The organism is Brassicibacter mesophilus (assembly GCF_050433385.1).
Taxonomy (GTDB): Bacteria; Bacillota; Clostridia; order Tissierellales; family Proteiniboraceae; genus Brassicibacter; species Brassicibacter mesophilus.
Window position 1 is genome coordinate 1 of the sequence record NZ_JBNPXI010000025.1, and the last position, 57,671, is coordinate 57,671.

Here is a 57,671-nt window from a genome sequence, read left to right on the forward strand (position 1 = left end):
TTGCATAAAACACATTAGTTTACATTTAAAAATTCACTTCTACATCTATAGGTTCTTTCTACACCTCTTTTAATCATGAGTTTCGCAATTACCTATATCTAAAAATTATTATCACCATAATAACACAGTTTCACTGACATCGACTGTCAGTGAAGCTGTGTTATTTGATAGTATTCCATAAATTCCGATGCCACGGAAACAAGTTTTTGCTTGCAACTCTGCTATTCAACTACCTGAACAGCCGTTCCATAAGAAGGTTGAATATACTTTCAATTTTTCATTTGCTCTGCTTAAAGCCTCATTAAAAGAATATCCTGCTTCTCTTGCAAATACTGCAGCATGAAGGAGCGTTTTTTGTTCTTCTATATCAAAAATTAATGGTGCTTGAATAAGATTGTTCATCAAGCTATATCCACCGTTTTGACTTGAGTCTGATATAATCGGTACTCCACTGGCACATAGAGAATTAATATAACGGTAAACAGTTCGTATATTTACCTCCAATTTTTCAGCTATTAGCTTTGCAGTTATTTTAGTTCCTGAGTTAAGCATCAAAAAATCGCTAACATATTATCATTATTTGCCATTAATATGCATCCCTTCCTTATGTGCAGTACGACGGCATGGGGGGTAATACTAATCATCAGCATTATATTATCGGAAAATAAATGTCAACTTGTGATTTTTCATTCTCTGCTCCTAGAAATCGTTCTGTATAACATTCAAAATCATCGCGCATATCCAGTTTTATATTATTATTAGAAGACCAAGTTCCCCATATGTAATAATAAGTCTGATATATGGTATCTATTCTACCCACATGAGTAAACTTAGCATATTTTCCACCTTTAAAATTCTTTATCACTACATTATTTCCAAGACTATATTTTTCGTTTAACTCGAAATTTGCTTTAATTTCACTCCATAAACTAGATTCATTATCTTCCAGCAATTCAATTCCAATAAATCCAGTAGCTTCCGTATTCTTATTAAATTCATCATTTGTACAAGAATCACTACATTCAAATACTCCATAACGGGGTGAGTCTAATAAAATGCCTTTCATTTTTGCAATATTATCATTAAATAGTTCCCAATATAGTACGCTTTTATTGTCCGCAACACTTGTTGTAAATCTTATTCCAACCATAATTTTATCTGGAACCATTACGATTTCCGGCTGTAACACCTGATTCTTACGATAGTATAACTCATCTATGTTAGCTTCTATTCGATGACCAAGTAATGTCTCAACACGATTCATTCGGTACTGCTTTGGGGTTACACCATACCTTTTCTTAAATGCTCTAGTAAATGCTTCATGAGATTCGAAATGAAGGGATAACGCAATATCTATAATCCGATTCTCTGAATACAAAAGCTCTTTTGCAGCTTCTGTTAATCTTCTGGAACGGATATAACTACCAATTGTTTCACCCATTACTACAAAGAAGAATCTATGAAAATGAAAATAGGAATAGGAAGTTACACGAGCAACATCAGTCACAGAGATAGGTTCATATAAGTTCTTTTCAACAAATATAATTGCTTGTTCAATGTTACGTATGTTATCCAATGGTAGACCTCCTATTCTAATGAATTTATTTACATTATACTTATAATGTTTTCTTCATAATAAGAAAAATCAAACTGCTACTAGAATCTTGGTACTATATTATAAAAATCTTTGGTTACTTTCTCATATGGTATTTTCATACTAAACTCCTTATCTCGAACATTATCCAGGTTGAACGTATGCCAATCGTTCATTTGTGGAGTACCAAAAGTCATTTCTAAAGTAAGATCTGTAACATCAAATACCATAGAACGCAAAGTACCAAAGTAATTTTCATAATAATGACAACATAAACCTTTTGGATAGCTTTCCGTTAATAATTCTTTTATGTCGTCTTTAGATATTAAGTGTTTAGAGTTAAATACATTTTCTATACTTTGGTTTCTTATAAGAGAATTCTCTATCATAATAGGCTCAAAATATTTTAATTGTTCTAGTACAGTATGATTTGTAACACTAATATAATCCTCTGTGGAATTTTGATTTAATATTTTATGAGCTTTTTGTCCATTTAAGCTTTCAAACAATCCAATGGTACCAGATTTATCAGCAATAATTAGATTTATGTTATAGCCAATAGGTGCTCTATTGGCATATTCAATTGCCTCATTTACATCCTTACAGTTTTCTAAAATGTTTCGAATAATGATCCAGAACTGCAAACCGGTACAACCAGGCTTTTGTCCACCTTCAAAATTGCCAACGGGCATCCCATTAGAAGCTTGAGAAACAGCAAGTCCACATTCGTTCATACCATCACATCTACCAAATAAATTTACCAAGGAACCTATGTGTTTATACTTACCTACAATTTCTGTAGTTGCTAAACACAAGTCGTCATAGGAATCTGAGAAGTCATAATTACGCGCCAATATTGTATGACCTTCTGTTGACTTTCTTGGAAGTGCAGCCATCATGCTGCAACCTCGTTCCAAATAAGTCATGGCATAAAACAAAGCTTGTCCTTTTGGAATACCTATAGTGTCAGCAAATCCTTGGATTTCATCATTGATTCCAGGCCCATATACATCGAGAAGTTCCTCAATTTCGTTTAACTTATTCTGTGGATAAACATCTGGTGGCATCACTGCAGATTGCATCTTCTCTGGAGTTAATAACATCCACCTTGCTAATTGTGTGCCGATTTCATAATTACTTCCTTTTAAAGTTTTGTAGTATGCTTTTATTTCTTTCATATACTCACCTTTCCTTTCGATACTATTCTATAGTAAGGTGAGTATAGATACTTGATATTTTCTGCGAAACTTACTTTTCATAACGAACATTAATTGACTTTTCACAAAGTGGATTTAATATTATGTTCAATTGTCAATAGATGAACATTGGGAAAGGATATAAAGGAGCTGTTTTTATCAAGTCATCGCCCAAATTATCCCATATCACTATAAATCACTCAGTGGACAAGAAACGGTGCTTTTTTGCTCATTTCCTACTTTAAAACCATTCTCAAACCACTACGTGTTGTGGTAGCTTTCTACTTTTTCGCCTCTGAGGTACTAGATGTCATCAGAATTATATTCTCAGTCGTAGCTTGCTGCCAATCAGCCTTCACTTCTCTTGTCTTCTTGGGCAAGCTTGACAAGAGACGTACACTACTTACTTCACAAGCAGTGTTACTACCTCGCAATGCCCTGTCTGCGGAAACATATCCACAGGCTGTACTTCCACAGTTTTATACCCATTCTCATCTAGATATTTTAGGTCTCTTGCTAATGTAGATGGATTGCAGGAGACGTATACTACTTTTTCAGGCTGCATTTTAACTATAGTGTCAAGGACTGACTGATCACAGCCTTTTCTAGGTGGATCTAGGACTATTACATCCGCTCTTATTCCTTTCTTATAAAGCATAGGGAATATTTCTTCTGCAGTACCATCAAAAAACTCAACGTTATCTATTCCATTTATCTTTGCATTTTCCTTTGCATCTTTTATCGCCTGACTTACTACCTCTATTCCATATACTTTTTTAGCTCTTTGTGCTAAAAACAAAGATATAGTTCCTATTCCACAATATATATCAAATACGATTTCATTTCCTTTTAGTTCTGCATATTCCAAAGCTTTGTTATATAATACCTCTGTTTGTATAGAATTGACTTGAAAAAATGATTCTGGAGATATATTAAACTTCAGCTCATCTATGTAGTCAACTATTTTATCATCTCCATGAATAGTAATAGATTTTGGTCCCATCACCTGATTAGTTCTCTTACTATTTATATTATGAACTATACTCCTAAGGTTTGGTATACTTTCTTTCAGCTTGTTTACTAGCTCATCCTTGTAGGGAAGTTTTCTTCCATTTGTTACAATTACAATCATTGTGTCTGTTGTTTTAAATGATATCTTAGTCAATATATGCCTTACTATACCTTTTCCAGACTTTGAATCATAAGGCATTACTTTGTATTGGCTCATATACTCTCTAACTACTTCTGTTACTTTATCACTTATACTATGTTGAATTATGCATGAATTTGTATCAATTATGTTATGACTACCTTTTTTATAAAAGCCTATGGAAGTTTTATTGTTAACTAATCCAACAGGTATTTGTGCCTTATTCCTATACCTAAATGGCTTATCCATTCCTATAGTCTTATGAATTATAACATCATCAAGCTTTCCTATTCTCTTCATGTCATTAATAACCTTATTAGTTTTTATTTCTAGTTGTGCATCATAGCTAAGTCCTTGTAGCTGACAGCCACCACATATATTAGAAATAGAACACTTAGGCTCTACTCTATACATAGAAGGATTAGTTATCTCTATCATCTTACCTAATGCAAAGTTCTTTTTAATATCAATTATCCTTGCTTTTCCAGTATCCCCTAATAATCCTCCTTCAACAAAAACAGTAAATCCATCTATTTTTGCAACACCTGTTCCTTCATGACTTATATCTATAATCTCAACTTCAACAATATCATTTCTATTAACTGGTAAACTCATTGTTTTTCTCCTCTCATTTTCTGCAAATATGTGCAGTATCTTTATTGCTATAATTTGTAGGTTTTATACATATATACATTAATATAAAGAAATGTATATCATTTTGCAACATTTTGACGCATAATAATGGTTTATTTTTGTAAATTATTGATATAAAATATAATTAACGGGATTAGGACAAGCACAAGGGGGGATTTTATGTTCAGAGCTTTAGGTAATATAGCTATAATTTTATTGATATGCTTTGCTGCTACTGGTATTTCAATAAATTCATGTCCTGTATTAGATACTTCTTCTTCTGCATTAAATGATGAGATAACTGACATATTATTAGTTACAAATGACCAAGTTGAACAGTTATACAATCCAAATAACATAACAGTAAAGTATAAAGCTAACAAGGATGTAGTTTTAGACTTCAGCGAAGACTATTTATTAAAAGCAACTATATACAGAGATGATGAAATATACAAAACTCATTATATGCATAAAATTGATAGCAATAAACCACTTGCTATTGAAATAACCGAGGATACACCATATAGCGTTTCAGTAGATATTTCGCAAAACAAATTGAAGCTTCCAAATGGTAGCTACAGCTTTTCAATAGTACCAAACATATCTGATTCAGAATATAGCGTGGCTCCACTAATGCTAAATATAAGTTATGAAAGTAATGCACGTTACATACCTGCTACAAATAATGTACCTGAAAATAAAATGCCACTTACTCTTTATTTTTCTGATACTGAAAATTCAATAGAACAATTGATCGGTGTTACAAGATACGTTGACTACAATAAAAAGCCTCTTACTACATTGATCGAGGAGTTAAGAAAAGGTCCTTCTCTTCAATTAGGACTTAGCTTAAATCCGCCAATAGGAGTTTATAATTACATATCTATAAAAGGTTCAACTGCTTATGTCGATCTTCCATCTAAAGAAAAAATATATACTCAAGATCCTGTTAAAAGTGAAATTGCAATGAACTCATTTATAAAGTCTATTACTAGCTTTGAAAATATAGATAAAATTAGATTTTTAGTAGACTACAATAAAGCTGATATCTTTTTCAATGGTAATACAATAACTAAAGCAATAGAAGAAGATAATAGTAATAAAGCATACTTAGCTTATAATACAACATCAAGATATTTTTTAGTTGATTGCTCTGTTAAAGAAATAACAGAAGAATCTACCGTACAGAAAAAGGCACACGCTATATTTAAAACTTTAAAAGAAGATAAATACTATGGCTTATCAAATACTATACCTGATAATGTTGAGTTGATAGACTATAAGATAAATGATAATACTATAGCTTTGAATTTTAATAGTGAATTTGTCAATGCTTACGAAAAGAATGAAAATTTACAGAGATTAATGCTTGATTCAATCATTTACTCATTTACAAGCATTGATGATATCGACGATGTATTAATATCAGTAGATAATAAACCTATTTATACTTTTTCAGGTGTTGATCTTTCATCTCCATTAGGTAGACCACTATATATAAATCCAGAAACTGAAAGTGAATAAAAAAAGATAGCACACCTCTTAGGTGTGCTTAAAAAATTAGAATCAGTATACCCTTATTATTCCATAAGATATTTTTGATTTTAGACTAAAATCAAATATTTTATACATATTATCCTAAATTAACTGAAACCTTCTTTAACATTTTCCTTATTGGAAGATCGTATGGACATCTTGTTTCACATGCACCACACTCTATGCAGTCACTTGCTTTATGTGCGGAAACTGTATATCTTTCTTTTGACCATTCCTTTAGATTGTACCTTGAATAATAGCCTTCTAATAAGAATTGAGTAGGTATATCTATGCCTTGTGGACAAGGAGCACAGTATCCACATCTCCTACAGAATTCACTTCCAAGCTCTTCTGCTTCTTTTAGTATTATACGCCTTTCTTCATCAGTTAACGCTTTGTATTCATTTCCTATAGCACTATTCTGCAGGATCTGCTCTATACTATCCATACCTGGTATTACAGCGGATATGTTTTGATTTTCTAAAATAAATCTCAATGATAGTTCGGCATTAACTATTGCTCCTCCGGCTAATGGTTTCATAACTATTATTCCTAGACCTAATTCGTGTGCCCTTTTAAATAACTCTTCTGCCTGTCTTTCAACCGGATTATACGGAAATTGTATTGCTGAAAACTCTTCCTTTTTTAGGGCTATTTCTAATATATTCAAATCATGGCTTGTTATTCCTATTTCTCTAATTTTGCCATCATGTTTTGCTTCAATTAATGCATTTAGCGCTCCATTCTCTCCTATAATCTTTTCATATTCATCTACAGTTCTTACATTATGGAGCTGATATAAATCTATAACGTCAGTTCTTAGATTCTTTAAGCTTATTTCTATGTCTTTTTTCATAGATTTATAATCTCTTGACATTGATTTAGTAGCTATTATCCAATTATCTCTGCCCGTTTTCTCTAGGCCGTATCCGATTAACTCTTCGCTTACAGTATAACCTCTTGCAGTATCAATAAAGTTTATCCCCTGACGATATGCCTCTTCCACTAGCTTAATTGCAATATCTTTATCTACTCTTTGTATTGGTATGCCACCAAAGCCTATTGCTGAAATTTCAAATCCAGTTTTCCCAAGAACTCTCTTCTGCATAGTTCCCCCTCCTATTTTCTAAAGTAGATATTTATATTTCCCTCTCGAATCATTTTAGAAAACTTTCTTTTTATAAATGCTTTGTATATCTCTCTAGTACCAGGAAGAACTAACGTAAAGCCAGCTATATCAGTAAGTATTCCAGGAGTCAACAAAAACGCCCCTCCTATCAATACACATAAACCGTTTATTAGCTGATTACCTGGAACTCTTCCTTCGTTTAATTCAGATTTTATCTTAGTTATTATGATTCTTCCTTCACTTTTAGCCAGATATGCTCCAGCTATACCAGTTACTAATACTAAAGCAATGGTCGTCCATGCACTTGTAACCTCTGCTATTTGAAATAGTATGAACAGCTCAACAATAGGAGTTAATGTAAAGAATAAAATAAGCTTAAAAAGCATTTCAGCTTTCCTCCTCTATACTTTTATTTAATTTATCCCATATACCACTAAACTTCTTTTTTAAATTTACCGGCTTTAGCTGCTTTGAGACAAAAGCATGTAAAGTGTACCCTTCTGATAACAACACATCATCTGACTTTCTATATATTTCATAATTAAACTTAAGCTTTACTCCTTTAATACTTGTAACTCTCGTCTTTATAATAATTTCATCATCATATTTTGCTGATATAATATATTTACATCCTACGTCTATTACAGGAAGTAATACGTCATTTTCTTCTAATGTCTTATAATCCATTTCAAAAGTTCTAAAAAACTCAGTTCTTCCTATTTCAAACCATGTAAAGTAATTTGCATGATATACTATACCCATTTGATCAGTTTCTGCATATCTAACTCTAATGACTGTTTCATTTACCATATTGTTCCCTCCAAAAATCAAATAAAAACTCATATTTAAATTATACCAATTTATTCATATAAATAAAAGGGAATGCAATTACATTCCCTTTTTGACAACGAAGTTTTATAGTACCTTCGCTTCTCCTCTATATACTAATCCTCTAATACTATCTACTGTTACAGTTTGACCGTCCTTTAGAATCTCAGTAGCTTCTCCAGCTCCAACTATTACAGGCCTACCGATATTTAGCCCAACTATTGCAGCATGTGAAGTTAATCCTCCATGCTCAGTGATAATCCCAGCTGCTCTTTCCATATATGGAACCATATCCTTATCAGTATCTACAGAAACCAATATATCTCCATCATTAAATTTATCTTTCAATTCATCTGCATCTGTTGCGATACACACCTTGCCAGTAGCTGATTTGTTGCCAATTCCAGTGCCCTTAATCAATATCTCACCTACTATATGAACCTTGATTAAGTTAGTACTGCCAGCAACTCCTACTGGTATACCTGCAGTTATAACTATTAAATCTCCATCACTTATATAGCCTTTTTCAAGAGCACTCTGTACAGAAAGGTCTATTACATCATCCGTTGAACTTGTATTATCTGACAGAACTGTACATACACCCCAAACCAATGAAAGCTTTCTCATTACATCCTGTTTTGGAGTTGCTGCTATAATAGGGGAATTAGGTCTAAACTTTGATACTGCTCTTGCCGTATAGCCAGAAGATGTAGCTGTTATAATAGCTGCTGCACCCAAATCTTGTGCTGTAGCACACGTAGCATGGCTTATAGCATTAGTAACAGTAATGTCTTTACCTATAGTTTTTGTACTTAACATCTGTTTATAATCTAATGAGTGTTCAGTTCTTAAGGCAATGTTTGACATAGTCTTTACAGCTTCAACAGGGTATTTTCCAGCAGCTGTTTCTCCAGAAAGCATTATAGCATCTGTTCCATCAAAAATTGCATTAGCTACGTCTGTGACTTCTGCTCTAGTAGGTCTAGGATTTCTAATCATTGAGTCTAGCATTTGAGTAGCAGTTATAACAGGTTTACCAGCTTCATTACACTTCTTAATTATAGTTTTCTGAATAAGAGGTACTTCTTCAGCAGGAATTTCTACTCCTAAATCACCTCTTGCAACCATTACACCATCAGATACCTGTATTATTTCATCAAGATTTTCTACACCTTCTTGATTTTCTATTTTAGATATTATTTGTATATTTCCAGCTTTATGATCTTCAAGCACTTTTCTTATTTCTATTACGTCAGATGCTTTTCTAATAAATGAGGCAGCTATAAAATCGATTCCATTGTGTATTCCAAATACAATATCATCAACATCTTTTCTGGTTATAGCAGGCAAATTTATTTTTATTCCAGGAACGTTGACACCTTTATGATTCTTTACTGGCCCTGGATTTTTAACTATACATTTTATATCTGTATCGTTTAATACCTCTTTTACTTGTAGTTCAATTAGTCCGTCGTCTATCAGAATGCTGTCTCCAGCATCAACATCCTTCGGTAATCCTGTATATGTTACACTACAAATTTCTTTATTACCCAAGATATCTCTAGTAGTAATAATAAATTCTTGACCTTCTGATAGTTCTGCAATATCATTTTCAAAATCTCTTGTTCTGATTTCAGGTCCCTTAGTATCAAGCATTATTGCTATTGGCATATTAAGACGTTCTCTAACCTTTTTGATTGTATCTATTCTTTTCTGGTGCTCTTCATGTGTTCCATGAGAAAAATTCAGTCTAGCTACGTTTAATCCGTTAGCTATAAGTTTTGCTAATATTTCTTCATTTTCTGAAGCTGGACCTATAGTACATACAATTTTGGTCTTTTTCATATGATATCACTCCTATATAGAAAGTATTTTAGTCAAATTATAAGTCTCTCTATCAAATTGCTTTTCTATAGAAAGTGCTTCGTCTATATCTAAATCAATAACCTGATTACCTTTTACTCCAACTACTCTTGATGATTTTCCTTCTAACAATAATTCTACTGCTCTAGCTCCCATTTTACTAGCTATTATCCTGTCAAATGCAGTAGGACTGCCTCCACGCTGTAAGTGTCCTAATATAGTTACTCTAGTTTCAATACCAGTGTTACCTTGTATTTCTTTCCCTAATTCGTATGCATTTCCTACTCCTTCAGCTAACATAATTATGCTATGCAGTTTACCTCTATTTTTACCTTGAATCAGTCTTTTACATACATCATCTACATCAAAACCCTCTTCTGGTACAAGAACACTTTCTGCCCCACCTGCTAGTCCTGCATTTAGCGCTATATCTCCACAGTGTCTACCCATTACCTCTACAATATTTGCTCTTCCATGTGATGTTGATGTGTCTCTTATTTTACTAATTGCATCTATAACTGTATTAATAGCTGTATCAAAACCAATTGTGAAATCTGTATATCCTAAATCATTGTCTATGGTTCCAGGTACTCCAACAGTAGGTATACCTAGCTTACTCATCTCTCTAGCCCCTTTAAACGATCCATCTCCTCCGATTACTGCTAACCCGTCAATTCCAAAAACTCTTAAGACAGTTAGTGCTTTGTTCCTACCTTCTTCTGTCGTAAACTCCTCGCATCTTGCAGTTCTCAATATCGTTCCGCCTCTATGTATTATATCTGCAACAGAAGATAAATTCATCTCCTCGATTTGTCCATTTATTAATCCATTATACCCCTGTTTTATACCCATCACTCTAGTATTATTATAAATACCAGCTCTTACAACAGCTCTAATAGCTGCATTCATTCCAGGAGCATCTCCACCACTTGTTAAAACACCAATTGTTTTCATGTACCCTCCTCCTTATTTTGACCATGGCGGTCGTAAAATGTCCCATCGTTATTAAAAATTAACTTCATAATGATGGTAATTATATTTTTAAAAAAATTAATAACCTAAGTCTAATAAAACTGATTGAACTTCGTCAGCTTCAAACTCTGGAACAAGTATTTTATATAAAATCTCATCCCCTTCCTTAGAAAAAGGTTTAACTTTCACTAAAAATCCCTCATTTTGTAGTTTTGTTTCTATGTCTTTGGCTGCTTCGATGCCTTCTATCATATAAACTGCAGTCCACATTTTTTGACCTCCAAAGTTTCGAAATTCTTTAGTTTTATGAACAATATATTTCCTTTAAGCATATTATAACATATAATTATAAATTTTTACTCACAAATTTCTTGGAGGGATTTATATGGTTAACTTTATAGTTGAGTTACTTGAAAGCAGAGAAATTACTATTCAACAAATAGAAAAAATAGTGAGCATATTGAAAAAAAATAATAATGAAAATTATAGTTATCACGATTCCATAATGAATGTACTGTCTATTAAAGAAGTACAAGATTTCGCTGCAATTGGTTTAGTGTTAGATATTTATGCTGAAAGTAATCTTTTTCCAGAGCCTATTCAAAATATGCTTTCAGAAGATGACACACTGTTTTGTCTAGATAAATCTTTAGCATTAGCCGTAATGAATGTATTTGGTTCTGAGGCCATAATTAATTTCAGCTATCTCCAAAAAGAAAAGACAGCTGAAATTAAAGAGATAATAGGAAACAAATCTTCTATTAAATTCTTAGATGATGTATTGTGTGCTATAGCTTCCGCTGCTGCAATAGACCTATATTAGCAAACCTTAATACAATCTTCCCCAAGCATTGATTCAAGTCTATTGATTAGTTCCTTGCTATTTATATCTATCCAGTAGTCTCTCTCAGCTATTATTGTTTTCTTATTTTTTTCTAAATATACATATACAGGTACTGTTCCATTATACTGGCGCAGTACTCTTTTTATTTGATCTAACAAAGCTACAGGTTTATCTTGGGACATTTTTATATATAGCTTTTCTTTTCTGAGTTTTACTAAAGGTTTTATACTTTCGCATATGATCTTTGAGTCATCTTCTTCGCTGACTGAAAGTCTTCCCTCAACTATCACTAAGCTATCCTCATAAATATGTTTATTATATTTTTCAAATGTTGCTGGAAATATTATTAGCTCAACTGTTCCATATAAATCTTCTAATGTAGCGAATGCCATCATATTATTATTCTTAGTTATCTTATTTTGTTTTTTTATAATTATACCACCAATAACTACACGACTTCCGTCTTTAAGTCCTGACTCATTTTTATCTGTATCCAATTCTTCTTTTATCTCAAATATCTCCGCACTAGTTGTGTTAGAAATTTCCCTCAAATCATCTTCATATGATGAAAGTGGATGACCGCTGATATATACCCCTATCATCTCTTTTTCCATAGAAAGTAAAGTTTTTTCAGGGAACTCTCTTATATTTGGAAGAACATCAAAACTAAGTGTAGTCGTTTCTTCTAATGGCATTGCATCAAATAAAGAGAATTGTCCTAGAATATTTCTTTTTCTATCCTGATGGACTCCATCTATTATCCTTTCATATACTGCAAGTAGCTGTGCTCTATTAGCTCCCAAAGAGTCGAAGGCTCCACATTTTATTAAGCTTTCTACCATCCTTTTATTAGTAGCATTAGAATCAACTCTTTGACAGAAATCTATAAAACTAGTAAAATAGCCACGTTCTTCTCTCTCTTTCACTATGGATTCTATAGCAGCGGCACCAACATTTTTAACTGCGGCAAGACCAAATCTTATTCTTCCATTAGAAACTGTAAATTTAGAATAACTTTCGTTTATATCAGGAGGTAAAACTTCTATGCCTAGTCGCTTGCATTCTTGTATATATAGAGATACAGAGTTAGTATTACCCATTATACTTGTGATTAAAGCTGCCATAAATTCTACAGGATAATAGGTCTTTAGCCATGCAGTTTGATAAGCAACAACAGCATACGCAGCTGAATGTGATTTGTTAAATGCATATTTTGCAAAATCTATCATATCGTCGTAAATCTTGTTCGCTGTTTCTTCATCTACGCCATTTCTAATTGCACCTACAATTTCTAGTTGTCCATTATCAAATTGTTTACCATATATGAAATGCTTTCTTTCCTGCTCCATTACGTCCATCTTTTTCTTGCCCATAGCTCTTCTAACAAGGTCAGAGCGTCCCATAGAAAAGCCACCAATATCCCTAACTATCTGCATTACTTGCTCTTGATATACCATACAACCATAAGTTACGTTTAATATAGGTTCAAGCTTTTTATGCGCATATTTAACTGATGATGGATTGTTTTTATTCTCTATATATCTAGGTATCTGATTCATAGGTCCAGGTCTGAATAACGAGTTAGCTGCCACTATATTTTCAAATCCGGTTGGCTTAAGTTCCTTTAAGAATTGTCTCATGCCTGAGCTTTCAAACTGGAATACTCCTAACGTCTCACCTTTGGCAAACATCTTATATACTTTAGGATCATCATAATTAGAATCAGAGAAATCAACCTTTATATTATGGCTTTCTTCAATTAATCTTACAGCATCTCTAATAACAGTTAGAGTTCTCAATCCTAAGAAATCCATTTTTAATAAACCTAGCTCTTCTAGTTGTGTCATAGTAAATTGAGTATTAATACTGTCATTATTTCTCGATAAAGGGACATATTCAGTAATTGGAAGCTTTGATATAACTACTCCTGCTGCATGAGTAGATGTATGTCTTGGTAACCCTTCTACTGCCCTAGCCACGTCAATAAGCTCTTTAACATTATCCTCTTCATCATAGATTTCTTTAAGCTTTTTGTTCATATCTAAAGCCTTATTGATTGTCATGCCTATTTCCATAGGTATTTGTTTAGCTATGAAATCAACCTCTCCATAAGACATATTTATAGCTCTACCAACATCTCTTATTGCAGCTCTTGCAGCCATAGTACCAAATGTAGCTATCTGTGCAACTCTGTCTGCACCATATTTTTTTACTACATATTCAATTACTTCTTCTCTTCTCTCATAACAAAAATCTATGTCTATATCAGGCATTGTGACTCTTTCAGGATTCAAAAATCTTTCAAAAATCAGTCCATACTTTAGTGGGTCTATATCTATTATTCCTAAAGTATATGAAACTAAACTTCCAGCTGCTGAGCCCCTTCCAGGGCCAACCATTATATCGTTATCCTTTGCATATTTAATAAAGTCCCACACTATGAGAAAATAGTCTACATATCCCATATTTTCAATTGTTTCTAACTCATATTCTAGCCTTTGGTTTATTTCGTCTGTTATTATATCATACCTTATTTTTAATCCTTCATAGCATAGCTTTCTTAAATACTGAGAATTGTTATATCCTTCTGGCACATTATATTCTGGCAAGTGAAGAGTATTGAAATCAAGCTCTACGTTACATCTTTTAGCAATTTTCACAGTATTGCTTATTGCTTCTTCCATATTGGGGAATGAGTCTTTTATCTCATCATAAGATTTTACATAAAACTCAGTTGAAGGAAATCTCATCCTATCCTGTTCATCAACAGTTCTACCAGTCTGTATACATAGAAGAACGTCGTGCATCTTTGCATCTTCTTTACTGATGTAATGTACATCGTTTGTTATCACCAGCGGTATATTTGTTTCTTTACTTATCTTTATTAATTGCTGGTTAATAAGCTTTTGTTCTCTTATACCATGGTCCTGCAATTCTAAATAAAAGTTGTTCTGACCAAAAATATTATTATAAATATACGCAATCTCTTTAGCTTTATCATAATTATTGTTCAATAAATGCTGCTGAACTTCTCCTGCTAAACAAGCACTTAATGCTATTATGCCTTCACTATACTTCTTTAAAATAGAATAATCTACTCTTGGCTTATAGTAAAAACCATTTATAAATCCTTCAGAAACTATTTTCATTAAGTTAGAATATCCTTTAGCGTTTTCTGCAAGAAGTACTAAGTGGTATTGGCCCTTGTCTTTATTCAGGTCTTTTTCAGTATATTTTCCTTTTGAAATGTACACCTCACATCCAAGTATAGGTTTGATACCTTTTTTTACTGCTGTCTTATAGAAGTCAACTATACCGTACATTACACCATGATCAGTTATAGCAATGCTATCCATGCCTAACTCTTTTGCTTTATCAATTAATTTATTAACACGAGCAGCTCCATCTAATAAACTGTATTCAGTATGAACATGAAGGTGAACAAATTTTCTATCTACTGTATCTATCAAAACACTCACATCCTTATGTGATAAATAAAAAGAAAAAGATAGTGAATTCCACTATCTTAATTATATCAAAACTATTTTTCTGTTACAATTTCAATAACTTATATATAATTTTGTCCATATTATTTCAAATCTATATCATCGGTTGATCTACATATAGCATATGAAGTACTATGGAGTAAATCCACTTCAAAAGGAGATGCCAAAATCTTTCCTTCTTTATCATATAACACTTTAACAATGGGTTTATTTATATTTTCTTTTCTGTTTTTTATTACATAGCCCTTCTCTCCTGAGTTTAACACTACGCCTTTACCTAGTGGATATTTTGCTACACTTTTCATAAAGCCTTCAACCATTTTCTCATCAAATTGGCTTCCCGCCATTGACAATAAATAATTAATAGCTATATCTGAATTGATTTGTTTTCTATAAACTCTATTTGTTGTCAGCGCATCATATACATCTGCAACTGAAACAATTCGTGCAAATTCATGGATATTAGTTGCTTTAAGATTATTTGGATATCCATTTCCATCATATCTTTCATGATGTAATAAAGCAATATTTATAGCTTCATTACTTATAGTTTTCAATTTTTTAAGTATTCCATATCCTAGCAATGTATGCTTTTTTATTTCCTTATATTCATCCAATGTTAGTTCATAAGGTTTATTAAGTATATCAATAGATATTTGTGTTTTTCCTATGTCATGAAGAATTGCTCCTATTCCTAAATCAATTAGTTGTTCTCTTTCATATCCCAAACTAATAGCTGTAACTAAGGATAAAATACAAACATTAACTGAATGCCCAAATGTATAATCATCTACTGTTCTAATATCAATTAAATTTATCAATATATCATCATTGTCTAAGAGCCCATCAACTATTTTACTGACTGTATTTGCAACATTAGATGCATCTGCATCATCAAATAAAGCTACATCATTCATAATGCTCTTCATCATAGTTAAAGCTTCAATTTTGGTATCTTCTTTAACAATCTGGTATAGCTCTAAATCATCGGTCAAGCTTTCATTTATGTAAATACTGCTTATTCCTAATTCATTTAGCTTTTCAATATATCTATACTTAAGTTCTATACCCTCTTCTAAAAGTATAACACCACTAGAAGTATAAATAGCTTGACCTACTATCATTCCTTCTTTAAGCCTGTCAGTCGAAATTAGAATCATAGCTTTCTCCTTTAATTTTAGTTGACCAATACAAGATTCGATACAAAATCATAAACTCCTCTATTATAGTACCACTTTTTTGCATATATTTCTTATATTATGTAAAACTTAGTATTTTAGGCCTATAGCTATACACGTATTTAGTCAAAAAAAGAAGAAAGAATAGGATATCCTATTCTTTTTCTAGTCTATTTTCAACTAAGTCCACAATATCATCTATAGCTTTTCTTTCGTCATAACCTTCTACAATTATATTTATTTCTTCGCCATGAGCCACTCCCAACGCCATTATTCCCATAATACTCTTAGCATTAACTCTATTTCCGTCTTTTTCTATATAAACATCACTCTTATATTTACTGCATGTCTGAACAAACAGTGCAGCAGGTCTAGCATGAAGACCTATTTTATTTTTTATTGTTACTTTTCTTGTTTCCATTTTTATTTATCCTCCTCTCCTTTAATTCTTCTGCAATCTCTTCAAGTCTCCTTAATCTATGATTAACGCCTGATTTTCCTACAGTAGGACTAAGCATCATTCCCAGCTCCTTTAAACTTGCTTCTCTATGTGCAAGTCTCAATCGAGCAATGTCAATTAAATTTTCGGGTAAGTTATCAATACCCATTGCCTTATCTATATACTCAATATTCTGTATCTGTCTGATAGATGCATTGATAGTCTTCCCCAAATTTGCTGTCTCGCAATTTACTATTCTATTTATATTGTTTCTAACTTCCTTTAATATCCTTATATCTTCAAGCTTAAGCAAAGCAGAATATGCTCCTATAATATTGAGCAAATCTACTATTTGCTCTCCTTCTTTCAGATAAATCACATAACTTTCTTTTCTCACTACAATCTTAGCATTTAGGCCAAATGTATTGATAAGATTGCACAAGTCTTCGCTATGTTCTTGACTATGAGTTACAAATTCAAGATGATATGTCTTCTCAGGGTTACTTATGGAGCCTCCTCCTAGAAATGCTCCTCTTATATAAGATCTTTTACAGCATCTGTTTTGAACAATCTCTTCTGGAATTCCATAGTTAATTTTATAATATTGCTTCTTATCTCTATTAAGAATTCCTACATCAGTTAAAATTTTTTCTGCATCGTTTCTATAATCTACGATCATTAAATAGTTATTGTTTTTCTTTAACTGTTTATTTTTTCTTACCATGACCTCTGTATGAACATTATAAAGAGTTTTTAATAAAGTGAAAATTCTCCTTGCAATAGCTGCATTTTCAGTTGAAACTTTTAGATTTACCTTATTTAATCCACCTATTTGAATTGATCCACTCATTCGTATAAGGGCAGCTAATTCGGCTAATAAGCAACATTTTTCTTCTACATTCATTCTTGATAACTCATTTTTTGTAATTGATGAAAATGACATATAATCTACCCCTAAAAGTTATTCTTATAACAATAAAAATATACTATAACTAAAATAATAACTGCTTAAAATTATATTTCTTGAATTGCTTTTGCAATTATTTTTTTTTCGTCATCGTACTTTGCTAGCTGAGCTGCCCTATCTATATGAACAAATCTCGCATCCACAAAACCTTCTTGTTTCTGTGGAGTACACTCCATGCTCCTTGTAGCCATAAGAAACCAGTGAACAGTCTTATTAACTATTTCATCCTCTTCTCTAGTATTTCTAAAGCTATAATGTATTTTACCAAGATATTTTACTATATTAGCTTTAACTCCGCCCTCTTCTAGTACTTCTCTAGTAGCAGTATAATCAAAATCTTCGTTGGCCTCTACTTTACCTTTAGGTAAAACCCAATCACCATTATATTTTCTTAAGAGAAGTATAGCATTGCCGAATACAACCACTCCTCCTGCACTAACTTCATGTCTCATATTGGCCACACTCCTATATTCTATGATTAACAAAGACTCAGTTCAATTGTAAGTTATCGGATAAACAGTCGTCGCATAGAAAAGTTTATACAAATAAATTATCATATTAGTTAAAATCTTTCAACTACACTAAGCAAGGAATTTGTAGCATGATGAATTTATTTAGTTATAAAAAAACAATTCTTATACAAATAATTGTTTTATTGACTTTCGTTTACTATTTTATATAAGTGATATAGAATAGAATTATGTTACTTTTATTATTAGTATAGGGGGTATTAAATATGAATATTGATATGAATTACACACTAGATAGACTTGTAGAGATTTTGAGAACTCCAAGTCCAACGGGCAATACAGCACAAGTAATCGAATTAGTAGAAAATGAATTTAATAAACTAGGAATTGATACATATAGAACGATTAAAGGAGCTCTTGTGGCAACAATAAAAGGTGAGAATGACAGCAAGCATAGAACTCTTTCAGCCCATGTTGATACATTAGGTGCAATGGTGAAAGAAATTAAAAGTAATGGAAGAATAAAGATTACACAAATAGGCGGTTATTCATGGAATACAGTTGAAGGTGAGTATTGTACAGTAGAAACAGTTAATGGCAACACTTTTACTGGCACAATCGTAACAACTAAGGCTTCAACTCATGTACATGGCAGTGAAACCAGCAAGCTTGAGAGAAAAGAAGATACTATGGAGATAAGACTCGATGAAAAGGTAGAAAATAAAGATGATGTTGAAAAGCTTGGCATTTGTGTAGGTGACTATGTTTTTCTAGACCCTAGAGCAATAGTAACTAAAAGTGGTTTTATTAAGTCAAGACATTTAGATGATAAAGCAGGAGTAGCTGCAATATTAGGTGCTGCAAAATATATAAAAGAAAATAATTTAGCTCTTAAATATTCTACCAACTTCTTTATTAGTAACTATGAAGAAGTTGGTCATGGAGCGTCAGCGTCTTTACCTGAAAAAACCTTTGAATTCGTAGCTATAGATATGGCTGCTCCTGGTGATGGGCAAACTTCAGATGAATATAGCGTTACTATATGTGCAAAAGACTCTAGCGGACCATATGACTTGGAGTTAAAAAGAAAATTAGTTGAAATAGCTAAGAGCAATGATATCCAATATAAAATTGATATTTATCCTTTTTATGGTTCTGATGCAAGTGCTGCTATGAGAGCTGGATGGGAATTCAAGCATGGACTCATAGGACCTGGTGTAGATGCATCACATTCTCATGAAAGAACACATAGTGATGCAATTGAAAATACAATAAAGTTAGCTGTTAGCTATTTATTATCTTAGTAAGGAGAGAATATATATGAATGGTTTCCCTGTTATGAGTTTAATTTCTTTGCCTATAATTTTAGGATTTTGGGGCATTTCAATATATTGCCTGATTCTTTTTATCAGGCTAGGACACAAGGGTCTAAAAGCCTTAGATATATATATTGAAAAAAATAAAACAATGCAGTAATTTTTTATTTTACAGATAACTAAGTTTAAGATAAACAACATATTTGAATATGAATAAAAAAGTGCAGTAGATCATCAAGCTATCTGCACTTTTTGCTTTGTTTTCTATTATCTTCTTATATATACTTTATTATCATGTTTAAATATTAAATCATGTAGTAAAATAATATAAAGAAGGTGATTAGCATGCCTATAAATGAAAATTTCATAATAAATTTACAAGGCAAATCATTTGTTACTTATGAAGGTTTACTTGACTTAGCTCATCAAAAGAATCTCAAATCTATGCATGTGGAGTTAGTACAGGTGCCTACACCAGAAAATAAAATGACAGCAATTTGTAAAGCCATTGCCACCTCTGAAAATGGCGTATTCGTTGATTATGGTGATGCTAGTCCACAATCAGTTAACTCTAAAATTCAGCCTCATATCATTAGAATGGCTTCAACAAGAGCGAAAGCAAGGGCATTAAGAGATTTAACAAATGTAGGAATGACTGCCATAGAAGAGTTAAATCTTGACTCTGTGAATGAAGGAGATATATTTGAAGCTCCTGACGAGGGAAGCTTTAATAATCCATTTGATGAGCCTCCAACAAAAAGACAAATAGAAACGCTTAAAAAATTATCTGATAATCTAAACATGGATATTGATTTCACTAATTTGACCAAGAAAAGTGCTGGAGCATTAATATCTAAAATGATTGATGAAAAGTATAAAAGACACTAGTGAAAGCAAAAGAGTGCAACTCGAAATGAGATGCACTCTTTTATATTGTATTTTAAAAATTATTCAACTGGTTTTAGTTTTGCAATAAAGTGTCTTAAGACCTTTGGTTCATATGTGAATTCATAGCCTTTAAGTTCATCTTTTCTCTTAGCAATGTTAATAAGTGCTTCAGCAACTACATCCATATGGTTGTTTGTATATACTCTTCTAGGTATTGTAAGTCTTAACAGTTCAAGTGGTGATTCTAACTGCTCACCTGTGTCAGGGTCTCTTCCTAATAAGAACGAACCAACTTCAACACCTCTTACTCCAGCTTCTTTATATAACTCAACACATAGTGACTGTGCTGGGAATTGATAATATGGTATATGAGGAAGCATTTTCTTAGCGTCTACAAATACTGCGTGACCTCCAACAGGCTTCTGTATTGGTATGCCTGCTTCATCAAGTTTTTTTCCTAGATATTCTATTTGACCTATTCTCGCTTGCAAATACGCCTCTTCAACTACTTCTCTTAGACCTCTTGCGAGTGCTTCCATATCTCTTCCTGATAAGCCACCATAGGTAGGAAAACCTTCCATAGGTATAACCATTTGGCGTACACCTTCATATATCTTTTCATCATCTTTAATAGCTACCATTCCACCCATGTTTACGATACCATCTTTTTTAGCACTCATAGTCAAACCTTCACCATATGAGAACATTTCTCTAACTATTTCTTTTATAGTCTTATTTTCATATCCATCTTCTCTTTGCTTTACAAAGTGTGCATTTTCAGCGAATCTTGCAGCATCAAAGAATACTCTTAAACCGTATTTATCAGCTATTTTTTTAACAGCTTTGATGTTTTCCATAGATACGGGTTGTCCACCAGCACTATTACATGTGACTGTTATCAATATAAATGCACAGTTCTCTACTCCTTTTTCTTGAATAAAAGACTCCAACTTGTCTAAATCAAAATTTCCTTTAAATGGGTGCTCTTTTTGTGTATCATATGCATCATCTATTACAAGATTTATAGCTCTTCCACCTTTTAACTCAATATGTGCCTTAGTAGTGTCAAAGTGCATATTCCCAAGTACATATTGTCCTTGCTTAATAATAGTTGGGAATAAAACGTTTTCCGCACCTCTACCTTGATGAGTAGGTACAAAATATTTATATCCTATTACATCTTCTACAGCCTCTTGCAGATTATAAAAGTTTCTACTTCCTGCATAGGATTCATCACCGAGCATTAGACCAGCCCACTGATAATCACTCATTGCTCCTGTTCCACTATCAGTAAGTAAATCAATAAATACATCTTCTCCCTTAAGAGCAAACTGGTTATACCCTACTTCCTTAATCTTTTGTTCTCTTTCTTCTTTAGGTATTAGTTTGATTTTCTCAACCATCTTTATTTTGTACGGTTCAGCCATTTTTTCATACATACTAATTCCCCCTTATACTTTATCAAGTTAAATTACTAAAATTATTTGAAGTCTTCAAATTTTGTTGCTAATTAAATATTCTATATTATATTTAAATATCCTCTAATATTCATTAATTTTTAGGAAACATTAATAAATATGTTCCTAATTTATATTTTGTTGGCATAAATAACCATACGTGATATAATATTCAAAATAACTTTTTGGAGGTTAATATGAACGATAAAATAACTCCTACCATATCTAGTTATCTTAGAAGAAGCATGCTCTATGTTCCTAGCGTGATAGAAAAAGCATCAGGAATAAGAGTCAATGGAAAGCTCATACGTTCTCTTGTCTTCTCTACTGATGTTGCAATAATAAAAAACATAAACGCAGATGCTGTTATAGCCGTTTACCCTTTTACTCCTCAGCCTGTCATTACACAAGCTTTAATGACCGCAGCTGATATTCCTGTATTATGTGGAGTAGGAGGTGGAATTACAACAGGAAAAAGAACTGTAAACCTTGCACTCCATGCAGAGTTCCAAGGTGCTTTAGGAGTAGTAGTTAATGCTCCTACTTCAAATGAAGTTATACATGAGTTAGTTGAAACTATTGATATCCCAGTAGCAGTAACAGTTGTGTCATCAAAAACAGATATCAAGGCAAGAATAGATTCTGGTGCTCATATACTAAATGTCTGTTGCGCGAGTAAGACTCATGAAATAGTAGCAGCAATCAGAGACAAATACCCAGATGTACCTATTATCGCTACTGGTGGACCTAATGATGAAACAATCATGAAAACTATTGAAGCAGGAGCAAATGCAATTACTTATACACCACCTACTAGTGCTGAACTATTCAGTAGTATTATGAATAAATACAGAGCTGATTTATAGAAAAACATACCCTATATAGTATATCTTTTTCATCATCCACTCTATAGGGTATGTTTATATGACTTTTTACTATTATTTTTCCTTAATGAACCAATTCTTATCTCTTTTAAGCTTCTTTTTTGTAACCAAATCGACTATAATTTGGCTGAGTTTTTTTGCATCATGTCTAATATAGTTTTTCTTCACATCTATAAGATTATCCTTTATTACCTCTATATTCATCTCATTCAATATTTTTTCTTCTTGCTCAGTTATAATAACTGGCTTGGCACCATCTTCATAGTATTTCTTAAGAGTACTATCTGGTATATCTTCGATATTAGTTATAACATAATCTATTATTTCCTTTTTAGTATGCTTAATAATTGCTTCAACATGGTCTAATACTCCATAGTTATCTGTTTCACCAGGCTGCGTCATAACATTGGGTATATAAACTCTTATTGCCTTAGAATTTTGTATATGCTTAACCATATCCCTTACAAGAAGATTTGGTATAACACTTGTATATAAGCTTCCAGGTCCTAGTACTATACAATCTGCTTCATTTATTGCCACTATAGATTCTCGCAATGGATAAACCTTTTTTGGTTTAATAAACACATCTTCTATTTGACTATCGAATTCTTTATTTTTTTCTGGGATATTTGATTCTCCTTCAATTACAGTACCATTTTTCAATCGTGCAAACAGCTTCACATCTTCTAATGTCATAGGAAGTACCTTGCCAGTAACTGCAAGTACATTGCTCATCTCTTTTATTGCTACCTCAAAATTTCCATGTATTTCGTTCATTGCAGCTATAAACAGATTTCCAAAATTTTGACCTTTTAGTTTACCTTCTTTAAATCTGTATTGTAATAGTTTTTCCATAGAAGGTTCTGTATTCGCCAAAGCTAATAAGCAGCTTCGTATATCCCCAGGTGGAAGCATTCCTAAGTCCTCTCTAAGTATTCCAGATCCTCCCCCATCGTCTGCTACAGTTACAATTGCAGTTATATTTGATGTATATTCCTTTAACCCTCTAAGTAATACGGAAAGTCCAGTTCCACCACCAATTACAACTACTTTTGGACCTTTTACCAACACCTTTTCTTTATAAAACACCTTGTTTTTAGCAATTATTTTTTTTATCCCTAGTCCCGGTTTAAACCAACTAAATAATCCCATATCTTAACCCCTTTTTAGGATTTTCTGCAATCTCTATGACCTATTGTGACTCTATGCCCTTTATTCTTTAAATCTTCATAGAGAAAATTTGCTAAAGTTACAGAACGATGCTGTCCACCTGTACATCCTATGGCTATAACTAATTGAGTTCTTCCTTCTTTTATATAGAAAGGAATAAGAAAATCTATCATATCAATAAGCTTAGCAGTAAATTCTTTAGTTTGCTCCCATTTCATAACATAGTCTCTGACATGTTTATCATTTCCTGTGAACTCTTTAAGCTCTTGTATATAGAAAGGATTAGGTAAAAACCTTACATCAAACATCAAGTCTGCATCTAGTGGTACCCCTCTTTTAAAACCAAAAGATATAATTGATATTGTTAGATTCTTTGATTCCTTTCCTTCTAAAAAAATATGCTTTATTTCTTCTTTAAGCATAGCAGTAGTTAAGTTTGAAGTGTCTATTATATAGTTTGACTTTTGTCTTACTTCGTCAAGCTTCTCACGTTCTTTTTCTATGCCATCAATAATTCTTCCACTAGGACTCAATGGATGAGGTCTTCTTAGTTCCTTAAACCTTTTTATCAGAACATCATCTGATGCATCTAAAAAAAGAATTTTATATTCAAAACCTGATTTTTCTAGTACATCAAGACTTTTAAACAAGTCGTTAAAAAATCTACCTCCACGTATATCAACAACAATTGCCACTTTATTTATTCTTCTTTTAGATTGCGAGCATAGGTCTGCAAAATCTGGAAGCAAAGCAGGAGGCAGGTTGTCCATACAGTAGTACCCACTATCTTCTAATATTCTTACTGCTTGACTTTTACCTGCACCAGATAATCCTGTAATGATTATAAATTTCATTATATTGCTCCTTTCCATTGGTTATTCTATAGCGTTTTTTATACGATCTGTTTTTAGCCCAGCTTTTAATGCTCTTTGTATTGCACTATCAACGTTGCCTACATCTTCTGGCCTATGAGCATCACTGCTTATTAAAAACTTAACATTTTCTTCCATGGCTATTCTTAAATACTCTAATGTCAAAAAGCCATGACTTGCATTAATTTCAAGAGCTGTACCTCTTTGTGATGCTGCCTTTGCAAGCTCTCTTGTATCTATGTCCACTTTTGCTCCAGGATGCGTAATTAAGTCAATATCATATCTATTTATAGCATTGATAACAGCTTTTGTATTCATTTTTCTAGCTTTTTTAGCTATTTCTTTTGAAAATCTGCCTAGATAGTTAAGAATAAACATATTATACGCATCTGAAATAGATTTTGGCATAGCACCAAAATGGAAACCTACCAACAAAATATCTATAAGCTCAATTATCTCGTCATTTACATCTATCTCACCGTCATATCCTATAATATTAGACTCAACACCCATTAAAATCTTTATCTGTTTATATTCTTGATTGAGCTTATCAATTTCTTCACGTATTTTTTTGAAATTTTTTCTTTTCACTCCAAATCCTACATGACTAGGTCCATGATCACAAATAGCTATTTCTTTTAACCCTTTTTTTATTGCGCTCTCTACATTTTCTCTTATTGTTCCTTTTCCGTGACTATATATTGTGTGAGTATGATAATCAGCAAATATTTTCATTAGTGCACCTCTATCCCATTTTGATACTATTGTTCCCCAATAATTTTAACTTCAGTATCAAGATTTACGCCATAATTATCTCTTACAGTCTTCTGAACTACCTTTATGAGGTTAGTAACATCACTAAAAGTAGCATTTCCTAGGTTAACTATAAATCCACAATGCTTATCAGATACCTGAGCATCGCCAAGCCTTAATCCTTTTAATCCTGAATCCTCTATGAGCTTCCCAGCAAAATAACCCTCAGGTCTTCTGAATGTACTTCCAGCGCTAGGTAGATGTAATGGTTGTTTGGTTGTTCTTTTCTCTGTCAGTTCACCCATGTAATCCTTTATCTTTTCATAATCTCCTTTTTGAAGAACCATCTCAACTTCTACAACAATCATATTTTGATGCTGCACTCTACTCTGTCTATACCCAAAGTTCATTTGGCTATTGCTAAGCTCTACAACATTTCCATTTTCATCTATACATTTTACACTGGATACGACATCCTTCATTTCTGAGCCATATGCTCCAGCATTCATAGCTATTGCGCCACCTAGAGAACCGGGTATTCCACTTGCAAATTCTAATCCACTAAGTGAATGCTTAAGTGCTGCCTTTGACACTACTGATAATAGAACTCCTGCTTCTGCAGTTATTTTCGCGTCTTCAACAACAACCTCATCTAGATACTCTGATATCTTAATTACAACCCCTCTAATGCCTTTATCACTCACTAATAAATTACTGCCATTTCCAATTATATAGTATTCTACATCATTTTCTTTACAAAGCTTTATTGATGAAGAAATTTCCTCTATTGTTCCAGGCATCACTAATATATCAGCAGGTCCCCCTATTTTAAACGAAGTATGCTTACTCATAGGCTCATCTAACAATATTTTTCCTTGTTTTATAATCTTATCAAACAAATTCGAAATTATGCCTTTATTCAAAAATACCAGCTCCTATATTGAAATCTATATCATTTAATATTTCACTCTTATTCATAATTTAGTATATCTTTTTTGAACACAATAAACAACATAAAGTCAGCATATAGACTTTTTTATCTTATTCTTAGTTATCCATAACTTATTTAGAATTAATTATTTGATTGATTTGACTTTTAGCCTCATCTATTGCTTCCTTAGTTGTTTTTTCCCCGATTATTGCTAGCATAATCTGATTTTGAAGTATTCTATCAATATCCTTCCATTTCGTATGCTTAGGAGTCATTTTTGTGTAAGATAGACAATCCTCTATTCTTTTCATTTTAGGGTCGTTTATATACATATCCTCAATATTACTCTTAGCAGGATATACTCCTAATCTTTCTAAGTCTTTTTGATACTTTTCTTCAGTTAAAAACTTAAGAAATTTTACACACATCTCTAGTTTTTTTTCATCTTGCTGTTTAAAAACTCCAAATGCACTCACGCTGTTATTAAGTGATACAGGAAGCCTTCTGTCGCCAATTGGATAATTAGCTATAGCATATTCAAAGCCTTCTCCACTTAAAAATCGTTCTTCTAGTACTCTAGTTGCCCAAGAGCCAGTAGCATACGCAGCTACATTCTTTTTATTATAAAACATATCCCACGACTGATTTTCATCACTGATTCCAAAGTCATCAGGAGTTACTTCGTACTTATGCTTTAAATCAACTACTTTGTTTACTCCACTTATTGCTTTATCTCCTGAAAATATGTATTTCATTTTCTGTTCATCTATTATTTCAGCTCCATCACTTAATATAATTCCCCAGAGGTTATAGTAATTAGGCTTAATAAAAGATGTAAAACCATACTGATCTATTTTATCGTCATTATCAGTATCTATAGTAAGCTTCTGCATCTTTTCAACGAATTCTTCATAAGTCCAGTTACCATCCAACGGAAGCTCAACTCCATTTTGCCTAAACATATCTACATTTAGATACATTACATATGTAGTCATCATAAATGGTACTCCCCACATATGTTCATCATAGTTAACTGCATTCAATGCTTGATATTTGAATTCTTTCTTCTCTTCTTCAGTAAAAAAAGCCTCAAGTGGCTCTAATATCGAGTCGTTCATATAAATAAAATCAGTACCTATTGGCGCTATATCAGGCACATTGCCAGTTTCCAATGCAACTTCAAGCTTTATAGGACCCTTCTTCCAATCAATGGGTGTAAGTTCAATATACACACCAGGATTTTTACGTTCAAACTGCTCTATCTTATCCTGAATCCATCCATATCTACTGCCTGTTTTGACATCTAATCTTGGAAAATCCCACAACTTTATTACGCCTCTCCACTGCACTTCTTCTTTCTTTTCTATGTGATTATCCTGAATAGGTTTAAAAACGAAAACATAGAAAGGCCATGATATTATAAAAATTGTTAAAATTATAGACATAATAACTCTCATTGCTTTTTTCATAATGTCCCCCCCTTTAATATAAATATTCTAAAGAGATGTCCTTTATACAATATAATAAAAAACAAGTAGTGATTAATCACTACTTGTTTTTTAAAGTATATTCTTAAGCTTGTGCAAGACGTCTATAGTTTTCGTATCTTTCTTTAGCTTCTTTTTCAGCCTTATCAAATAGCTCGTCAGCTATTTCTGGGAATGTCTTAATTAGAGAAGTATATCTTACCTCACTATTAATGAAATCTTTGAATGAAGCTGAAGGTTCTTTAGAATCAAGTACGAAAGGATTCTTTCCTTCTTCTTTTAATACTGGGTTGTATCTGTATAAATGCCAGTATCCAGATTCAACAGCTCTCTTCTCTTGATTTTGTGTACGTCCCATTCCTTCTTTAATACCATGGTTTATACATGGAGCGTAAGCAATAATTAGAGAAGGTCCGTCATAGCTTTCTGCCTCAATAAGAGCTTTCATAAATTGGTTCTTATCTGCACCCATAGCTACTTGAGCTACGTATACATATCCATAAGATGCAGCTATCATTCCTAAGTCTTTCTTCTTAACTTTCTTACCTGATGCAGCAAACTTCGCAACAGCAGCAGTTGGAGTAGCTTTTGAAGACTGTCCACCAGTATTTGAGTAAACTTCTGTATCGAATACAAGAACATTTACATTTTCTCCTGTAGCTAATACGTGGTCAAGTCCGCCGTAGCCTATATCATAAGCCCAACCGTCTCCACCAACTATCCACATAGATTTCTTAATTAGATAGTCTTTCTTTTCAGCTACTTCTGCTAAAATCTTCTTAGCTCTTTCGTCTTCTACATTATTGTTTTCTAATAATGCAAGAATCTTAGCAGTTGCTTTCTTAGAAGCATCAGCATCTTCTTTTCCTTCAATCCATTCGTTGAAAGCTTCTTTTATGCTATCACATACATTTAATTGAACTAATTCTTTTGCTAGCTCTTCTAATGTATTTCTCATTTTCTTAACAGCTATTGCCATACCATAACCATATTCAGCATTATCTTCAAATAATGAGTTAGCCCAAGCTGGTCCTTTTCCTTCTGCATTTTTACAGTATGGAGTAGATGGAGCTGAACCTGCCCAAATTGAAGAACATCCAGTAGCATTAGCTATTAACATTCTATCTCCAAATAATTGAGTTACAACTTTTGCATATGGTGTTTCACCACAACCAGCACATGCACCAGAGAATTCTAACAATGGTTGAGCAAACTGGCTTCCTTTTACAGTGTTAAGTGACATTTTGTCATCTTTAACTGTTACAGTCATTGCATATTCCCAATTTGGTACTTGTACTTCTGTTTGAGTTTCTAATGGTTTCATTTCTAGCGCTTTTTCTTTAGCTGGACAAATGTCAGCACAGTTGCCACAACCTGTACAGTCTAAAGTACTTACTTGAATACGATACTCAAGTCCTTCTAGTCCTTTACCAATTGCTTTTTTAGTTTCAAAGCTTTGAGGAGCATTTTTCTTTTCATTTTCATTTACAAGTATTGGTCTAATTGCTGCGTGTGGACATACAAATGAACATTGGTTACATTGTATACACTTATTAATATCCCATTCAGGAACATTTACTGCGATACCACGTTTTTCATATGCAGCTGTTCCATGTGGGAATGTTCCATCTTCAGCACCAACAAATGTACTTACAGGAAGAGAGTCTCCCACTTGCTTATTCATTGGAATCAATACATTCTTAACAAAATCAGGAACATCTTTAGCTGCTGCAGCTTCTTCTTGAGCTTCTGCATTACTCCAGCTTGCAGGAACTTCAACTTTTACTAATGCATCTATTCCTTTTTCAACAGCAGTGTAGTTCATGTTAACAATCTTTTCACCTTTTTTACCGTATGATTTTACTATAGCTTCTTTCAAGTAGCTAATAGCTTCATCTAAGTCGATAACATTTGCTAATTTAAAGAATGCTGATTGCATAATCATGTTTGTTCTGTTTCCAAGACCAATTTCTTGAGCTATATCTGTTGCATTTATTGTGTAGAGCTCAATTTTATGATCTGCAATATATTTCTTAACATTTGCAGGAAGTTTTTCTTCTAATTCTTCAACTGACCATTTGCAGTTCAATAAGAATTTACCACCGTCTTTTAAACCGCTTAATATATCATATTGATTTACATAAGCTTGGTTTGAACATGATACAAAGTCTGCTTCTTCTATTAGATATGTTGATTTTATTGGTTTCTTACCAAATCTTAAGTGTGATATTGTAACTCCACCTGACTTCTTACTGTCATATGAGAAGTATCCTTGAGCATAAAGATTTGTTTTATCACCAATTATCTTAATTGCATTTTTATTTGCTCCTACTGTACCATCTGATCCAAGTCCCCAGAACTTACATCTAATAGTTCCTTCAGGTGCAGTTTTAATAATTTCTTTTACTTCTAATGATCTATTTGTAACATCATCAACTATACCAACAGTAAATCCATTAGCTGGTTTTTCTTGTTTTAAGTTGTCATATACTGCTTTAATTTGAGATGGAGTAGTATCTTTTGAACCTAATCCATATATTCCACCTACTACTACTGGAGCATTTTCCATGTCGTAGAATAAAGCTCTTACATCAAGATATAGTGGGTCTCCTACTGCTCCTGGCTCTTTAGTTCTATCTAGAACTGCTATTTTCTTAACTGTCTTTGGTAATACGTCAAAGAAGTATTTAGCTGAGAATGGTCTATATAAATGTACTTTAACTAGACCTACTTTTTCACCTTTAGCCATTAAGTAATCTACGGTTTCTTCAATAGCTTCAGTTGCTGATCCCATTGCTATAATTATATTTTCTGCATCTGCAGCTCCATAGTAGTTAAATGGCTTGTATTCTCTACCAGTGATGTTGCTTATTTCTTTCATGTAATCTGCTACTATGTCTGGCACTGCATCATAGAACTTATTAGCAGCTTCTTTTGCTTGGAAGAAGATATCTGGGTTTTGAGCTGTACCTTTTGTTACAGGATGCTCTGGACTTAATGCTCTTTTTCTGAATTCATTTACAGCATCATAGTCAACTAATTTAGCTAAATCTTCATATTCAACTAGTTCAACTTTTTGAACTTCGTGTGATGTTCTGAATCCATCAAAGAAGTGTACAAATGGAACTCTTGATTTAATTGCAGCTAAATGTGCAACTCCAGCTAAATCCATTACTTCTTGAACGCTACCTGAAGCTAATAATGCAAATCCTGTTTGTCTAGTAGCCATAACGTCCGAATGATCTCCGAATATTGATAAAGCATGGCCTGCTACAGCACGAGCACTTACATGGAATACTCCTGGTAGTAATTCACCCGCTATTTTATACATATTTGGGATCATTAACAATAAACCTTGAGATGCAGTAAATGTAGTTGTTAATGCACCTGCAGTTAATGAGCCATGCACTGTACCTGCCGCACCTGCCTCAGATTGTAACTCTGCAACGTGTACAGTCTGTCCAAATATATTTTTTCTACCATGAGCCGCCCATTCATCTACTAGCTCTGCCATTGGTGAAGATGGAGTTATAGGGTATATACCAGCAACATCAGTAAATGCATATGCAACGTAGCCGGCAGCCGTATTTCCATCCATAGTCTTCATAACTTTTGCCATTTTGGGACCCCCTTATTAAATATAAATATTATATTTTCTACAATATGTAATGGATTACATACTGTATACAATATGTTCCTTATCATAAGTATAGTAAACAATATCTATAAAGTCAACAAGTAGAGCCAACTATATTTTTTACAAAAATGTAGTATATTTATTATAATAAAAAGATAATTTTGGCATATATTTTTGTGTATATTAAACAAAATAGACAGTATTAACTGTCTATTTTTAACTTCTATGGTATCAATTACTTGAAGGTCGGCTTCTTAACAAACTATTTTAAAGTGCTTTTCAGTTATACTAATGGTGCAATACTACTATCTAAAAATCTTGATTTTTCTTTTGAACTCAGATAGTTTATCAATCTATCTGATGAAATGTTTACAATAAGTTCTTCTGGCATCTGTACTGAATTGAGTACTTCAATAGCCTTGTCGAATCTACCAACGTCAAAAGCTACATGAGAGTCACTACCGACTACAACCTCAACTCCATGTTTCTTACATAGCCTAGCTATCTCTATACAATTTTCTAGACTTCCTACTCTGCTCGATACAAAAGAACTATTGTTTATCTCTATTAGTGTTCCTGTTTCTTTAGCTTTCTTTACGACCTCTTCGTAATGAATAGGAAAAACAGGATTTCCTGGATGAGCTATAATATCAACAACATCATTTTCCATAGCTTTCAATAATGCATTTGTATTTTTATCTGCTCCACCAGACTCAATACATACCTCATGCAATGACGCAATTACTATATCTAGCTTTTGTAGCATCTCATTTGATATATCAAGATTCCCATCATAGTCCATTATATTTGCCTCTACGCCTCTTAATATCTGAACTCCATAGATCATGTCAGGAACTACTCTCTGATTTAATATATGAAAAACATTTGATGCTCCAGGCATACTTGGACCATGATCAGTTATACCAACTATTTCTAAACCTTTATTGTTAGCTTCTCTTGCAATTTCTATAATTGTACTGTATGCATGACCACTAGCAATGGTATGACAGTGTGTATCTAAAACAAATTTCAATATACCCAACTCCTTTTGTCTGTATTTAAAAACTTAATTTTTACTTGTTCTCTTTAAGGTCAACCTTTAATTTTCTATCGAGTGCTTCAGCAGCATTATATCCAAATTGTTTTTGCCTTGTATTTCTTGCAGCTACTTCAACTATCATTGCAAGATTTCTCCCTGGCTTCACTGGAATTGTTACTTTCGGTACCTTTGAATCTAATATTTCTGTATATTGTTCATCTAGCCCTACTCTATCATACTCTTTCTTTTCATCCCAATGCTCTAATTCTATAACTAAATCGATAGCTTCCCATCTTTTAACCGCACCAACGCCATATAGCCTTTCTATATCTAATATTCCTATTCCTCTTATCTCCATGAAGTGTCTTATTAACTCAGGTGAAGTTCCCTTTAGCATTCCTTCGTCAACTTTTCTTATTATTACAGCATCATCAGCTACCAGTCTATGTCCACGCTTTATGAGCTCCAAAGCAGTCTCACTTTTCCCTACTCCACTTTTCCCAGCTAGAAGTATACCCATTCCATATACTTCAACCAAAACACCATGCATAGTTATTTGAGGTGCTAGCATATCATCTAAATAGCTTATTAGCTTGCTAATAAACTTTGTTGAAGGAATATCTGTTCTCAGAACAGTTCTATTATATTTTTTTGCAGCCTCTATAATCTGAGGAAAAACATCTAGCTTTCTAGATATTATCAAAGCTGGTATAGGATACTCAAACACCATATCAAGTCTTTTTTGTCTCGTTTCATCGTCTAGAAGAAATAAATAATTCCACTCGACATTTCCTATTAGTTGCATTCTTTCATATCCAAAATATTTGAAAAATCCTGTAAGCTGCAAACCTGGCCTATTTACATCACTTCTTGTAATTTGAATATTAGGATTCTCTGGCATATATATTATTTCAAGCTTTAAATCCTCTGCAAGTTTGTCTATTGGTACTGATTTCATATCTGCTACCTCCTATTCTCTGAAAAAGCTATATACTTCTTCTGCTGCTTTTATATTCATTCCATCTACTTTAGAAAGCTCTTCAATAGAAGCTTTTTTAATATTGTCAACTGAACCAAATGCTTTAAGAAGTGCTTTTTTTCTTTTATCACCTATCCCATTTATATCATCTAATATAGATTTTATCATTTTTTTGTCTCTTAAGCTTCTATGATAGCTTATGGCAAATCTGTGGGCTTCATCCTGAATTCTAGTAATTAGCTTAAAGCCATCACTATTCATTGGTAAAGATACTTCATTTCCATTAAACATTATTCCTCTAGTTCTGTGAAAATCATCTTTAACCAATCCACATATAGGGATATCTATTCCAAAGTCATTTAAAATTCTTTTAGCTATATTTACCTGACCTTTTCCTCCATCTATCATTATCAAATCAGGAAATATAGAAAAGCTTTCTATTTGAATGTTATTTTCCACAATTAGCTCTTTTTCTTTAATACCTCTATTAAATCTTCTATATATGACTTCCTCCATACTTGCGTAATCATTTGGTCCTATAACAGATTTGATCTTAAATCTTCTATAGTCACTGTTTTTAGGTTGACCATTTTCAAACACTACCATTGATCCGACTGATTGCACACCTTGAATATTAGAAATGTCAAATGCTTCAATTCTTCTAGGTATATTCTTTAATCCTAAAGCACGCTCAAGCTCTCTTAAAGCTTTTTGATTTTCCTCAAGCTTTCTTTTTAATCTATCTCCATATTGATTTAAAGTATCCATAGCATTTTTTCTTACCATATCCATAAGGTGATTTTTATCACCACGCATAGGAACTTTTATATGAACCTTTGTACCCCTCTTTTCACTTAACCATTTTGCTATTATATCCATATCTTCAAAGCTATCTTCTACTAGTATTTCCTTGGGAATATAAGATGAGCCTAAATAAAACTGCTTTATAAATGAGCTTAAGATTTCTCCTCTCTCTAAGTGCTCAGTATCTGTTAGGATAAAATGCTCCCTACCAATAACCTTACCAGCTCTTACGAAGAATGTCTGAATGCATGCTTCGTCTATTCCTCTAGCCATTCCTATTATATCTTGATCAGTCATAGTTGTAGATACTATTTTTTGCTTTTCTAGTACATGATTTAATGAGTTAACCTGATCCCTATATCTAGCTGCATTTTCAAAGTCAAGATTTCTAGAAGCGTTCTTCATTTTCTCTTCAATAATTTCAAGCAGCTTATCCTCCTTACCGTTTAAAAACATGATGATTTCTTGTATCATTTCATCATATTTTTTCTCGTTTACGTCATCATGACACGGTCCTAAACATTTTCCTATATAATAGTTTAAGCATGGCCTTTCTCTTTTTTCATTATTTTTTAAATTTAACTTGCAAGTTCTTAAAGGATACAAGTTTTGTATTATTTCTAATGTATCATTCACGGCACCATTGCTTGTATAAGGTCCAAAATACTTAGCTCTATCCTTTAAGATATTTCTGGTCTTTATAACTCTTGGAAATTTCTCATTTGTTGTGACTTTTATATATGGGTATTGTTTGTCATCTCTAAGCAATATATTATACTTTGGTTTATGCTTTTTAATAAGATTAGCCTCTAATATTAATGCCTCAACTTCAGTATCTGTAATTATATATTCAAATTCATATATATTACTTACCATTGCATTTACTTTTGGTGTGTTATTTCTTGATGATTGAAAATATTGTCTAACTCTTTTTTTTAGTGAAATCGCTTTTCCAACATATATTATTTGACCTTCACTATTCTTCATCAAGTATACACCAGGTTTATCTGGTAGTTTTTTTAATTCTTCTTCTATGTTAAACAAAACGAGCTCACCTTTCTTTAAGTATTAATTATATAGAATTATAATACCACAATTGAATAGATTTTAAAATTTGTATATAATTAAAGCTAGGTAAATAATCGACTTAAGGAGGATTTTTAATGTCTATCGCTAAAAAGACTGTTTTATTTCTTTTTTCGTTATTTTCATCAATAATTTTTGTATCCATGCTTTCTCTTATTATAAGCCCAATGGTTCAAGAATTGTCCTTAAATGTTATTAGTAATATTATATACCCTCTTTTCTTTACAATCGGACTATTGTTTTTTATTTTTATTCAAGCCTTATTTAGATACATAATGAATAAGAAGACTCTATCAGCAAATTCAACACTATTGTCGATCAATATCAGTAGGTTTACTCTTAAAGAGAAATTATGGCTGTATTTATTAGTAGCAGTAGTTTATTTTGCTTCATTTTTCAAAGGAATCATTCTAGATTATACCCTAATCATACGAATACTACTGTTCGCAGGCACTATTGTGATCATAGAAGCTTTATTAAGACTATCTAATAAGAATATGAAGATTTATTTTCTTAGAAAAGGAATTGTTGTTTCAGGATTTGATATAAGAGTTGAAATACCTTTTGGACAGAGTGTAGATATTCATAACGACTCTGGAGTCTACAGCTATTATGATATAGACAGCTATTTTATTTTCCCGGAACATGTTGAGCTATATTTAATAAATGAACAAGGCAAGCTTGAATTCAAAATAGACGAAGAAACTAAAAGACAGGTTATGGGGATATTAGTTCAGCAGAAAATAGAAATGAGGAAGTTTTCGTAGGTTTATCATAAAAGAAAATTAATAGGAGTTAGAAACAAACTAAAAGAGAGAACTGAAATATTTCCAGTTCTCTCTAACTCTATTCTTTTGTCTTTGATAATTATATCTTCTATTTTTTCATCCATCTATCAATAAAGCACTTATTAACAAAATCTCTCTTTTCTATGTATTCTTTTAATGTATCTCTCAAATACTCTCTGTTATATCGTACATTTCTATTGTTTTTAAGTGAAGTATATCCTGTACCTCTGTGGAGATAATCTGAGGTCGCAACTGCATACCATTTCTCAGGGTCAAGTGTTTCCCCGTTAATTAAGATATTTATTATCTTTCTTCCATTATGCTCAATTAGTGCATTAGAAACATGCAACCTTCCTAAATATTTACCTCTAAATCCTGGTCCCTTGCCGTCTGCATAACAATAATCAGTATCTAAAGAATTTTGCAAAGCCTCTTTTAAATACTTTCCCTGTATCTCAAAATAGGTAGGATTTAGTGGAGATGGACATATCTCTAAAAGCTTTTTCAATGAAACTTCACCTTTTCTGATACCTCCATTTATTACCCCGCTATTTATAATACCTATATCACACTTAAGTACATCTACTAAGGCATCAGCAAGTAAATTGGTTATAGGATTTTCCTCAACAATATCATGCCATAAGTCAGCTTCAAGATCATATAGAGATTCACTTAATTTACCAATTGCTTTTTCCTTATTCTCCTTTAATATATCTATAATTTCATTACACGGAACGCATTCTTGTACATCTATGTTTCTACTTTCTAATACCTCTATATTACCATTATTTATTTCCATTCTTAACAATCCGACATTTTCTCCAAAGCAGCCTGATGTAAATATAATTTTACTGTTCACTATTTCATGCTTGTCCATCAATATGTGAAAATGTCCACCAATTATTACATCGATACCTTCTATCTCCTCTGCAATCTTTTTATCCTTATCCATTCCAAAATGAGATAAAACTATACATAAATCATACTTTCCTTTATTTGCTTCTATTTCTCCCTTTATTGCTTCTAAACACTCTTTAACACTAATTCCACTTAATTCATTAAAAGGTCCTAAGTCTGGTGATCCTCCTATAATTAATATCCTTAACCCATTCTTATTTAAAATAATGCTTTTTTTCACACCGTCAATTGCCTTAAATCCTATTTTATATACATTACTACTTAAAAACGGAACCTTGGCTTTAGTAGCCATATTTATTAATGTATCGATTCCATTAAAAGTCTCATTGTTGCCTATAGCTATAGCATCGTAACCTGCGCACTCTAATAACTCTAATGCAGCCTCTCCATCTGTTCCTTGTAGCTCCATCCTTTTAAAATCAGCAAAATCACCTGCATCAAGAACGATTGTATTTTCATCTCTTAATTCTTTCATTTTACTTACTATTTTAGAAAAGTTCTCATAATTACTATGAATATCGTTTGTATGTAATATGTTTAGTCTCACATTTCTCCCTCCTTTTGAACCATATCCAAATTATATCATAACTCTAACTTATGTTACATAATTTAGGTATTTTGAAGTTCTCTAAAGTGTAAAAAAGGGACGTCAGACTGTAAAAAAGTCTGACGTCCCTTTACTTTGCGATAATTAATTAAAATACTTTATCCATGCTTCCATTTTATAAGCTATTTCAAATCCTATATTTAAGTAAAATTGCTTGTTGGATACTACATAGACTTTTGTAGCACCTAAAGCCTTGCATCTTCTTATACCCTCTAATACTGCAGCTTTTCCAAGTCTCATTTTTCTATAATCAGGATCTGTCGCTACTGGCTCAACATAAGCAATCTTGTTTACATTGTCATACCACATACCACAATATGATACATAGTTTCCTTCAGGTTCTACTACAACAATATTCAAATCCTTTCTAAAGTTTGGAGCAGACTGCATCAGCTTTCTTCCTGAAATATCCCCATCTGGTTCACCTTCGTGGTTAAATCCTTTCCATAGAACTCTATCTACTTTATTTAAATCATTTTCATCTTCTAAGCTTTGAAGCTTAAATCCTTCTGGTAAAGCTATGCTTAGAACCGAATCTCTTATTTCATACATAGACATATATTCATTGTATTTCTCTTCATTTTTAAATCCTCTTGATTTTAGAATTTCTTTAAACTCTTCATCAAATTCATTTACATAAACTGAGAGTAAATTTTTACCTTCAAATTGTCCACTCAAATTACCTTCTGCATATTCAACCATTTCATCTATTAAATGTGAATACTTTGAATCAATCTCAATAAAGCAATCTACTAGCGAAAGCTCAAAATGAGCAACTCCAACTATTTTCCCATCATCTTCCCATATACTTATTTTATCATGAACTTTCTTTATGTCTGGATCATAAAAATAAGAATGATAATGCATATACTCCCATCTTGGCTGAAGCCAGTTTTGAAAGGTTTTGTTATCATTATAAGTTCTTACTAAAAAATCTGATACTTTTTCATAATCTTTTTCTCTGTTATATGCTCTTGATATAATAGTCATGTAAATACCCCCCTGAATTATTATCTAACTTTTACATGCAATTTAAAATCATGCCCTATATTAAATATTACCATATCTCTTTTCTCCCACAAAATACAAGTACTTATAAGCACTTTTCTTTAAATAAACCTAATTTACCAATTTAGGCTTTCTAAATGCAAATGTATCATTTATAATGAAGAAAGATATTAAAAGAACTTATGGTATGCAAAATCAAGATGTTCATGATTCCGAATATGAATACTTTGTTTTTGTAAAAGGTAATTTTTATAGATATAAACAGTTTGAAATATTCGACATAAAAATACTCTTCCTTATAATTATTGGTATTCTATCCATTCCAATTATTAGCAAAGAAGAGTGCTTTTTATACGGTTTACACAAAATTTTACTAGGATCTTCCATAGATTGAAGATAACAGTCTGATAGTTCTGTTACATCATTTTTAATTAATTATACATCAAGTTTACTTTGATATCAGATAAATTTATTGAATCTCTTTAACTATTTCCCCATCCTTAAGCTTTATATACTTATTACAATGAGTAACTATTTCCATATCATGAGTTGCAATAATAATAGACAGACCTTTTTTATTCAAATCATCTAATATCTCCATTAATTGGTCTCTAGTTGATGTATCTAAATTTCCAGTAGGTTCATCTGCAAGTAATATCTTTGGCTCTCTTGTTAATGCCCTAGCTATAGAAACTCGTTGCTGCTCTCCACCAGATAATTCTGAAGGTTTGTGATTCATTCGTAATTTTAGCCCAACTGTTTCTAATGATTTTTCAGCACTTTTTTTAGCTAGATCATATTTCATCATAGGCATAAGAGGTATCATTACATTTTCTAATGCACTTAATTGAGGTAGAAGTTGAAAATCCTGATAGACAAAGCCCACTACATTTGATCTCAAGTTGATAAGCTCTTTTGTATTCATTTTGTTTATAGCTTTCCCACACATATGTACCTCACCTTTTGTAGGAATTTCCAAAGCTCCAATTATACGTAGCAACGTAGATTTACCTGAACCTGAATGACCTACTACTGCTACATAATCTCCTTGGATTATTTCTAATTCTATGTTTTTTAATGCTTTTACAGATATTTCCCCCATGTCGTAGGCGTGGTACACATTTTTAAGTCCTACTATATATTCAGTATTGTTAGATAACATAACCATCACTCCTCAGTTATTTTTCTTATGATTTTTTCTGCAAAATGTATATCTTTTCCCAAAATTTTTAATTCTATCTTATCTATTGTATCTTTATAGGTATTCCGATAAGGTGAAGGTCTGAAAAAATCAACTTCTGGAATCCCTGTTTTTCCAATAAGTCCTCCTGTACTTGTCATTACACCAGGTTGAAAAAACATCTTTATTTCATGAGAAATTTCTTGAGTTATTTCCATCCACTTATCTGGAGTGATAAGTTTTTCTATATCTCCATCATGCTTTATATACTCAACATTAATTGGATGATCTAAATCGAATACTTGAGAGTGATGTATGCCAATTTCCTTTACATAGGATATCAAATCCTTTTCTTCTACATCTTTTGCAATATTTTGTACCCTGCCACTACTACCATAGAGGTTATCTCGTCTAAAACCTATAAATAATCTGTCTTTTGTCCCAATGCTTTTCAATACTAGTGCACCAGAATGTTTTGGATTAGGCTCTAAGTATCTTGCAATCCCTCCATCTACATTTTCTTCTCCCCCTGCTGCCCATAAAAACCTTATTGGATGAGTAGGAGTATTTGTTTTAAATTCCTTTGCTAATACTGCTAATGCTGCTACTCCACTTGCATTATTTACTGCCCCTGGTCCAACACTACCATGATTAGTTGTTACAAGGAAAGGTGTTCCTTCATTTCTTCCTGCTATGTCAACCCATATGTTCTCAGAGCTATAGCCCTGATACAATTCTACAACCTCAAATTCAAGCTTCACATCTTCTATTTTTTGATTAGTACCATTTATATCTGTTTGAATTATAGCTTGTGCTCCTTTATCTTTAGATTTCCTTATTATTTCTTTTAAGTCATTTATGGATAGATGTTTGTCAATCATAACTATATGCCCTTTTATATCTTCTTTGTCCACATTTTCTAAATTAATTATTATTGGATTTCTATCTTCTATCTCATATTTTTTCCCTTCTACTGTAGAAGAAAGGTCAACTATTATACTAAGAAAATCTACTACATGATTGTTTATTTTCAGCTTTGAACCTTCCTTTAATCTTCTATAAGGAGGAACTTTTACTTCTTTTTTTTGTACTTCTAATCCACTGTCTTCTAAGAATTCACACAGTATTTCAATTTCCTTCTGATTTGCCTCTGAACCTACCGGTCTATTACCTAAACCTACTATTTCATCTATCATTTTTAATGCTATATTACCATTTTCATGTGCATTATTATCTTCTATACTACCTTCATTTGTTACCGTTTTAAATCTGTTCCCAATTCTAGTACTAACAAATATACCTGCTATTAAAATAAAAACTGAAGCTAATGCTATTTGGTGACGTAGTTTTTTTGCTTTTGCCATTTCTTTACCTGTTCTATATATATCATCTATCCAAGTATAAGTCATCAACAGAGATATGATAGGCAATATCATGTCTGCTGTTATTGCCAATGCTATTGGTACTGAAAATTTTTCATAAATCATTTTAGTAAAAATTGTACCTACTGCAATAGCCGATATACTCGCTATTGCAGTAGGTATTACTATTTGAGGATACATTAGCTTATTTATATATGCCTTTTGCCATCCTAACTGCTTAAGCAATTGAATATCTTTTTTTCTCAGATCAAAATATGATAATATTGAATCGAAAAATGTTAATAATACTAACAAAAATGTTGATATTCCTATAAGCTTTAACCATGATCCAACTCTTGCGTGAATAAAAGCCCCAAATACTGTAGTTGTCACATGGCTTTCTACTGCTGAAATTGCAAACCATGAAAAGAAGCACAATGCTCCTCCTATAAGTATCTGAATAATCATGAGCATTAATCTGTCTCTGTAATAATGCATATCTGCCCAAAATAAAAATTTAGCAGAATTACTTGTATTTCTACTTTTTACGTTTCTATTTTTTTCTTTCCTAAATATTTTCTCGTATGATCTATAAGTTGAATTGTAAGCACTTATATATAATACAACTCCTCCTATAATTATTATGCTTATGAAACATTCAAAAAAAAGCAGCCATGAAACTGATAGTATTCTCTTAATAAATATTCCTATGAATCCTGTTCCTATCATGGATAATAGCCAAACAATGATTGTTTCAGAAGATAACATAATTGAAATTCGCCTTTTTGTCCAACCTTCTCCTTTTAATACCTTTATTTCTTTTCTTCTATGCCATATATAGACTTGAGTACGATTATATAAAAATATCAATGAAATTATTATGAAAAATGCACTTATGGTTATCACCAATAAGTTAAATTCTTTCTGTACCATAGTGGAGACATTTAGATTTATCCACGAAGTCACAACTTGTCCTATTCCTTTAATACCTTTATAGTCTTGAAGTTTAAGTTTTATTTCTCTTGGAGATGAACCAGCAACTATATCTACATGAAGTCCAGTCTTAAGTACTATTTCTTCTGCTACTCTTTCGATTTTTGCTTTTCCATCTCTATTATAGCTATCTACACCTGCTACTCTTACCCTTATGGCATCTATAGGTTTGTCACCTTTTATAAGCTCCGCTGCTTCCAGAGTAGTAAACCCATGCGCAGCTGGAAGAAGAAAGGTACCTAAAGTAGTTGTGGGATAAAGCTCCCTTTTTCCCTCTAATTGGCTTCCTTTTTCATCATCCTCAATATAAAATTTCTCAGAGCCATATACACCTAAAGGTGCTTTAACTAATTCATTTCTTTTAGGTCCTGAAAAACTTGTATTAGCTACAGGGACCAAATTATATATTTTATTTCCTTTTTTTACGTACTCCTCAATACTAATAGTACGATCTTTACCTTTTTCTTTGAGCTGATTGTACTGTATCTGCTCATCTTTTATGCCAACAGGTTTAGGAATCATAACTATATCATCATTTGATTTTTCTGTACCATATTCTATTCCTTCAGTTGTGTAATATTCAATTGCTGGGAAAAAACGTATTAATCCTTCGTTAGTTAGTTTTATGTCGCCATTTAGATATTGATAAACTATTCCAGTTGTTTGAAACGCGTTTAAATACTTTGATAAATCTAGTCTAATATTTTTTTCATTTATTCCTTTTATATTTTTAATTTTATTATCTATTTCTCTTCTTAGCATTGCTTTTTCTTTTGCTTCTTCTCTTGTGGAATTTCGCGGAATTTTTTTATCTTTAATTAATAATTCTTCCACTTCATCTCGTATTTTTCCTAATTCTTCAATTTTGATATTTACTTCTATGGGAATTTTAACCTCATCATTAACAAGAACAGGAATATCATAAGCATCATAATCCCCTATCTTTGATCGCTCTTCCAATGGTTCTGAAAAAATATATTCTACATCACCAATATCTAATCCAGTTAATCTCCTCTCACTTTCCATGTCTACAGCAACTAAAAAATTGTATATTGGCGGAAGCAACCATTGTAAAAAAATTCCATTTTCTGAACCTCTTAGACTTGTATCTGAAGATTTTAAACTAACGTAAGGTCTATCTAATTTATCAACATTATTTATACAAATTGCTGTACTATCACTGTTTCCACCTTCCGGAATAATATCATATTTGTGGCAACCATCTGTGGTTTTATAGCTTATATCTGCTCGTATAGCAAAGTCCAATGGTAATTCTAATTGAACACTGTTTTTGCTATTATTAAAAAATCCCATTGAAGCTGCTGGTGCTGCCACTTCAATCCCTTGAATAGATTGTATTTCTTTCCAATCTTCAATAGAAATCCCACCTTCACCTTTCGACAAATAATTAGGCTCTATTAGTCTGTTTTTTTCTATCTGTTTAGTAAGGCTCTCGCTGTTTTCTGGACGAACTAAAATGTCATATATATCTCTTGAGTAATTTTCTATATCCTCTGAAACATTTACCTGGGTCTGATACAGAGATAAAATTCCTGTACAAATTCCTGATTGAATGGCTATAAGAGCAATTAGCAAGCTTATTGTCTGTATCTTATAATATTTCAATGTTTTCAATATATACTTAAACATATATATTCCTCCATTTTATAATCTAGGGTGGCATATGCCACCCTAGATTATGGATATTATTTAGTAGCGTTCTACCACTACTCTGTCTGTATCTGTACTATTGCCATCAGTTACAGTTAGCTTCACAGTCCATTCATACCCTGAACTTTTGTTTGTATTATAATGATGATTATAAAAACCTGATGTAGAATGTGTATAATAATTTTCTCCACTGCTACCATCACCATAACTTACTTCAACATGATAATCTCCTGTTGGTCCTCCTCCCCATTCTCCATCAAAATATGCTTCTGGCATATCATCAAATACATGTTGATGGTTTGGATCCATATTAGCTTCTACAGGTATATATCGAGGTTCTATACTGTTACCATCAGATATCGCAGTTGCTGCAAATGGTATGCAAATAAAAAAAACCATAATTACAATAGCTATCTTTTTAGACATAATAATTCACCTCCTTTAAGTTGATTATTATCGCAGCTTGCACTACAAATTAAAATTTATCAACGGAATCACCTCCTGTACTGTTAACTCATTAAAATTTAATATCCTATGATTAATACTTTACTGTATTACTTGTACTACTTATATTTTCAGAGCTTCCTCCACTATAAGCAGTAAAAGATGCCCTTACTCTATATGTATATCCTTTATCTACACTATAAGTCTTGCTGATACTTCCCATATAGTCGTTAGAAGTTTCTGACCAGCTTTTAATTGTAATCCAACTTCCGTTCTTACATTGTTGTAAGTCAGCATATATGGTCACTTTATCTGTAACGCCATTATATCCTCTTATTGAACAAGCAACATATGCTTGTCCTGCTGATATTGCAAAATCATTGGAAGTAGTATTAATATAAGTCATCTGAACTGAAATTGATGATTCTTTGGGTTCTTCCCATATGATATCGTCAGCATATGCCCCTATGCTAAAAGATAGGCACAAGAGAACAACTATAATTAAACATAAAATTTTTCTTTTACTCATAAAAAATCATCTCCTTATTTTAGTCTTCATATATATAACCAAAATAGGAGATGATTTGTGACACTTTTTTGAAAAGTTTTTTATTTTTTTATTTTGATGCTCTCTGCTATTTTAATTATTTCTTCTTTATTAATTGACGATGAAATAACAAATCCGTAATACCCGTCATCCCAGAAGATATTATTTATTCCTTTATTGCTATAAAAATAGCCTTCAAAACCATTAATATTCATAGATTCTAACTCTGTTCCCTCTGTATCCATTATCATTTTTCTATTTTCTAATTTATATTGCTCAAATACTATTTCTTCTCCATTTTTATTCTTATAAATTATTAATTGTCCAAAAAAATTTATGTCTTCCTTTTCTGTATTAAATCCAGTAGGCATATATTTTGGAGCATAGAAAGTATTGTCTTCTATTTTATCTGCACTTTTATCTACACCCTCATATCTTACTTCTGAGAACTTTTCAAATATATTTATTATTGTATTAAATAGTTTTACTCTCCAAGCTTTTACGCTCATAGTTGAAGCAAAAACTACTGTCAATACAATCAAAAGCACAGCTACTGCTTTCTTAAAATAATATAGTGTTTTCATTCTCGCTCTTCTTTTTTCATAGGCAATTAGCTTTTTCATCTTATCTTTAAATTTATTTGAGAATATATGTTTTTCTTTCGATTCTTTTTCTGAAATATTTTCTAATACTATTAATTCGGCTTCTTTGAAAGCCATGATTAGAATATTGTCTAAGGCGTTTTCATTACCCATCTATACCACCCTCTTCTTCTATATGTTTCAATAAAGCTTTTCTAGCTCTTTCTGCTCTTTTTCTAATATTTGCCTTAGATATGTCCAATATATCTGCTATTTCTTCGTCTGTATACCCATGAGCATACTTCATCATCAATATATTAGAATAATTTGGTGGCAGTTTTAGTATCTTTTTTATTAAATTGCTATCTTCATAACCTTCAAGTAATCTCTCTTCAGAGGCTAGAGCCTTGTTTGAAAAGTTACTTGTCTCTTCTAGTAATACTATATTCTCCTTTTTTCTTTTATTGTACATATCTATTGAAATATTCTTTACTATAATAACTAAAAACCCTTTAGTTTTGTGACACTTTATTTCTTTTATTTTTTCTAAATGATCAATTAATTTTATAAAAGCCTTATGTACTGCATCTTCTGCTAAGTGTTCATCTTTTAAAATACTATTAGCTACATAGAACATAGTATGTCTATATTCTTCGTACAGATGTTCGAACTTTGTTTTTTCAGACTCTTCCGCTATTAGATTTAAGTATATTAACATATAATCACCCCAGTTGTCTTTTTTTGAACGAGACAATTGTTCTGTTAATATGAACATTTTACCACATAATTCATTATCTGTTAATCGGTAGACTTCTTGCTTGAAGCAATAACCCCGTCAGACTGTGTAGTAATTATCACACAGTCTGACGGGGTTATTGCAGTCATGGTTTTACAGAACCTGCTTCAAAAACTGTCCGGTCACAGATTCTTTAACTTCTTTTACCTGCTCTGGTGTTCCTTTCGCTACCACATACCCTCCATTTTTTCCTCCTTCAGGCCCAAGATCAATAATATAATCTGCTGCTTTAAGTACCTCCAAATTATGTTCTATAACAAGTAAAGTATGACCCTTTTCTATAAGTAGATTCAAGCAACTTAACAGCTTTTTAATATCTGAAATATGAAGTCCTGTAGTAGGCTCATCTAATATATAAAGATTACTTGTCCCTCTCTTTATCTTTCCTAGTTCAGAAGCTAGCTTGATTCTCTGAGCTTCTCCACCTGACAGGGTTGTTGATGGCTGACCTAATTTGAGATATCCTAATCCTAATTGATTCATAATGTTAAGCTTATGATATATATTTTTCTTATCCTTAAAGAATTCTGCGGCTTCTTCAACACTCATATCAAGCACTTCATATATGTTTTTCCCATTATATCTAACATCTAGTATATCTTTTTTATATCGTTGCCCTTTACATATCGGGCATACAGTTTCGACATCAGGCATAAACTGTAGCTTTGTAACTATCCTTCCATCTCCTTTACAATGTTCACATCTACCGCTGTTTTTACTGTTAAAGCTAAAATTCGCGATAGTATAACCATTTTCTATAGATTCATCAGTTTCAGTAAATAACCGCCTTATGCTGTCGAATAATCCTACATATGTTGCTGGATTCGATCTACTGCTTTTTCCAATAGGAGATTGGTCTATATTTATAATACCATTTATATGTTCATATCCTTCTAAACTTCTGTGTTCTCCTGGAATAATTCTTGGGTCTGATAAACTCTTAAGTTTCTTATATAAGATTTCATTGACCAAACTACTCTTTCCTGAGCCTGAAACCCCCGATATACACACAAGAATACCTAGTGGGATTTCTACATCAATGTCTTTTAAGTTGTTCTCTTTAGCTCCTAAAATAGTCAGTTTATTGCCATTATACTTGCGTCTTTCTTTAGGAACAACTATCATATCTTTTCCACAAAGATATCTTCCAGTTATAGAATGCTTAGCTTTCTTTATCTTATCAATACTTCCTGTTGCTACAATCTCTCCACCATGTATGCCAGGTCCTGGACCAATCTCAACTATATTATCAGCATTTTCTATTGTTTCCATATCATGCTCAACTACAATGACTGTATTCCCTATATCTCTGAGCTGATTTAGTATTTTTATTACTTTTTTGCTATCTCTGGCATGAAGACCTACGCTTGGCTCGTCAAGTATATATATCATACCCATAAGTCCTGAACTAATTTGTGAAGCTAATCTTATTCTTTGCGCTTCTCCACCAGAAATTGTATCTGCTCTCCTTCCTAGAGAAAGGTAATCTAGACCAATCTCTATAAGCAATAATAACCTCTTTTTTATCTCCTGGATTATTGGTTCAGCTATATGTTTTTTATTAGGTGGGAATGTTAAATTCTCCATAAAATCATATAATTCTGTTAACTGCATCCAGCATAATTTATGTATATTCTTATCATTGATAAGAACACTGAATCTTTGTTTCTTTAGTTTTTTACCTCCACAGTCTGGACAAGTATACTCTACCATCTTGTTTTTAAACCATTCAAGAACTGCTTCATTTACTTTATCCTTCCTTATTGTTTCCCTATACCAGTGTTCTGTCTGATTTACGAATCCACTGAATTGAATTGTTCTGCCAATAATCCAGTGTCTCTTGTTAGAATTAGGTGGTGATTCTATAGTAATCTTTTCACCTTTTGTTCCATAAAATAATATATCTTTGATATCATCAGGAAGTTGATTAAAAGGTGTATCTAAGCTAAATTTATAATGTTTAGCAATATTATACATAATTAAATGCTTGTATGTTATTTCCCCTCGGCTGTTATATACACTTGGATCAAATGCTCCTTCATTAATGCTTTTCTCATGATTAATAATCATTAGCCTTGGATCTGCCTTTTTGGAAGTTCCTATCCCTCCACAAGTTCTACAAGAGCTAGACATATTATTAAATGCAAAATAATGTGATTCAATGTTTGCCATGGTAATATGGTGTTCTTTACACCCAAAGCTGCTATAGAATTTGTCTTTCACTTGTTTCGACACATCTTCTGAAATAATCTCTGCAATAAGAACATGTTCTCCAATTACCGCTAATGCAGTTTCTAAAGAGTTAGTTATGCTCTTCTCAATATTTTTCTTTACCTCAAATCTATCAATGACTATTTTAATATCGTGATCACAATATTCATCTATATCAATTTCTTCACTTATATCAATCCTCTTACCATCTATAACCAGATTACTATACCCCTTCTGTCTTATCTCATCAAAAAGAAATTCATAGGTTTCTCCATACAACTTACATACAGGTGTTAAAAATTCAATCTTCGTTCCTGCTGGTAATGACAATACAGCTTCAATTATTTGCCCAGATGTCTTAATGTCAAATTTTTCGTCACAATACGGGCACTTAACTGTTCCAACAGTAGCATATAGTAACCTCATATAATCATAAATGTCTGTCATAGTTCCAACTGTTGATCTTGGATTAACAAGTCCTCTTTTTTGTTCTATAGCTATTACTGGAGATAAGCCAAATACAAAATCTACGTCTGGTTTCTTAAGCTGTGAAATCCTGTTTCGTGAAAACGTAGGTAATGAATCAAGAAATCTTCTCTGGCCCTCTCCATAAATAACATCAAAGGCAAGTGAAGATTTACCAGATCCACTTACACCTGTTATAACAGTAATCTTGTCTCTAGGAATATTTACACTAATATTCTTAAGGTTGTTCTGTCTTGCGCCCTTTATCTCAATATCCTTTTTTCCTAACACTAAACCACTCCCTTTCAACAACTAAAGATATTTCTATATGAATACATCAATATCCATGTCGCTCTTAAAATAAGCTGGTTCATATACAATAGTATTAGTCTTATTGGTAATATGTGTTTCTGAGATATCTTTTACAAGAATCCCCTCTTCACAAAGCCATTCACATATCTCGCAAATAACATTGGAGCATATAGTATTATTAAAATCTTGTACAATTGTTGAAAATGCTTTCATCTCATTTGCCTTATCAAAATAATCTAGAATAGGCTTGCATATAAGATTAATATGTTGTCTTAAATAGTCATAAATCATATCAATAGCTTGAGATATATTTATACTATTTTTTCTCTCGTCCATCAGTCTAATATATAGTTTTTCAATAATTGGATTATTATACTTTAAAGCCTGTAAAATAACCTCTCTTGAAGGAATATTGTTATTTAATAAAACCTCTATTGCAGCTATGTATTTTAGCGCTTCAGTTATCCATAAATAGGAGTATCGAACATCACTTTTAACCTTCAGCCACTTTTCTGCCTTATATAATCTCCAAAGAACCCATTCTGTTTTTTCCATTAAAGCATAGGACTTATCTCTTTCACCTATTTCGCTCGTGTCACAAATGCTCTCAAACAGTTCCTTTAGTGATTCATCCTTACAATAAACCAATGTTCCTAATGAGTAATAAGAATGTGTTACTGAAGCCTGAGAATTTTTTCCGATGATTCTTCTAAATTCAGTTCTAGTCATTACATGACCATTTATATATATATTATCTTCCAAAAGGCATAATTCAGACCTAAGCTTACAGTTGTCATTAACGATAATAGTCATATCTATATCAGATTTTTCCCACACCTGATCATAAGAAAGACTTCCCATTATAATCACTGCAAGGACATTAACATCACTTTTTAATCTTTCACATAAGGTTTCAACCGCCCTCATATATCGTTTTTGCAAGTCACTATCGGCAAAACTAACTTTCCAGAAATCAGCAGGTATCGCATGTGTATTCAGCTTTCTATAATCATTAGGAGTAATATCAAATATTCTCTTGAATGCTCTTGAAAATGTTTCATGAGAGTTAAACCCATAATCTAATGCTATATCTACTATGTTCTTATCTGTTTCAATTATTTCCCACGCTGCTACAGATAATTTTCTCTTTCGTATATAATCTGTAACAGGTATCCCTATTATGGATTGAAATATCCTATGAAAATGATGTGTAGAGTAAAAACACAATGCAGATAACTCTTCAAGCGAAATATTCTCCTTTACATGTTCTTCAATATAATTCAGAGCTTTCTGCAGATTATTATAATAATTAGACATATTTCATCACCAACCTTTGAAAATATTATAGCATATAGATGTTTTCTTTTCTTGACATCATTTGATGTATTGTAAACACTGATAAATGCTATGATTGAGCACTTATTGATATAGTATTTGATTTTTGATTATCTCCTCATTCAACTAAATAAAGCATAATCTATTGTACTTATATAAGCTATAATACTAAGATTCTTTTAATATAAAAAAATCCACACCAATCAGCTTCTAGATTGACGTAGATTTTTTTTATTAATTACGTTATTGATCTAATATGTTATTATCATTCCTCTGACTTTCTTATTTTTATCTAATATCAGCCCTATATCATCTCCACATTTTAAATCGGAAAATTCAATGTTCATTTTCTTATCATTTCTTTGAAGTAATATTACAGCATCTTCATTTAATTCAAGTAGTGGAGTAACTTCTATGCTATTGTCATCAAAGTGTTGTTCGATCTCTATCTTTCTGTTATCATAATCAATCTCTGTTATCATACCATACACAAATAGCTCTCCGGCTAAATAATCGCATTCAGGAAAATCAATATATTTCTTGACTAGCACTGTTTTGGTTTTGTTATCCCACTTTACATCACAATTTATTCCTTCCGCTACAGTCCTAATAGGTACGAATACTCTATTCCCAAAAATAAAAGGCTCTGCATCAGATTCTATAGTCTTTTCACCAACTTGAATCTTGATACTATTATAAAGTACTTCTATTTTTTTATAATACCCTTGAGCTAGTACTACGCTCGACAGTAAGACAAATAAAATTAAGGTTGACATCATTACTTTTCTTCTCATCTCTTTACCCCCTAAGCTTTCTTTACTAAGATTATTGACTGAAAATAAGTTTGTATACATTTGAATTTAGAACCATATTATAGTAGAATAATAGTAAATACTTTTAAGAAAGGTGGGTTTTTAAAATGAGAGTCAGATCTACATTCGCAAATCACAGTAAAATTTTACAGGGGGTATTTTGCATTGAGTTACAGGAACGCAGCAGAAATATTGCCAGCCCACCTATTGAAAGAGGTTCAAAAATATATTGAAGGTGGATTAATTTATATTCCTAAACAGAGTAATAAGATAGGATGGGGATATATAAGTGGAACAAGGCATTTACTAGATAAAAGAAATAATAGGATTTTAAAGCTTTATAAAGATGGTTCTTCTATCAATGAACTCGCTCAAGCGTTTTATCTTAGTGAAGAAACTATTAAAAAAATAGTATATGGAAAAAAAGAAGGTTAGCAATAAGTTGAGAATAATTAAAATCATTCTTTTCCTATAATCCTAGTTGCCTGTATGAGATAATATAATTGACCGGTCAGACTAGTAGGAAAGGGGATAATAGATTTGAAAATAAAAGGGTGGTTCACTAATTAGAACCAAAAAGGCAGTGGATGGATTCCACTGCCTTTTTATATTCTACTGCTTAAGAATTTTATTTAAGAAATACCCTGTATATGATTCTTTAACCTTGCAGACTTTTTCTGGAGTTCCTTGTGCTACTATTGTTCCTCCTTTATCTCCACCTTCAGGTCCTAGGTCAATGATATAGTCAGATGTCTTTATAACGTCTAGATTATGCTCTATAACCACAACTGCATTTCCAGCCTCAACTAACTTGTTAAGTACCTTTATTAGCTTATGAATATCTGCTATATGAAGTCCTGTAGTAGGCTCATCAAGTATATACAATGTCTTTCCTGTACTTCTCTTGCTAAGCTCTGTTGCTAGCTTTATTCTCTGTGCCTCTCCACCAGAAAGCTGTGTAGATGGCTGTCCAAGCTTGATATACCCTAAACCTACATCATACATTGTTTCAAGCTTTCTTTTAATACTAGGTATATTGTCAAAAAACTCTAATGATTCTTCAACAGTCATATTAAGCACATCAGAAATAGTCTTTCCTTTGTATTTAACCTGCAACGTTTCTCTATTATATCTATTGCCTTTACATACTTCACAAGGTACATATACATCTGGAAGAAAATGCATCTCAATTTTTATTATTCCGTCACCCTTGCATGCCTCACATCGTCCGCCTTTCACATTAAAGCTAAATCTGCCTTTGTTATATCCTCTCATTTTAGCCTCTGGAGTCATTGCAAATACATCTCTTATTTGGTCAAATACTCCAGTATACGTTGCTGGATTCGATCTAGGAGTTCTGCCTATAGGAGATTGATCTATGTCAATTATCTTATCTATGTGCTCTATTCCTTTAATATTTTTATGCTTACCTGGCTTTTGCTTTGAACGATGCAGCTCTTGCGCCAGCCTTTTATATAGTATTTCGTTAATTAAAGTACTCTTTCCTGAACCTGATACTCCGGTTATAGATGTAAAAACACCAAGAGGTATTTTAACACTTATATTCTTTAAGTTATTTTCATTTGCACCTATAATTTCTACCCATTTACCGTTTGGTTTACGTCTTTTTTTTGGTATCTCTATTTGCTTTCTTCCACTAAGGTATTGTCCAGTAATAGAGTCTTCGCAATTTTCAATATCTTCAAGAGTTCCTTGAGCCACAACATAGCCTCCATGTACACCTGCTCCCGGTCCAATGTCAACTATATGGTCAGCGCAGTGCATAGTATCCTCATCATGCTCAACAACTATAAGAGTATTTCCTAAGTCAGTTAAATTTCTTAAAGTCTTAAGTAATCTATCATTATCTCTTTGATGAAGTCCTATACTCGGTTCATCCAGTACATATAGCACACCTACTAGACTTGCACCTATCTGAGTAGCAAGTCTTATCCTTTGCGATTCTCCTCCTGATAGTGTACCAGCATTTCTAGAAAGCGTAAGATAATCAAGCCCTACATCACATAGAAAGTTTAATCTTTCTTTTATTTCTTTTAATATTTGATGTGCTATAAATTCCTGTCTTTCTGTTAGCTCCAATTTTTCTACAAAATCAACAGCTTGTCTAACTGACATATCTGTAAGCTGTGAAATATTCAGTCCACCAATTAGAACTGCTAAACTCTCAGGCTTAAGTCTGTTTCCATTACATTCAGGACATGGGATGACGCTCATAAAACTCTCAATTTTTTCTCTCATGTAGTCAGAGACAGTTTCTCCATACCTTCTTTCAAGATTAGGAATTATTCCTTCAAACGGTGCTCTGTGTGTCTTCCACCCACCAAATCTACTATCAAATTCAAACTCAACTTCTTTATCCCCTGTGCCGTATAGTAATTCATCTAAGAACTTTTTAGGAGCATCTTTTATAGGTTTATCTAAGTCATAACCATTATCATCTGCTATTGCTTTAAACATCTTAAAGTAATATGTGTCATCTGAAGTATTTGAAAATGGAGCAATAGCACCCTGATTTATAGAAAGATTTGGATTGGGTATAACAAGCTCTGGGTCAACCTTCATATGACTTCCTAATCCGTTACATACTGGACACATTCCAAATGGGCTATTAAATGAAAACATTCTTGGAGATAGCTCATCTATTCCAATACCACAATCTATACATGCAAGCTTTTGGCTAAAAAGCATCTCTTCTTTATCAATTATGTCAACTATGACTAATCCTTCAGCTAGTTTTAGAGCTGTCTCTAGCGAATCTGTAAGTCTTTGCTCTATTCCTTCTTTTATGACAATTCTATCTACAACTACTTCAATAGAATGCTTTTTATTCTTATCCAACTTTATATCTTCGCTAACCTCTTTTAATTCTCCATCGACTCTAATTCTTACAAATCCTTCTTTTCTTATAGTTTCAAATATTTTTTGATGCTCTCCCTTTCTTCCTCTAACAATTGGAGCAAGAAGTTGTATCTTCGTTCTTTCTTCAATCGCCATTATTTGATCAACCATTTGATCTATTGTTTGTGATGTTATTTCTTTGCCGCACTTATGACAGTGGGGCGTTCCCACGCGTGCAAACAACAACCTCAAATAGTCATATATTTCAGTTACTGTCCCTACAGTTGACCTTGGATTTCTGCTAGTCGTTTTTTGGTCTATTGAGATAGCTGGCGATAATCCTTCAATATATTCAACATCTGGCTTTTCCATTTGCCCAAGAAATTGTCTGGCGTAAGCAGACAGACTTTCAACATATCTTCTTTGGCCTTCTGCGTATATAGTATCGAATGCAAGTGAAGATTTACCAGAGCCACTTAGCCCTGTTAAAACTATAAATTTATTTCTTGGGAGCTCAATATCTATATTTTTTAAGTTATGCTCTTTCGCTCCTTTTATAATGATTTTATCTTTTTGCATTTTGCCACCTCATACTCTCTTTTTAAAATTTATAAAATATCTTATATTAATTGTTTACAGCTTATCCTTTAACTCCGTTAACTTATCTCTCAATTCAGCAGCTCTTTCAAATTGAAGCTTTTCTGCAGCCTCCATCATTTCTGCTTCCAATCTACTTATTGCTTGATTGATCTCTTCACTTGTCATATCGTTAATGCCATCATAACCATACTTTTCTGCATCTTCTGCAACCTTTGTTGCCTCTATTACATCTCTAATACCTTTCTTTATTGTTTTAGGGACAATACCATATTGCTGATTATATTCCGTCTGAATGAATCTTCTTCTGTTTGTTTCATTGATAGCCTTTGTCATTGAGTTAGTAAGCTTATCTGCATACATTATAACCTTACCCTCTGAGTTTCTTGCTGCTCTTCCTATTGTCTGCACCATAGAAGTTTCAGACCTCAAAAAACCTTCTTTATCTGCATCTAATATTGTAACCAAAGAAACCTCTGGCAGATCTAAACCTTCTCTTAATAGATTTATTCCTACTAAAACATCAAATTTTCCCATTCTAAGATCTCTTATTATTTCCATTCTTTCTATTGTCTTTATATCCGAATGAAGATACGTAACTTTAATTCCTATTTCCTTAAAATAGTTAGTCAAATCCTCAGACATTTTTTTTGTTAAAGTAGTCACTAGTACTCTTTCGTTCTTTTCTGCTCTAATATTTATTTCCTTAACTAGATCATCAATTTGATTTTTAGTTGGCCTAACTTCAACCTCTGGATCCAGTAGTCCTGTTGGACGTATTATCTGTTCAACTACACTTTGTGAATGTTCTAACTCATATGGACCTGGAGTTGCACTTACGTAGATTATCTGATTTATATGTTGCTCAAACTCATCAAACTTCAAAGGTCTATTATCTAAAGCAGAAGGAAGTCTGAACCCATAGTCTACAAGTGTTGTCTTACGAGACCTATCACCTGCGTACATACCTCTAACCTGTGGCAGTGTAACATGAGACTCATCTATTATCATCAAATAATCATCAGGAAAATAATCTAGTAAAGTGTAAGGTTTACTGCCTGTTGGTCTTCCGCTTATGTGTCTAGAATAATTTTCTATACCTTGGCAAAATCCCATTTCTCTAAGCATTTCTATATCATACATTGTTCTCTGCTTAAGTCTTTGAGCTTCAAGCAGTTTATCATCAGCTGTAAGTTCTTTTAATCTTGCATCTAGTTCTTCTTCTATACTAACTATAGCTCTATCTACTTTCTCTTGACTTGTAGCAAAGTGTGATGCAGGAAATACTGAAATATGCTGTCTTAATCCGATTATCTCTCCAGTAAGTGCGTTCACTTCTGTTATTCTATCTATTTCATCACCAAATAGCTCAACTCTTATTGCATTTTCATTCGAAGATGCTGGAAAGATTTCAATAACATCTCCTCTAACTCTAAATGTACCCCTAATAAAATTAATATCGTTTCTTTCATATTGGATATCTATAAGTTTTCTAATAATTTCATCTCTATCCTTGATCATTCCTGGTCTTAATGACAAAACAAGGTTTTCATAATCAATAGGATCTCCTAATCCATATATACATGAAACACTAGCAACAATTATGACATCTTTACGTTCAAATAGTGACGCCGTAGCCGAGTGCCTTAGTTTATCTATCTCATCATTTATAGACGAATCTTTTTCTATATAAGTGTCTGTCTGAGGAACATAAGCCTCAGGTTGATAATAATCGTAGTAGCTTACAAAATATTCAACTGCATTGTCTGGAAAAAACTCTTTGAATTCACTTGCTAGCTGCGCAGCCAGCGTTTTGTTATGAGCAATAACTATAGTTGGCTTCTGAACTTTTTCAATAATGTTAGCAACTGTAAAAGTCTTTCCAGATCCTGTTACCCCTAAAAGAGTCTGATGCTTAATATTATCGAAGATACCTCGACTTAAGCTTTCAATGGCTGCAGGCTGGTCTCCTGTTGGTTTAAACTCTGATTTTATCTTAAATCTATTCAAAATATCACCCCAATTATTAAACAAAATACATTGATTATAGTATTGTTATTTTCCTATAATAATCATTATAGCAATAACATCAAGCATTTTTATAAGAAAACATTTGTAATACTTTCTGAATTTTTCCAAGATATTCTTAGAATTATATGCTAATTCTTGATATAATTTGGAACTATTTTGGTCAATAATAAGTCTAAGTAATTTGTGTTAATATATACTTTTTATTTATATCACAAAAGATTTATTCTAAACATATTATTCTAAACATACATGCTTGGAACACTTGTTCGTATTAATTATATATATAATCCCAATTTAAGTCAATATGTCAAAAAAAATATATAAAAATAAAGAATTTCTCTAATAAAGAAGGTCATTTGCTTTCTATGTTGAATATTAATAATGTGAAAGTTAGGAAGGAGGCTATCAATGAAGAAGCAAGTAATATTTCTTTCTATCATGCTAACACTTACAGCATGTAGTGTGAATAATAAAAACAACAAACCAGTTGAAGGTCCTATAGCATCAACTTCTGTGGAAAAATCAATTGATTTTCAGATCGAAAGAA

General features: G+C 32.4%; 47 protein-coding genes (1 of these 47 running past the window's edge). 9 read left to right on the forward strand and 38 right to left on the reverse strand.

Annotated features, from left to right (window positions below):
- Positions 1–225 precede the first annotated feature (225 nt).
- From HNR33_RS19175 to rlmD, 4 genes are all read right to left on the reverse strand, one after another.
- A complete protein-coding gene (locus HNR33_RS19175; protein ID WP_429086663.1) occupies positions 226–552 on the reverse strand; it encodes a helix-turn-helix transcriptional regulator in 327 nt (108 codons plus the stop codon).
- A 97-nt stretch (positions 553–649) separates the two neighbouring features.
- Complete coding sequence (locus HNR33_RS19180) at positions 650–1,576, reverse strand: GyrI-like domain-containing protein (RefSeq protein WP_429086665.1); 927 nt, start codon at positions 1,574–1,576, stop codon at positions 650–652.
- Between the two features lie 80 nt (positions 1,577–1,656).
- Positions 1,657–2,772, reverse strand: coding sequence for a C45 family autoproteolytic acyltransferase/hydrolase (locus HNR33_RS19185; protein ID WP_429086668.1), 1,116 nt, complete (start codon positions 2,770–2,772; stop codon positions 1,657–1,659).
- A gap of 421 nt (positions 2,773–3,193) precedes the next feature.
- On the reverse strand, positions 3,194–4,555 hold the full coding sequence (rlmD, locus tag HNR33_RS19190; RefSeq protein WP_429086671.1) for a 23S rRNA (uracil(1939)-C(5))-methyltransferase RlmD: 1,362 nt from the start codon (positions 4,553–4,555) through the stop codon (positions 3,194–3,196).
- 198 nt (positions 4,556–4,753) lie between these two features.
- On the opposite strand from rlmD, the gene HNR33_RS19195 reads away from it, so the two are divergent.
- Positions 4,754–6,097, forward strand: coding sequence for a GerMN domain-containing protein (locus tag HNR33_RS19195; RefSeq protein WP_429086674.1), 1,344 nt, complete (start codon positions 4,754–4,756; stop codon positions 6,095–6,097).
- A 109-nt stretch (positions 6,098–6,206) separates the two neighbouring features.
- On the opposite strand, the gene HNR33_RS19200 is transcribed toward HNR33_RS19195, so the two are convergent.
- The 6 genes from HNR33_RS19200 to HNR33_RS19225 all read right to left on the reverse strand — a co-directional run bounded on the left by HNR33_RS19200 (position 6,207) and on the right by HNR33_RS19225 (position 11,171).
- On the reverse strand, positions 6,207–7,217 hold the full coding sequence (locus HNR33_RS19200; protein WP_429086676.1) for an aldo/keto reductase: 1,011 nt from the start codon (positions 7,215–7,217) through the stop codon (positions 6,207–6,209).
- Between the two features lie 11 nt (positions 7,218–7,228).
- Positions 7,229–7,624: an FxsA family protein gene (locus HNR33_RS19205; protein ID WP_429086679.1), complete on the reverse strand. Its 396-nt coding sequence runs from the start codon at positions 7,622–7,624 to the stop codon at positions 7,229–7,231.
- 1 nt (position 7,625) lies between these two features.
- Positions 7,626–8,048, reverse strand: a complete 423-nt coding sequence (locus HNR33_RS19210) for an acyl-CoA thioesterase (RefSeq protein ID WP_429086682.1) — start codon at positions 8,046–8,048, stop codon at positions 7,626–7,628.
- Positions 8,049–8,153: 105 nt separating this feature from the next.
- A complete protein-coding gene (gene pyk / locus HNR33_RS19215) occupies positions 8,154–9,911 on the reverse strand; it encodes a pyruvate kinase (RefSeq protein ID WP_429086684.1) in 1,758 nt (585 codons plus the stop codon).
- A 12-nt stretch (positions 9,912–9,923) separates the two neighbouring features.
- Positions 9,924–10,883 (reverse strand): 6-phosphofructokinase, encoded by a 960-nt coding sequence (pfkA, locus tag HNR33_RS19220; protein ID WP_429086686.1) that lies wholly within the window; start codon positions 10,881–10,883, stop codon positions 9,924–9,926.
- Positions 10,884–10,979: 96 nt separating this feature from the next.
- Positions 10,980–11,171 carry a hypothetical protein gene (locus HNR33_RS19225; protein ID WP_429086689.1) on the reverse strand — a complete coding sequence of 64 codons (192 nt, stop codon included), beginning with the start codon at positions 11,169–11,171 and terminating at the stop codon, positions 10,980–10,982.
- Between the two features lie 115 nt (positions 11,172–11,286).
- Between HNR33_RS19225 and HNR33_RS19230 the strand changes: the two genes are divergently transcribed.
- The gene (locus tag HNR33_RS19230; RefSeq protein ID WP_429086691.1) at positions 11,287–11,724 is read left to right on the forward strand and encodes a phosphatidylglycerophosphatase A; all 438 of its coding nucleotides are present in this window, start codon (positions 11,287–11,289) and stop codon (positions 11,722–11,724) included.
- Here the strand turns inward: HNR33_RS19230 and HNR33_RS19235 are convergent.
- The 5 genes from HNR33_RS19235 to HNR33_RS19255 form a co-directional block, all read right to left on the reverse strand.
- Positions 11,721–15,215, reverse strand: coding sequence for a DNA polymerase III subunit alpha (locus tag HNR33_RS19235; RefSeq protein WP_429086694.1), 3,495 nt, complete (start codon positions 15,213–15,215; stop codon positions 11,721–11,723). The genes HNR33_RS19230 and HNR33_RS19235 overlap by 4 nt on opposite strands.
- Positions 15,216–15,334: 119 nt before the next feature.
- Positions 15,335–16,411, reverse strand: a complete 1,077-nt coding sequence (locus HNR33_RS19240) for an HD-GYP domain-containing protein (RefSeq protein ID WP_429086697.1) — start codon at positions 16,409–16,411, stop codon at positions 15,335–15,337.
- A 172-nt stretch (positions 16,412–16,583) separates the two neighbouring features.
- Positions 16,584–16,850 (reverse strand): HPr family phosphocarrier protein, encoded by a 267-nt coding sequence (locus HNR33_RS19245; RefSeq protein WP_429086700.1) that lies wholly within the window; start codon positions 16,848–16,850, stop codon positions 16,584–16,586.
- Complete coding sequence (whiA, locus tag HNR33_RS19250; RefSeq protein WP_429086702.1) at positions 16,819–17,811, reverse strand: DNA-binding protein WhiA; 993 nt, start codon at positions 17,809–17,811, stop codon at positions 16,819–16,821. The genes HNR33_RS19245 and whiA overlap by 32 nt, the downstream gene beginning before the upstream one ends.
- A 71-nt stretch (positions 17,812–17,882) precedes the next feature.
- The gene (locus tag HNR33_RS19255; protein ID WP_429086704.1) at positions 17,883–18,287 is read right to left on the reverse strand and encodes an NUDIX hydrolase; all 405 of its coding nucleotides are present in this window, start codon (positions 18,285–18,287) and stop codon (positions 17,883–17,885) included.
- A 284-nt stretch (positions 18,288–18,571) separates the two neighbouring features.
- On the opposite strand from HNR33_RS19255, the gene HNR33_RS19260 reads away from it, so the two are divergent.
- Positions 18,572–19,609, forward strand: a complete 1,038-nt coding sequence (locus HNR33_RS19260) for a M42 family metallopeptidase (RefSeq protein ID WP_429086707.1) — start codon at positions 18,572–18,574, stop codon at positions 19,607–19,609.
- 357 nt (positions 19,610–19,966) lie between these two features.
- Entirely contained in the window at positions 19,967–20,509 is a 543-nt protein-coding gene (locus tag HNR33_RS19265) for a hypothetical protein (protein ID WP_429086709.1), read from the forward strand.
- Between the two features lie 59 nt (positions 20,510–20,568).
- On the opposite strand, the gene HNR33_RS19270 is transcribed toward HNR33_RS19265, so the two are convergent.
- Entirely contained in the window at positions 20,569–21,948 is a 1,380-nt protein-coding gene (locus tag HNR33_RS19270) for a tryptophanase (protein WP_429086712.1), read from the reverse strand.
- A 215-nt stretch (positions 21,949–22,163) separates the two neighbouring features.
- Between HNR33_RS19270 and HNR33_RS19275 the strand changes: the two genes are divergently transcribed.
- Entirely contained in the window at positions 22,164–22,832 is a 669-nt protein-coding gene (locus HNR33_RS19275; RefSeq protein WP_429086714.1) for a hydrolase, read from the forward strand.
- A 72-nt stretch (positions 22,833–22,904) separates the two neighbouring features.
- Here the strand turns inward: HNR33_RS19275 and HNR33_RS19280 are convergent, their stop codons facing one another.
- The 9 genes from HNR33_RS19280 to uvrC all read right to left on the reverse strand — a co-directional run bounded on the left by HNR33_RS19280 (position 22,905) and on the right by uvrC (position 35,566).
- Positions 22,905–24,002, reverse strand: coding sequence for a gluconeogenesis factor YvcK family protein (locus HNR33_RS19280; RefSeq protein WP_429086717.1), 1,098 nt, complete (start codon positions 24,000–24,002; stop codon positions 22,905–22,907).
- Between the two features lie 14 nt (positions 24,003–24,016).
- Entirely contained in the window at positions 24,017–24,874 is an 858-nt protein-coding gene (rapZ, locus tag HNR33_RS19285; protein ID WP_429086720.1) for an RNase adapter RapZ, read from the reverse strand.
- Positions 24,875–24,895: 21 nt separating this feature from the next.
- Positions 24,896–25,627, reverse strand: a complete 732-nt coding sequence (locus tag HNR33_RS19290; protein WP_429086723.1) for a PHP domain-containing protein — start codon at positions 25,625–25,627, stop codon at positions 24,896–24,898.
- Between the two features lie 26 nt (positions 25,628–25,653).
- Positions 25,654–26,568: a UDP-N-acetylmuramate dehydrogenase gene (gene murB / locus HNR33_RS19295; protein WP_429086726.1), complete on the reverse strand. Its 915-nt coding sequence runs from the start codon at positions 26,566–26,568 to the stop codon at positions 25,654–25,656.
- A 139-nt stretch (positions 26,569–26,707) separates the two neighbouring features.
- Positions 26,708–28,045, reverse strand: coding sequence for an ABC transporter substrate-binding protein (locus tag HNR33_RS19300; protein ID WP_429086728.1), 1,338 nt, complete (start codon positions 28,043–28,045; stop codon positions 26,708–26,710).
- A 103-nt stretch (positions 28,046–28,148) separates the two neighbouring features.
- On the reverse strand, positions 28,149–31,682 hold the full coding sequence (nifJ, locus tag HNR33_RS19305) for a pyruvate:ferredoxin (flavodoxin) oxidoreductase (RefSeq protein WP_429086730.1): 3,534 nt from the start codon (positions 31,680–31,682) through the stop codon (positions 28,149–28,151).
- A gap of 301 nt (positions 31,683–31,983) precedes the next feature.
- The gene (locus tag HNR33_RS19310) at positions 31,984–32,733 is read right to left on the reverse strand and encodes a phosphatase (protein ID WP_429086733.1); all 750 of its coding nucleotides are present in this window, start codon (positions 32,731–32,733) and stop codon (positions 31,984–31,986) included.
- Positions 32,734–32,773: 40 nt separating this feature from the next.
- Positions 32,774–33,697 (reverse strand): HPr(Ser) kinase/phosphatase, encoded by a 924-nt coding sequence (gene hprK / locus HNR33_RS19315; RefSeq protein ID WP_429086735.1) that lies wholly within the window; start codon positions 33,695–33,697, stop codon positions 32,774–32,776.
- Between the two features lie 12 nt (positions 33,698–33,709).
- Entirely contained in the window at positions 33,710–35,566 is a 1,857-nt protein-coding gene (gene uvrC, locus HNR33_RS19320; protein ID WP_429086738.1) for an excinuclease ABC subunit UvrC, read from the reverse strand.
- 119 nt (positions 35,567–35,685) lie between these two features.
- On the opposite strand from uvrC, the gene HNR33_RS19325 reads away from it, so the two are divergent.
- Complete coding sequence (locus tag HNR33_RS19325) at positions 35,686–36,375, forward strand: hypothetical protein (protein ID WP_429086741.1); 690 nt, start codon at positions 35,686–35,688, stop codon at positions 36,373–36,375.
- Positions 36,376–36,484: 109 nt separating this feature from the next.
- Here the strand turns inward: HNR33_RS19325 and HNR33_RS19330 are convergent, their stop codons facing one another.
- The gene (locus HNR33_RS19330) at positions 36,485–37,861 is read right to left on the reverse strand and encodes a bifunctional metallophosphatase/5'-nucleotidase (protein ID WP_429086744.1); all 1,377 of its coding nucleotides are present in this window, start codon (positions 37,859–37,861) and stop codon (positions 36,485–36,487) included.
- Positions 37,862–38,005: 144 nt separating this feature from the next.
- Positions 38,006–38,911, reverse strand: coding sequence for a GNAT family N-acetyltransferase (locus tag HNR33_RS19335; protein WP_429086746.1), 906 nt, complete (start codon positions 38,909–38,911; stop codon positions 38,006–38,008).
- 175 nt (positions 38,912–39,086) lie between these two features.
- On the opposite strand from HNR33_RS19335, the gene HNR33_RS19340 reads away from it, so the two are divergent.
- Complete coding sequence (locus HNR33_RS19340; protein ID WP_429086748.1) at positions 39,087–39,323, forward strand: hypothetical protein; 237 nt, start codon at positions 39,087–39,089, stop codon at positions 39,321–39,323.
- A 75-nt stretch (positions 39,324–39,398) separates the two neighbouring features.
- Here the strand turns inward: HNR33_RS19340 and HNR33_RS19345 are convergent, their stop codons facing one another.
- The 9 genes from HNR33_RS19345 to HNR33_RS19385 form a co-directional block, all read right to left on the reverse strand.
- Positions 39,399–40,091 (reverse strand): ABC transporter ATP-binding protein, encoded by a 693-nt coding sequence (locus HNR33_RS19345; RefSeq protein WP_429086750.1) that lies wholly within the window; start codon positions 40,089–40,091, stop codon positions 39,399–39,401.
- Between the two features lie 5 nt (positions 40,092–40,096).
- Entirely contained in the window at positions 40,097–44,113 is a 4,017-nt protein-coding gene (locus HNR33_RS19350) for an FtsX-like permease family protein (RefSeq protein ID WP_429086753.1), read from the reverse strand.
- Between the two features lie 60 nt (positions 44,114–44,173).
- A complete protein-coding gene (locus HNR33_RS19355; RefSeq protein WP_429086755.1) occupies positions 44,174–44,560 on the reverse strand; it encodes a hypothetical protein in 387 nt (128 codons plus the stop codon).
- A 112-nt stretch (positions 44,561–44,672) separates the two neighbouring features.
- A complete protein-coding gene (locus HNR33_RS19360) occupies positions 44,673–45,107 on the reverse strand; it encodes a hypothetical protein (RefSeq protein ID WP_429086758.1) in 435 nt (144 codons plus the stop codon).
- Positions 45,108–45,187: 80 nt separating this feature from the next.
- Positions 45,188–45,880 (reverse strand): DUF4367 domain-containing protein, encoded by a 693-nt coding sequence (locus HNR33_RS19365; RefSeq protein WP_429086759.1) that lies wholly within the window; start codon positions 45,878–45,880, stop codon positions 45,188–45,190.
- On the reverse strand, positions 45,873–46,424 hold the full coding sequence (locus HNR33_RS19370; RefSeq protein ID WP_429086762.1) for an RNA polymerase sigma factor: 552 nt from the start codon (positions 46,422–46,424) through the stop codon (positions 45,873–45,875). The genes HNR33_RS19365 and HNR33_RS19370 overlap by 8 nt, the downstream gene beginning before the upstream one ends.
- Before the next feature lie 171 nt (positions 46,425–46,595).
- On the reverse strand, positions 46,596–49,469 hold the full coding sequence (gene uvrA, locus HNR33_RS19375; protein ID WP_429086765.1) for an excinuclease ABC subunit UvrA: 2,874 nt from the start codon (positions 49,467–49,469) through the stop codon (positions 46,596–46,598).
- Between the two features lie 33 nt (positions 49,470–49,502).
- Positions 49,503–50,807: a helix-turn-helix domain-containing protein gene (locus HNR33_RS19380; protein ID WP_429086768.1), complete on the reverse strand. Its 1,305-nt coding sequence runs from the start codon at positions 50,805–50,807 to the stop codon at positions 49,503–49,505.
- Positions 50,808–51,076: 269 nt separating this feature from the next.
- Positions 51,077–51,619: a copper amine oxidase N-terminal domain-containing protein gene (locus HNR33_RS19385; protein ID WP_429086771.1), complete on the reverse strand. Its 543-nt coding sequence runs from the start codon at positions 51,617–51,619 to the stop codon at positions 51,077–51,079.
- Between the two features lie 183 nt (positions 51,620–51,802).
- On the opposite strand from HNR33_RS19385, the gene HNR33_RS19390 reads away from it, so the two are divergent.
- The gene (locus HNR33_RS19390) at positions 51,803–52,072 is read left to right on the forward strand and encodes a CD3324 family protein (RefSeq protein ID WP_429086773.1); all 270 of its coding nucleotides are present in this window, start codon (positions 51,803–51,805) and stop codon (positions 52,070–52,072) included.
- 177 nt (positions 52,073–52,249) lie between these two features.
- On the opposite strand, the gene uvrA (HNR33_RS19395) is transcribed toward HNR33_RS19390, so the two are convergent.
- Positions 52,250–55,075 (reverse strand): excinuclease ABC subunit UvrA, encoded by a 2,826-nt coding sequence (uvrA, locus tag HNR33_RS19395; RefSeq protein ID WP_429086774.1) that lies wholly within the window; start codon positions 55,073–55,075, stop codon positions 52,250–52,252.
- Between the two features lie 54 nt (positions 55,076–55,129).
- Entirely contained in the window at positions 55,130–57,103 is a 1,974-nt protein-coding gene (uvrB, locus tag HNR33_RS19400) for an excinuclease ABC subunit UvrB (protein ID WP_429086777.1), read from the reverse strand.
- 429 nt (positions 57,104–57,532) lie between these two features.
- Here uvrB and HNR33_RS19405 point away from each other — a divergent pair, with 429 nt between their 5' ends.
- Positions 57,533–57,671, forward strand: the 5' end (the start) of a protein-coding gene (locus HNR33_RS19405) for a hypothetical protein (protein ID WP_429086780.1). Its footprint extends 1,436 nt past the window's final position; 139 of the gene's 1,575 nt are visible here — the first part of the coding sequence; its start codon is at positions 57,533–57,535; the stop codon falls past the right edge of the window.

Bases quoted from the DNA above. Each gene is read 5' to 3' on its own strand.
- HNR33_RS19175 (WP_429086663.1), bottom strand. From the start codon at position 552: ATGCTTAACTCAGGAACTAAAATAACTGCAAAGCTAATAGCTGAAAAA.
- HNR33_RS19185 (WP_429086668.1), bottom strand. From the start codon at position 2,772: ATGAAAGAAATAAAAGCATACTACAAAACTTTAAAAGGAAGTAATTAT.
- rlmD (WP_429086671.1), bottom strand. From the start codon at position 4,555: ATGAGTTTACCAGTTAATAGAAATGATATTGTTGAAGTTGAGATTATA.
- HNR33_RS19195 (WP_429086674.1), top strand. From the start codon at position 4,754: ATGTTCAGAGCTTTAGGTAATATAGCTATAATTTTATTGATATGCTTT.
- HNR33_RS19200 (WP_429086676.1), bottom strand. From the start codon at position 7,217: ATGCAGAAGAGAGTTCTTGGGAAAACTGGATTTGAAATTTCAGCAATA.
- HNR33_RS19205 (WP_429086679.1), bottom strand. From the start codon at position 7,624: ATGCTTTTTAAGCTTATTTTATTCTTTACATTAACTCCTATTGTTGAG.
- HNR33_RS19210 (WP_429086682.1), bottom strand. From the start codon at position 8,048: ATGGTAAATGAAACAGTCATTAGAGTTAGATATGCAGAAACTGATCAA.
- pyk (WP_429086684.1), bottom strand. From the start codon at position 9,911: ATGAAAAAGACCAAAATTGTATGTACTATAGGTCCAGCTTCAGAAAAT.
- pfkA (WP_429086686.1), bottom strand. From the start codon at position 10,883: ATGAAAACAATTGGTGTTTTAACAAGTGGTGGAGATGCTCCTGGAATG.
- HNR33_RS19225 (WP_429086689.1), bottom strand. From the start codon at position 11,171: ATGTGGACTGCAGTTTATATGATAGAAGGCATCGAAGCAGCCAAAGAC.
- HNR33_RS19230 (WP_429086691.1), top strand. From the start codon at position 11,287: ATGGTTAACTTTATAGTTGAGTTACTTGAAAGCAGAGAAATTACTATT.
- HNR33_RS19240 (WP_429086697.1), bottom strand. From the start codon at position 16,411: ATGATTCTAATTTCGACTGACAGGCTTAAAGAAGGAATGATAGTAGGT.
- HNR33_RS19245 (WP_429086700.1), bottom strand. From the start codon at position 16,850: ATGGAAACAAGAAAAGTAACAATAAAAAATAAAATAGGTCTTCATGCT.
- whiA (WP_429086702.1), bottom strand. From the start codon at position 17,811: ATGTCATTTTCATCAATTACAAAAAATGAGTTATCAAGAATGAATGTA.
- HNR33_RS19255 (WP_429086704.1), bottom strand. From the start codon at position 18,287: ATGAGACATGAAGTTAGTGCAGGAGGAGTGGTTGTATTCGGCAATGCT.
- HNR33_RS19260 (WP_429086707.1), top strand. From the start codon at position 18,572: ATGAATATTGATATGAATTACACACTAGATAGACTTGTAGAGATTTTG.
- HNR33_RS19265 (WP_429086709.1), top strand. From the start codon at position 19,967: ATGCCTATAAATGAAAATTTCATAATAAATTTACAAGGCAAATCATTT.
- HNR33_RS19270 (WP_429086712.1), bottom strand. From the start codon at position 21,948: ATGTATGAAAAAATGGCTGAACCGTACAAAATAAAGATGGTTGAGAAA.
- HNR33_RS19275 (WP_429086714.1), top strand. From the start codon at position 22,164: ATGAACGATAAAATAACTCCTACCATATCTAGTTATCTTAGAAGAAGC.
- HNR33_RS19280 (WP_429086717.1), bottom strand. From the start codon at position 24,002: ATGGGATTATTTAGTTGGTTTAAACCGGGACTAGGGATAAAAAAAATA.
- rapZ (WP_429086720.1), bottom strand. From the start codon at position 24,874: ATGAAATTTATAATCATTACAGGATTATCTGGTGCAGGTAAAAGTCAA.
- HNR33_RS19290 (WP_429086723.1), bottom strand. From the start codon at position 25,627: ATGAAAATATTTGCTGATTATCATACTCACACAATATATAGTCACGGA.
- HNR33_RS19300 (WP_429086728.1), bottom strand. From the start codon at position 28,045: ATGAAAAAAGCAATGAGAGTTATTATGTCTATAATTTTAACAATTTTT.
- nifJ (WP_429086730.1), bottom strand. From the start codon at position 31,682: ATGGCAAAAGTTATGAAGACTATGGATGGAAATACGGCTGCCGGCTAC.
- hprK (WP_429086735.1), bottom strand. From the start codon at position 33,697: ATGAAATCAGTACCAATAGACAAACTTGCAGAGGATTTAAAGCTTGAA.
- HNR33_RS19325 (WP_429086741.1), top strand. From the start codon at position 35,686: ATGTCTATCGCTAAAAAGACTGTTTTATTTCTTTTTTCGTTATTTTCA.
- HNR33_RS19335 (WP_429086746.1), bottom strand. From the start codon at position 38,911: ATGACTATTATATCAAGAGCATATAACAGAGAAAAAGATTATGAAAAA.
- HNR33_RS19340 (WP_429086748.1), top strand. From the start codon at position 39,087: ATGAAGAAAGATATTAAAAGAACTTATGGTATGCAAAATCAAGATGTT.
- HNR33_RS19345 (WP_429086750.1), bottom strand. From the start codon at position 40,091: ATGTTATCTAACAATACTGAATATATAGTAGGACTTAAAAATGTGTAC.
- HNR33_RS19350 (WP_429086753.1), bottom strand. From the start codon at position 44,113: ATGTTTAAGTATATATTGAAAACATTGAAATATTATAAGATACAGACA.
- HNR33_RS19355 (WP_429086755.1), bottom strand. From the start codon at position 44,560: ATGTCTAAAAAGATAGCTATTGTAATTATGGTTTTTTTTATTTGCATA.
- HNR33_RS19360 (WP_429086758.1), bottom strand. From the start codon at position 45,107: ATGAGTAAAAGAAAAATTTTATGTTTAATTATAGTTGTTCTCTTGTGC.
- HNR33_RS19365 (WP_429086759.1), bottom strand. From the start codon at position 45,880: ATGGGTAATGAAAACGCCTTAGACAATATTCTAATCATGGCTTTCAAA.
- HNR33_RS19370 (WP_429086762.1), bottom strand. From the start codon at position 46,424: ATGTTAATATACTTAAATCTAATAGCGGAAGAGTCTGAAAAAACAAAG.
- HNR33_RS19380 (WP_429086768.1), bottom strand. From the start codon at position 50,807: ATGTCTAATTATTATAATAATCTGCAGAAAGCTCTGAATTATATTGAA.
- HNR33_RS19385 (WP_429086771.1), bottom strand. From the start codon at position 51,619: ATGAGAAGAAAAGTAATGATGTCAACCTTAATTTTATTTGTCTTACTG.
- uvrA (WP_429086774.1), bottom strand. From the start codon at position 55,075: ATGCAAAAAGATAAAATCATTATAAAAGGAGCGAAAGAGCATAACTTA.